The organism is Arthrobacter sp. CC3 (genome assembly GCF_039907775.1).
Classification (GTDB): Bacteria; Actinomycetota; Actinomycetes; order Actinomycetales; family Micrococcaceae; genus Arthrobacter.
The window spans coordinates 108746-166416 of sequence record NZ_JARCCY010000004.1 but is presented as its reverse complement, the minus strand read 5'-3'; the positions used below and the strand labels follow the sequence as shown (position 1 = coordinate 166416).

At 63.8% G+C, this 57671-nt stretch carries 53 protein-coding genes and 1 pseudogene (2 of these 54 running past the window's edge); 34 read left to right on the top strand and 20 right to left on the bottom strand.

What is annotated here, in order from left to right:
- Both PV761_RS03955 and PV761_RS03950 read left to right on the top strand, forming a co-directional pair.
- Positions 1–1945 carry the 3' portion of a UvrD-helicase domain-containing protein gene (locus PV761_RS03955; RefSeq protein WP_347894562.1) on the top strand. The gene continues 719 nt to the left of window position 1, outside the view, so only the last 1945 of its 2664 coding nucleotides appear in the window; the start codon falls outside the window, past its left edge; its stop codon occupies positions 1943–1945.
- A 192-nt stretch (positions 1946–2137) separates the two neighbouring features.
- Positions 2138–2278: a hypothetical protein gene (locus PV761_RS03950; RefSeq protein WP_347894560.1), complete on the top strand. Its 141-nt coding sequence runs from the start codon at positions 2138–2140 to the stop codon at positions 2276–2278.
- Here PV761_RS03950 and PV761_RS03945 read toward each other — a convergent pair whose 3' ends face one another.
- Complete coding sequence (locus tag PV761_RS03945; protein ID WP_347894558.1) at positions 2279–2920, bottom strand: hypothetical protein; 642 nt, start codon at positions 2918–2920, stop codon at positions 2279–2281.
- A 542-nt stretch (positions 2921–3462) separates the two neighbouring features.
- Here PV761_RS03945 and PV761_RS03940 point away from each other — a divergent pair.
- The 3 genes from PV761_RS03940 (at position 3463) to PV761_RS03930 (ending at position 8526) form a co-directional block, all read left to right on the top strand.
- Entirely contained in the window at positions 3463–3717 is a 255-nt protein-coding gene (locus PV761_RS03940; protein ID WP_347894556.1) for a helix-turn-helix domain-containing protein, read from the top strand.
- Between the two features lie 278 nt (positions 3718–3995).
- Positions 3996–4280 carry a hypothetical protein gene (locus tag PV761_RS03935; RefSeq protein ID WP_347894554.1) on the top strand — a complete coding sequence of 95 codons (285 nt, stop codon included), beginning with the start codon at positions 3996–3998 and terminating at the stop codon, positions 4278–4280.
- Positions 4281–4482: 202 nt separating this feature from the next.
- On the top strand, positions 4483–8526 hold the full coding sequence (locus PV761_RS03930) for an SIR2 family protein (RefSeq protein WP_347894552.1): 4044 nt from the start codon (positions 4483–4485) through the stop codon (positions 8524–8526).
- Between the two features lie 139 nt (positions 8527–8665).
- Here PV761_RS03930 and PV761_RS03925 read toward each other — a convergent pair whose 3' ends face one another.
- Positions 8666–9607, bottom strand: a complete 942-nt coding sequence (locus PV761_RS03925) for an abortive infection family protein (protein WP_347894550.1) — start codon at positions 9605–9607, stop codon at positions 8666–8668.
- 230 nt (positions 9608–9837) lie between these two features.
- Here PV761_RS03925 and PV761_RS03920 point away from each other — a divergent pair.
- Both PV761_RS03920 and holA read left to right on the top strand, forming a co-directional pair.
- Positions 9838–10755: pseudogene (locus PV761_RS03920) on the top strand (ComEC/Rec2 family competence protein); the annotation flags it as partial.
- Positions 10689–11702, top strand: coding sequence for a DNA polymerase III subunit delta (gene holA / locus PV761_RS03915; protein WP_347894548.1), 1014 nt, complete (start codon positions 10689–10691; stop codon positions 11700–11702). The pseudogene PV761_RS03920 and the gene holA, both read left to right, overlap by 67 nt.
- Positions 11703–11840: 138 nt before the next feature.
- Here holA and rpsT read toward each other — a convergent pair whose 3' ends face one another.
- Together rpsT and PV761_RS03905 are read right to left on the bottom strand one after the other, a co-directional pair.
- On the bottom strand, positions 11841–12101 hold the full coding sequence (gene rpsT / locus PV761_RS03910; protein ID WP_011692086.1) for a 30S ribosomal protein S20: 261 nt from the start codon (positions 12099–12101) through the stop codon (positions 11841–11843).
- Positions 12102–12285: 184 nt separating this feature from the next.
- Positions 12286–12867, bottom strand: coding sequence for a type II toxin-antitoxin system PemK/MazF family toxin (locus PV761_RS03905; protein WP_347894545.1), 582 nt, complete (start codon positions 12865–12867; stop codon positions 12286–12288).
- Between the two features lie 177 nt (positions 12868–13044).
- Between PV761_RS03905 and lepA the strand changes: the two genes are divergently transcribed.
- Together lepA and hemW are read left to right on the top strand one after the other, a co-directional pair.
- On the top strand, positions 13045–14901 hold the full coding sequence (gene lepA / locus PV761_RS03900; protein ID WP_347894543.1) for a translation elongation factor 4: 1857 nt from the start codon (positions 13045–13047) through the stop codon (positions 14899–14901).
- Between the two features lie 25 nt (positions 14902–14926).
- Positions 14927–16156, top strand: coding sequence for a radical SAM family heme chaperone HemW (gene hemW / locus PV761_RS03895; RefSeq protein WP_347894541.1), 1230 nt, complete (start codon positions 14927–14929; stop codon positions 16154–16156).
- A gap of 69 nt (positions 16157–16225) precedes the next feature.
- Here the strand turns inward: hemW and PV761_RS03890 are convergent, their stop codons facing one another.
- Positions 16226–16645 carry a DUF4870 domain-containing protein gene (locus PV761_RS03890; protein WP_028269150.1) on the bottom strand — a complete coding sequence of 140 codons (420 nt, stop codon included), beginning with the start codon at positions 16643–16645 and terminating at the stop codon, positions 16226–16228.
- A gap of 145 nt (positions 16646–16790) precedes the next feature.
- Positions 16791–17642 (bottom strand): DUF3097 domain-containing protein, encoded by an 852-nt coding sequence (locus PV761_RS03885; RefSeq protein ID WP_347894539.1) that lies wholly within the window; start codon positions 17640–17642, stop codon positions 16791–16793.
- 246 nt (positions 17643–17888) lie between these two features.
- Here PV761_RS03885 and hrcA point away from each other — a divergent pair, with 246 nt between their 5' ends.
- The 3 genes from hrcA to PV761_RS03870 all read left to right on the top strand — a co-directional run bounded on the left by hrcA (position 17889) and on the right by PV761_RS03870 (position 20923).
- Positions 17889–18902 (top strand): heat-inducible transcriptional repressor HrcA, encoded by a 1014-nt coding sequence (gene hrcA / locus PV761_RS03880; protein ID WP_028269152.1) that lies wholly within the window; start codon positions 17889–17891, stop codon positions 18900–18902.
- Between the two features lie 114 nt (positions 18903–19016).
- The gene (gene dnaJ, locus PV761_RS03875) at positions 19017–20144 is read left to right on the top strand and encodes a molecular chaperone DnaJ (protein ID WP_028269153.1); all 1128 of its coding nucleotides are present in this window, start codon (positions 19017–19019) and stop codon (positions 20142–20144) included.
- A gap of 2 nt (positions 20145–20146) precedes the next feature.
- Positions 20147–20923 carry a 16S rRNA (uracil(1498)-N(3))-methyltransferase gene (locus PV761_RS03870; protein WP_347894536.1) on the top strand — a complete coding sequence of 259 codons (777 nt, stop codon included), beginning with the start codon at positions 20147–20149 and terminating at the stop codon, positions 20921–20923.
- Between the two features lie 72 nt (positions 20924–20995).
- Here the strand turns inward: PV761_RS03870 and PV761_RS03865 are convergent, their stop codons facing one another.
- The gene (locus PV761_RS03865; RefSeq protein ID WP_347894534.1) at positions 20996–21958 is read right to left on the bottom strand and encodes a GerMN domain-containing protein; all 963 of its coding nucleotides are present in this window, start codon (positions 21956–21958) and stop codon (positions 20996–20998) included.
- Between the two features lie 374 nt (positions 21959–22332).
- On the opposite strand from PV761_RS03865, the gene PV761_RS03860 reads away from it, so the two are divergent.
- The 5 genes from PV761_RS03860 to PV761_RS03840 all read left to right on the top strand — a co-directional run bounded on the left by PV761_RS03860 (position 22333) and on the right by PV761_RS03840 (position 27942).
- Positions 22333–23421 carry a PhoH family protein gene (locus PV761_RS03860; protein ID WP_043437338.1) on the top strand — a complete coding sequence of 363 codons (1089 nt, stop codon included), beginning with the start codon at positions 22333–22335 and terminating at the stop codon, positions 23419–23421.
- Positions 23418–23891 (top strand): rRNA maturation RNase YbeY, encoded by a 474-nt coding sequence (gene ybeY / locus PV761_RS03855; RefSeq protein WP_028269157.1) that lies wholly within the window; start codon positions 23418–23420, stop codon positions 23889–23891. The genes PV761_RS03860 and ybeY overlap by 4 nt, the downstream gene beginning before the upstream one ends.
- Positions 23888–25231, top strand: a complete 1344-nt coding sequence (locus PV761_RS03850; protein ID WP_028269158.1) for a hemolysin family protein — start codon at positions 23888–23890, stop codon at positions 25229–25231. The genes ybeY and PV761_RS03850 overlap by 4 nt, the downstream gene beginning before the upstream one ends.
- Positions 25215–26171 (top strand): GTPase Era, encoded by a 957-nt coding sequence (era, locus tag PV761_RS03845; protein ID WP_347894530.1) that lies wholly within the window; start codon positions 25215–25217, stop codon positions 26169–26171. The genes PV761_RS03850 and era overlap by 17 nt, the downstream gene beginning before the upstream one ends.
- Before the next feature lie 196 nt (positions 26172–26367).
- On the top strand, positions 26368–27942 hold the full coding sequence (locus PV761_RS03840; protein ID WP_347894528.1) for an LCP family protein: 1575 nt from the start codon (positions 26368–26370) through the stop codon (positions 27940–27942).
- Between the two features lie 128 nt (positions 27943–28070).
- On the opposite strand, the gene PV761_RS03835 is transcribed toward PV761_RS03840, so the two are convergent.
- A complete protein-coding gene (locus tag PV761_RS03835) occupies positions 28071–30023 on the bottom strand; it encodes a M13-type metalloendopeptidase (protein ID WP_347894526.1) in 1953 nt (650 codons plus the stop codon).
- Positions 30024–30277: 254 nt separating this feature from the next.
- Between PV761_RS03835 and leuA the strand changes: the two genes are divergently transcribed.
- The 3 genes from leuA (at position 30278) to PV761_RS03820 (ending at position 33692) form a co-directional block, all read left to right on the top strand.
- Positions 30278–32017, top strand: coding sequence for a 2-isopropylmalate synthase (gene leuA / locus PV761_RS03830; protein ID WP_028269162.1), 1740 nt, complete (start codon positions 30278–30280; stop codon positions 32015–32017).
- Positions 32018–32109: 92 nt separating this feature from the next.
- Positions 32110–32865 carry a DNA repair protein RecO gene (gene recO / locus PV761_RS03825; RefSeq protein WP_347894524.1) on the top strand — a complete coding sequence of 252 codons (756 nt, stop codon included), beginning with the start codon at positions 32110–32112 and terminating at the stop codon, positions 32863–32865.
- Positions 32866–32867: 2 nt separating this feature from the next.
- Positions 32868–33692: an isoprenyl transferase gene (locus PV761_RS03820; RefSeq protein WP_028269164.1), complete on the top strand. Its 825-nt coding sequence runs from the start codon at positions 32868–32870 to the stop codon at positions 33690–33692.
- On the opposite strand, the gene PV761_RS03815 is transcribed toward PV761_RS03820, so the two are convergent.
- Together PV761_RS03815 and PV761_RS03810 are read right to left on the bottom strand one after the other, a co-directional pair.
- The gene (locus tag PV761_RS03815; protein ID WP_347894521.1) at positions 33689–34774 is read right to left on the bottom strand and encodes an alpha/beta hydrolase; all 1086 of its coding nucleotides are present in this window, start codon (positions 34772–34774) and stop codon (positions 33689–33691) included. The genes PV761_RS03820 and PV761_RS03815 overlap by 4 nt on opposite strands.
- Entirely contained in the window at positions 34771–35781 is a 1011-nt protein-coding gene (locus tag PV761_RS03810; protein ID WP_347894519.1) for an alpha/beta hydrolase, read from the bottom strand. Before PV761_RS03810 ends, PV761_RS03815 begins: the two co-directional genes overlap by 4 nt.
- A gap of 126 nt (positions 35782–35907) precedes the next feature.
- Here PV761_RS03810 and PV761_RS03805 point away from each other — a divergent pair, with 126 nt between their 5' ends.
- Complete coding sequence (locus PV761_RS03805) at positions 35908–36993, top strand: quinone-dependent dihydroorotate dehydrogenase (RefSeq protein WP_347894517.1); 1086 nt, start codon at positions 35908–35910, stop codon at positions 36991–36993.
- A gap of 81 nt (positions 36994–37074) precedes the next feature.
- Here PV761_RS03805 and PV761_RS03800 read toward each other — a convergent pair whose 3' ends face one another.
- A complete protein-coding gene (locus PV761_RS03800; protein WP_028269168.1) occupies positions 37075–37674 on the bottom strand; it encodes a DUF3043 domain-containing protein in 600 nt (199 codons plus the stop codon).
- Positions 37675–37806: 132 nt separating this feature from the next.
- On the opposite strand from PV761_RS03800, the gene PV761_RS03795 reads away from it, so the two are divergent.
- The 5 genes from PV761_RS03795 (at position 37807) to PV761_RS03775 (ending at position 43020) form a co-directional block, all read left to right on the top strand.
- Positions 37807–39237: a dipeptidase gene (locus tag PV761_RS03795; protein WP_347894514.1), complete on the top strand. Its 1431-nt coding sequence runs from the start codon at positions 37807–37809 to the stop codon at positions 39235–39237.
- Between the two features lie 198 nt (positions 39238–39435).
- Positions 39436–39825 (top strand): iron-sulfur cluster assembly accessory protein, encoded by a 390-nt coding sequence (locus PV761_RS03790; protein WP_011692062.1) that lies wholly within the window; start codon positions 39436–39438, stop codon positions 39823–39825.
- 186 nt (positions 39826–40011) lie between these two features.
- Entirely contained in the window at positions 40012–40884 is an 873-nt protein-coding gene (gene coxB, locus PV761_RS03785) for a cytochrome c oxidase subunit II (protein ID WP_347894512.1), read from the top strand.
- Positions 40885–40894: 10 nt separating this feature from the next.
- The gene (gene ctaD, locus PV761_RS03780; protein ID WP_347894510.1) at positions 40895–42622 is read left to right on the top strand and encodes a cytochrome c oxidase subunit I; all 1728 of its coding nucleotides are present in this window, start codon (positions 40895–40897) and stop codon (positions 42620–42622) included.
- Complete coding sequence (locus PV761_RS03775) at positions 42619–43020, top strand: cytochrome c oxidase subunit 4 (protein ID WP_055803147.1); 402 nt, start codon at positions 42619–42621, stop codon at positions 43018–43020. The genes ctaD and PV761_RS03775 overlap by 4 nt, the downstream gene beginning before the upstream one ends.
- 140 nt (positions 43021–43160) lie before the next feature.
- Here PV761_RS03775 and PV761_RS03770 read toward each other — a convergent pair whose 3' ends face one another.
- Positions 43161–43490, bottom strand: a complete 330-nt coding sequence (locus PV761_RS03770) for an HPr family phosphocarrier protein (protein ID WP_347894507.1) — start codon at positions 43488–43490, stop codon at positions 43161–43163.
- Between the two features lie 124 nt (positions 43491–43614).
- On the opposite strand from PV761_RS03770, the gene PV761_RS03765 reads away from it, so the two are divergent.
- Positions 43615–44409: a GntR family transcriptional regulator gene (locus PV761_RS03765; protein WP_347894505.1), complete on the top strand. Its 795-nt coding sequence runs from the start codon at positions 43615–43617 to the stop codon at positions 44407–44409.
- A 138-nt stretch (positions 44410–44547) separates the two neighbouring features.
- On the opposite strand, the gene PV761_RS03760 is transcribed toward PV761_RS03765, so the two are convergent.
- The 4 genes from PV761_RS03760 to PV761_RS03745 form a co-directional block, all read right to left on the bottom strand.
- A complete protein-coding gene (locus PV761_RS03760; protein ID WP_347894503.1) occupies positions 44548–46224 on the bottom strand; it encodes a ubiquinol-cytochrome c reductase cytochrome b subunit in 1677 nt (558 codons plus the stop codon).
- On the bottom strand, positions 46202–47272 hold the full coding sequence (locus PV761_RS03755) for a Rieske 2Fe-2S domain-containing protein (protein WP_347894501.1): 1071 nt from the start codon (positions 47270–47272) through the stop codon (positions 46202–46204). The genes PV761_RS03760 and PV761_RS03755 overlap by 23 nt, the downstream gene beginning before the upstream one ends.
- A 99-nt stretch (positions 47273–47371) precedes the next feature.
- Positions 47372–48160 (bottom strand): cytochrome c, encoded by a 789-nt coding sequence (locus tag PV761_RS03750; RefSeq protein WP_347894499.1) that lies wholly within the window; start codon positions 48158–48160, stop codon positions 47372–47374.
- An 87-nt stretch (positions 48161–48247) separates the two neighbouring features.
- Positions 48248–48922, bottom strand: a complete 675-nt coding sequence (locus PV761_RS03745; protein ID WP_231510979.1) for a heme-copper oxidase subunit III — start codon at positions 48920–48922, stop codon at positions 48248–48250.
- Between the two features lie 112 nt (positions 48923–49034).
- Here PV761_RS03745 and trpD point away from each other — a divergent pair, with 112 nt between their 5' ends.
- Positions 49035–50093, top strand: a complete 1059-nt coding sequence (gene trpD / locus PV761_RS03740; RefSeq protein WP_347894497.1) for an anthranilate phosphoribosyltransferase — start codon at positions 49035–49037, stop codon at positions 50091–50093.
- Positions 50094–50106: 13 nt separating this feature from the next.
- Here the strand turns inward: trpD and PV761_RS03735 are convergent, their stop codons facing one another.
- Complete coding sequence (locus PV761_RS03735; RefSeq protein ID WP_028269180.1) at positions 50107–50388, bottom strand: Lrp/AsnC ligand binding domain-containing protein; 282 nt, start codon at positions 50386–50388, stop codon at positions 50107–50109.
- An 80-nt stretch (positions 50389–50468) separates the two neighbouring features.
- Positions 50469–50885: a DUF3054 domain-containing protein gene (locus tag PV761_RS03730; protein WP_347894494.1), complete on the bottom strand. Its 417-nt coding sequence runs from the start codon at positions 50883–50885 to the stop codon at positions 50469–50471.
- Positions 50886–51013: 128 nt separating this feature from the next.
- Between PV761_RS03730 and PV761_RS03725 the strand changes: the two genes are divergently transcribed.
- Positions 51014–51382 (top strand): VOC family protein, encoded by a 369-nt coding sequence (locus PV761_RS03725; protein ID WP_347894492.1) that lies wholly within the window; start codon positions 51014–51016, stop codon positions 51380–51382.
- 21 nt (positions 51383–51403) lie between these two features.
- Here PV761_RS03725 and PV761_RS03720 read toward each other — a convergent pair whose 3' ends face one another.
- The gene (locus PV761_RS03720) at positions 51404–52036 is read right to left on the bottom strand and encodes a LysE family translocator (RefSeq protein WP_347894490.1); all 633 of its coding nucleotides are present in this window, start codon (positions 52034–52036) and stop codon (positions 51404–51406) included.
- Between the two features lie 136 nt (positions 52037–52172).
- Between PV761_RS03720 and PV761_RS03715 the strand changes: the two genes are divergently transcribed.
- The 3 genes from PV761_RS03715 (at position 52173) to PV761_RS03705 (ending at position 53507) form a co-directional block, all read left to right on the top strand.
- Positions 52173–52649 carry a VOC family protein gene (locus PV761_RS03715; protein WP_347894488.1) on the top strand — a complete coding sequence of 159 codons (477 nt, stop codon included), beginning with the start codon at positions 52173–52175 and terminating at the stop codon, positions 52647–52649.
- 106 nt (positions 52650–52755) lie between these two features.
- Positions 52756–53067: an antibiotic biosynthesis monooxygenase family protein gene (locus PV761_RS03710; RefSeq protein ID WP_231510980.1), complete on the top strand. Its 312-nt coding sequence runs from the start codon at positions 52756–52758 to the stop codon at positions 53065–53067.
- A gap of 44 nt (positions 53068–53111) precedes the next feature.
- Positions 53112–53507 carry a hypothetical protein gene (locus PV761_RS03705; protein ID WP_347894486.1) on the top strand — a complete coding sequence of 132 codons (396 nt, stop codon included), beginning with the start codon at positions 53112–53114 and terminating at the stop codon, positions 53505–53507.
- A 120-nt stretch (positions 53508–53627) separates the two neighbouring features.
- On the opposite strand, the gene PV761_RS03700 is transcribed toward PV761_RS03705, so the two are convergent.
- Positions 53628–56018, bottom strand: coding sequence for an excinuclease ABC subunit UvrA (locus PV761_RS03700; RefSeq protein WP_347894484.1), 2391 nt, complete (start codon positions 56016–56018; stop codon positions 53628–53630).
- A 149-nt stretch (positions 56019–56167) separates the two neighbouring features.
- Here PV761_RS03700 and PV761_RS03695 point away from each other — a divergent pair, with 149 nt between their 5' ends.
- The gene (locus PV761_RS03695) at positions 56168–57382 is read left to right on the top strand and encodes a type III polyketide synthase (protein WP_347894482.1); all 1215 of its coding nucleotides are present in this window, start codon (positions 56168–56170) and stop codon (positions 57380–57382) included.
- Positions 57383–57396: 14 nt separating this feature from the next.
- Positions 57397–57671: the 5' portion of a class I SAM-dependent methyltransferase gene (locus tag PV761_RS03690; RefSeq protein WP_347894480.1), read on the top strand. It continues 436 nt past the right edge of the window; the window shows 275 of its 711 coding nt (coding positions 1–275); its start codon is at positions 57397–57399; its stop codon lies off the right edge, out of view.

Below are 57671 nucleotides of genomic sequence, written 5' to 3'. Positions count from 1 at the left end.
TGCGATACGGCGCGGCATCGCAGAGCCGACCGAGATTCTTGCTCTTGCTTTCAACAAAAAGGCAGCCGGCGAACTCTCGGATCGTCTCGTGTCCCGCCTCGGCAATGATGGTGCCGGCGTGGCGTCGAGCACGTTCCATGCCTTCGGGCTGCGTATCATCGGCGAGGCCACTGACCGCAAGCCGTCCCTTCCCGATGACCTTACCGCGGACAATGGGATCGGGCGGGTCGCGAGGATCGTGGATGTCCTCCGCGACCAGGACCAGGCCTTCCGGCGGGACTGGGACCTCTTCCGGCTCGTTTTCGGCCGGCAGCTTCCGGATCTCGGTGATGAAGCCGATCCTGAGAAGTCGGACAGGAACACAGGTACCAGCGGCTTCGGTACTCTCGCAGGGGAGATCGTCAAGAGCCAGGAAGAGGTGATGATCGCAAACTGGCTCTTCCTGAACGGTGTCCGCTACCAATACGAACGTCCCTACGCGTACGACGTCGCGGACGCACACCACCGGCAGTACCAGCCGGACTTCTACTACCCGGACATCGATGTGTGGCATGAGCACTGGGCGCTCGGTCTCGACGGCACCCCGCCGCCCCACTTTGACGGGTATGCCGAGAGTATGCGGTGGCGGCGTCACACTCACGTCCGTTACGGCACTCGACTGATCGAGACAACTTCGGCGACCATCCGGGACGGGTCCGGGTTCGAGCACCTCGAGCAGGAGCTGCGCCGGCACGGAATCCAGCTAAAGGAAGACCCTTACCGGGAAGCAGCCGGGGAGCCACCGATCAGCGACCAGGCGATGCTGGCGCTGACGCGGTCCTTCATGTCACACGCGAAGGGCAACCGCCTCACCCCTGATCTGCTGGCGGAGCGGGCCGGCCGGACTTTGCGGGCCAGGCTCTTCACTCGCCTGTACGGCGTCATCCTCGCCGAATGGGACAGCCAGCTCCGCGCTGCGGGCCAGATCGATTTCGAGGACATGCTGAATCTCGCCACCGATCACGTAGAGTCCGGCCGGTGGATGAGCCCTTACCGGCTCGTCATGGTCGACGAGATGCAGGACACCAGCGCTGCCCGTGCGGCGCTGGTGAGGGCGCTGATGAAGACTCCTGGAAACTACCTGTACGCGGTCGGCGACGACTGGCAGTCGATCAACAGGTTCGCGGGCTCAGACCTCAGTGTGATGACCCGCTTCGAAAATTGGTTCGGGACAGCGTCCACCATCTGGCTGGACCGCACCTTCCGGTCCCCGCAGTCCCTGTGCGATGTCGCCGGTGGGTTCGTGATGAAGAACCCCAATCAGATCTCCAAGAACGTCCGATCTTCAGCGCCGGAGACTGACGAGACGGTGTGCGCCGTCAGTGTACGGGAGCGCAGCCACTACGGATCGGTCGTTCGGCAGCACCTGACAACCCTTGACTCAGAGCTCACTGAGCCAGCCACTGTGCTGCTGCTCGGCCGGTACTCCCGGTCCAAGGACGATGTCATCTCGGCACTGGAAGCCAGATACGCCAACCTGACCATCGAGTTCAACACCGTGCACGCCTCAAAAGGAAAGGAGGCAGACTACGTCGTTGTGCTCGGCCTTGAGAGGAACGGATTCCCCAGCATTGTCGAGGATGATGCTCTCCTGCAACTGGCCATGGCCGCCCCCGACTCCTACCCACACGCAGAAGAACGACGCCTGTTTTACGTCGCACTGACCCGTGCCAAGCGCTCAGCGCTCCTGGTCACGCGCGCCGGTAGGGAATCAGCGTTCCTCCTCGAGTTAGTCGGAGATCGTGTCGTCAAGATCCGATCCGCGACAGGCGACGATATCACCCCAGTGGTCTGCCCGAAATGCAAGAAACACACGATGAGGGAACGCAAAGGGCGCTACGGCCGGTTCTTCGGCTGCACCGGGTACCCGACCTGCAAAGGAACGATGAAGCTCATGGAACTTTAGGCCCTGAAGCTGGCCACGGGGACGGCCGAGCCAGTGCGGCAAACCTCGGTCCGGGGGCCGTGGATCTCCAGATGACCGCACCTTGGAAACGCTCGGGCGGCCTCGGCGACGGAGTGTCAGAGCCTCAAAGTATGCTGAGCGAACAAAGCGAAGGTCTGCAACTCCGACCTTTAACACTGAATCAGGACCGCCATGAGGCTCACCGCCATCGTCTGGCTTAGGGAAACCAGAATCATCACCGTCGAAGCCGACGCCTGCGAGACCGGGCAAAGCCCACCGCGAAGCCACGTACGCGCGGGCTGGCAGGGCCTCCAGATCCTCAATACCCCGTAGTCACATATGGCAGTTCATCTTGGTGATTTGAAAACCGTCACCCTGATTGCTGGTGTCCTCCAGTTTCACTCGGGCGACCTTTCCTGTCGGCAAGCCCGCCGTAATCTCGTTCGTGGAGCCGATAGAGCCCTCGCCTCTATCGATACTCACGGCCACATAGATGCCCCCCGGGCAGCCGTTCGGAGCCATTGACACGACATCCAAGAAGGTGCATTTCCACCTTCCGCAGGTGAACTCGGAGTCGCTGAGGTATTGGAAGTACATCTGGTTGCCTGCGGACGTCCACCCTCGAGCTTCCATCTGCTTAAGTTCGCTATCCGCCCGCTCCGCTGCCTTCCTCGCCTCCTCCGCAACGCTGCGTGCCCGTGCACGAGCCGCGCTGGCAGCGTTATCAGCTGTCCTTTTTGCCTCCGCGGATGCCGAAGCGTCGGCGGCTGCTGCGGCTGAAGCCGATGCAGCAGATGCCTCCGCCTCCGCCCGCTGCTCGGCCTGTGTAGAGAGGTTCGCCGCCAAAAAACCAGCGCCCCCGAGCGCAAGTACAACCGCCACCACGCAGATGATGATGATGCGACCACGGTCGCCTTTTCGAGCTTCAGGGGCATCTTGTACCCCGGGCATCTCAGGTCCCTGAACTTCATCCATAGTTCCCCCAAATTTCGCAGCATGACGCAGGAATGCCTGAAGCCAATGGCACAGCTTATGCGGGCCGCCGGCGCTACGGATAGAGGATGGTGTCCTGTTCCACTCCGATCGAATCCGAAGTCGACGAAGCGGGCCCCTCCCTCGGGTCCGACATGCGAAAGTGAAGCGAACCCAACGCAGTTCATAGGGCGGCGGACAGGGGACCGCCGGTGGATTCGGCAGCAACCAGGGCAACACCGGGCCGACAGGCCAGGCCGGGCCGCAGGAAGACCTCTGAGACACGCCACAGACCAGCGGTGCCGGCAGATGGGGGCAACGGCCCCGATTCTGCGGCATTCGTGCCCCGTTTGAGACCGTCCTCAGGGCGAAGGAACGGTCAGATGTGCTGCCACCCCGCTGGCGGAAGGAATAACACTATTCCGATTTGCGGTCGGCACCGACAGGAAGTCGCCGAACGAGATCCAACGATGACAGGCGCGGTTATCCACATGCTGCGGTTCCGCCCTACGGAACCGGGACGTGTGGACACATACGATGGATCCATGCCCGAAGAGAACAAGCCCTCTCCGCGCTTCCTGACCATCGATCAGGTAGCGACGGAACTGAACATCGGCCAACCCTTGGTACGCGGCCTGCTGAAGAGCGGCGAATTGCGTGGCTTTCAGTTGGGCGGCCGGGGCCTGTGGCGCATCGGCCGCCAGGACATCGAAGACTATGTCAGTGAGGCATATCGGCGCACCGCGGAACGCATCGCCGCCGGGGAGATTGAAGACGACGGGGATCAGGACAGCGAATAGTCGGTGTTAGCCGCTCTCAACCGGTCAACCGTACTCCGCCCACTGCCCACTGCCCTGTCCACGGCGTATCCGCCGGAAGGGGCAGCAGCGGGTGCGTGCGTGAATACATACCCTCGCTGAAGTAAAAAGACCTGCGAAAAGTACACCGTCACGGCAGCCTGTGTTTATGCAATAAGGTCCATAGTGGGCAAGGCTGCATTTCAAACGCAATCACCTGCTGAGAAGACACGCCAGGGCAGCTGCGTCATCCTGTCAGTGCTGGGGAGCACCATGGTTCTATGACGGCACCAACGGTGGAGGCGGCGATCCATGAGCTGATGGATTTCTGCTGGAATATTGTCTACGACCTGCTGGAAGTGCGGGGCCTGCTCGGTGACGGCTTGTTCGTCGAGGAGTACACCGGAATCCACTCCAGGGTGGAGGAGTGCACCCGCTATACCGTGGTGCACTCCCGGACGGTGGCTGTCTTGTTTGTGGACACGCGGCCGGTGGACGCCATCGTGTTCCATCACGACCTCCTGGGTGCAGACGACCCAAAAAGTTACTTCAGCGTGCCTCAGTAACAACGCTGAGGTGTCTGCTTTGTTTTGAGTGGCGACAAGATCACCTCTTTGCTGCCTTCTGCCTTCTCAGTCAAGGTGTGTTCAGTCAACGACGCCCGTTGGAGCGAGATAGGTTGGCTTGCGCCCAATGGTCCACATCTTAATCAGGGGCTGACAGAATGGATTTCCACATAGCAAATGAGTACTAGCGCCCCGAGGGGAAATGAAAGCCGACGCTGAGGCACGTGAAGCTGTTGTAATGCAGCTGGATAGCTCTGACTGCGCGAGTTTCTTCAACGATTTAGGAGCCTCACGGCTGGAAGTTGTTCCTGTGATCGGGGCTGGGCTCGGCATCGAGGCGGGCGCTCCGTCTGGTGCTGCATTGGCACAGCACCTAATCGATGTAGGCAATCTCACGAGCTCACTGGATGCTGGGCTCTTTGACATCGCCCGGGATGCTGCCGAAAGCCACGGCGAAGCATGGTTACAACAGACAGTTGCGACTTTTGTCGAGTCTCGCAATGTTAGGGCCAGTCCTGTCCTCCAGGCTTTAGCCAAAGTGGAGACAGGCCTCGTCTTGACGACAAATTATGACCTTGCAATCGAACACTCCGCCCGGCTGGTGGGACGCGAAGTTGTGTCGCTCACACTCGATGACCTCCCGACGGCCTTGCGCAGTGAGCGGGAATTTCTTCGTGTCGTTCATCTTCATGGCGTAGTCACCAATCCAAGCACTATAGTTCTCTCGCCCGAAAGCTACAGCGCGGCGCTCGAAGATGAACGCATGCAGCTGTTAACTCGGGCGCTGGGAAGCGAATTTCGCTTGTTGTTTCTCGGGCATAGCCTCAGCCCGACTGAGCAGCATTTGCGTCGAGACTTGAGATGGGCAGCGCGCATACGCTCAGTGTCAGGTATTGACCGGCAGCACTTGTTACTCGCCCATGTCAGCGAGAATGGGGACGCGGCTATTCCGGGTCAGGCTCAGCTCCTTCGGGACGCTGGGGTACAGGCAGTCTTCATACAGGACCTGGATCTGAGATTTCGCTCCGTTGACATAGTGGCTAACATTTTGGCCGGACCGTCCCGGGCGATACGCAGGTTTACGGCAGCCACAATTCGCGATGCACGGGACCCGAACTACCTGCCCTTGCCTGTCGCAGAAGTCCCTGTCGGCGTCGACAGCTTCGACGGTGTCAACGAGGGACGGTACCTCTGGAAAGTCCACAGCTCGGGCCACACGCCTGCAAATGCCTTGGATGCCCGCGTACCGCGCCTTCTTCTGATGGCGGGTGGAGGTTACGGCAAAACGCAGGAGTTACATCAGATTGGGTTTAGATGTAGCCGCCCGGCACTCTACAAGAGGCTGCGCAGCTTTGGAGTGGTCCGGTCCGATGGTGACCTGGCAGCAAATTTTGTCCGGGAAATGGACGATGCAGAGTCCTACCACCGTGTCGAGAAGCTCGACATCGCCGCACTCGAAACGAGCAGCTACGTATTCCTGCTGGATGGTCTTGATGAAGTGCCGGCCACGGGCCGTTCAGCATTGATTGCGTTTCTGGAAACAGTTTCGCGCGCTTACCCTCAGCATAGGTTCGTCGTGGCTACTCGACTGATGGCGTCAACTCCGAGCCGCCTGGATGGGTTTGCGACTTACGTTCTTAAGCCGGATAACCAGTGGCTGGAGCAATACGGAGAATCCAGGTCGGTTCGACGACATGAATTGCAGGCCTTCCTGGGCCGCGCCCCTGGTATCAGCGAGCTTGCCAGTATCCCGATTTACGCCTCGGCGATAGTTGACCGTGTCCACTCTCCACAAAGCGGGAATCTCACACCGCTGTCTATGATCCTGTCAACGGCAACCCGTGACGGCGATCCCCGTGTCGGGGTGCGGCCGGAGGCGTTGGAATTGTGGCTTAATCGTATCGCCCTATATATGGAAACTCGGAATGAAGTGTCCATTCCGCTAGGCGACCTAGTTGATTCCTTGCTCCACCGGGGAATAGACGGCATCCATCCCAGTCTCGACTTTCTTAACGAATTGGCGGAACGGGCTTTACTGCTTGTTCAGCCAGCCTCGGTCAGCTTTGTAGCGAACATCGTTCAGGAGGCGCGTGCAGCCTCGGCCATACTCTCCATGGAAGATGGAGGACTAGCTTTCCTCTCCAAGTACGTGGTCCTGCCCCACGAAGGGACCACCGAAAGGCGTTCAGTCCGCGAATCCTGGAGGCACAGCTTGTGGCTGCTGTATCCCTCGGCCGGGTCGCCCGCGCGGAGGTTAATTGAGGGTGCCGACCCGTTGCTGGCCGCTCGGGCCGCAGTGATTACAGCGGATAGCGAAGAGCGCTATCGGGCAATGTGGACAATATGGAAGGCATACTCGGAACGACAGGTCTGGCTGGACAGGAACCAGGGGGCTCGGTATCAGGACGACGAGAGTGCGTTGGAAAAAATGGCGCAATCCGGTTTGCCTGAGGAATTTAAAGCGGAGCTCATGCGATCGCTAACGTCGGCTAGCAGGATCCAACGGGGGAACGCCCTCGTCGTGCTGAGCGCCGCCTCAGTTCCGGAGTTGCCTGAAATCCTGCTACGCCTCGTTGCTGACCCCGATGCCGTGGTCCGGCGGCGGGCAGGCATGTCCGCGTTGGTTGCGAAACTTCATGGACTGTCTCCACGTCTGGCTGAGCAAGCATATTTGGATCCAGACGAGACAGCACGGGAAACGCTCATCGGATGCGCCATTGACTTGGCGGAAACAGATGAGCAAGCAATTGCTCTAGCGACTCGCGCGCCTGACGCTCTTCGGCCGCGAGCCCTGGGTGACCTCTTCCCGAGAATAGGACGAGGACGATCGCTCGAACTCGTGGAGGATGACATTTTGCGCATGCGCCCCTTGTTGGACTCAACTGTCGCCGGCGAGAGGTTTGGGGCAGCAAACTCCTGGACGGACGAAGAGCTGGCAACATTGGCGCGAATCTTCGTGGAGTTGCCTGATGCAACGTCGAATGACATCGAGATGACCGCGGTCCTAAGGCAGCGCCCAATGGTGGTAATCCGGGAATGGCTCAAGGTACCACTCTCGGCCCGCATCGACTTTGAGTTCTTCTGGCTTGTGAACGGGCTCTCCACCGACGAACTAAAGCAACTTATGCTGGAACTGGCGGACGACTACACCGAAGGAGCCGTGAATGCGGCGTCGCGAAGCCATGTGTTGGATCATGCCACGGAAGTTCTTCAAAGACGTACATCTGTGGACGGCGAATTGGCCGCCCCCGAACCTGCGAAAGACGAAAGCCCAACGCTCCGTGAACTCGTCCGTGCCGGCGATAAGGCGCAGGTGCTGAGAGACAGCCCGTCTGACGACGCGGATTGGGCATCATCTGAACTATCAGTCATCAAGGGGTGGGTAGAAGATGAGCTGCTGCGTGCCATAGGGACTCCCCGATATGCCCCAGCGCCCTCTCATGACAGGTTTGACTCTGCGTGGTCCAGGCTTTCCCGATGGGCCGCGTACTTGGATGTGAAGTTGCCCCCTGACCAATGGCCAGCAGCGACGAGGTTTGAGCTAGAACGCGGAGAAAGCGCCGGAATATCTTGGATAAGGAGGCAATCCAGTCAGGAATCGTGGAAGGCACTCGGCCAAGTCGTGGAACAGTGGCCTCGCCTGACAGCAGCGAATCTAGCCAGAATTGCAGACGAAAACAGTCGGCCGCTCACAGCGAGCATCTTCAACGCTATTTCCGCCTGCGATGCACCATTTGAATGGAAAGAAGATCTGCTTCAGAAGCTAGCGGGGAACTGCGACAAAGAGGCCCTACGGAACATGCTTCGGGAGGCCGACGGACAATGGATTTTCCCCGCACTCGTGAAGCTCGGAGACTGCGAAGCCGAGGCAAAGCTTCTAACCTTGAATACCGCGACGACTGAGTCCCTTCTGGCAGTAGTTGGACACAGATCCTACCGACCTTGGGTCCAAGACCTGTCATGCCCGTCCTCGGCTCCAGTACTCTTTGAAGTCATACGGCGGTCGCTGGTTGAAGGAGCCGAAATCCATGAGCTCGAGACGGCCATGAGGGCACTTGACCGCTGCGCAGGGGCGGAAGTCGAAAGCTACTACGATCTGCTCATTTCGGATGAGAAAATTCCCGGGGCTGCATTTTTGTTCTACCAAAAGCGCGTGGCTCTGGATACGCTGATCGAAAAAATGGCCCAGGAATTGACGGTGGATGGCCAAGAACTTTCCGCCTCCGTTGCTGCCCTGGTGCACTGACAGTCGGCCGCTGAGGACGCCAGCGAGCGCAAGGTCGATTGTAACCAGCCGTATCCCGGAAGGCATATGCCAAGGTAAGTGGCAGTCCGGCCGGAGCCGGTCATCTTCGACGGGTACGCCCGTCCGCCCTCAGGAACGCTTAGTTCCCGGGGGCAACCAACTGACCCAACTCAATTCTCGCCTGCCAAGTGTCGAGGACGAACTCGGCGACGGTGACGGTCGCGTTCAGCGCTAGCCTGGCGTGCCGCGCCAGCGCGGCGCTGCGTTCGGATTTGCCATGATCGATACCCAGCTCGTTGCGCAGTTCCGCAAGCGTGCCCACGGTCGTTACGAGGGTTCGTAGGATCTTCTGTGACGACTCGCTTCCGCGAGCCGACGCGGGGACGGATTCAGCACTCAGCGCAAGCAAATCCGCGACCTTCCGGTAAAGCTGCGGCACATCATCGCTCTTCGGATAGGCGACTGAATTTTGATCGAGAATGATTCTGAACAGGCTCTCCAGAAGACTCTTGCAGGCAGAGATCGATGCGGCGGGGTCGACCACGAGCCCATTCCGGATGCGAGTGAGATGCTCCTGCAACACCACAGGATTCGTCAGCGGACGCTCAAGAAGCCTGAGCTCCGGCGATGCTCCGTGGAATGAATCGATTCGCCCCCAGCTGTATACCGCGTGCCCGCTGATCCAGTCGATCGGGTGCAGCTCGTAACCATCGACCCGCAGCATCTCGTTGAGGCTGGCGAGAACGACTGCAACTTCCGCTTCGTCGGGTCGCACGATCGGATGAATCATCTCGGCGAGCATCTTGAGGAACTCGGCGTCGTCGACATGGAGCAGATTGAAGCGCGGATCGGTGAAGATCCATCCGTCACCCCAGTCGTAGTTCCGCACCTGATGCTGGTAGATGTCGTCATACGCGTTGGTGTACCGGGGGTCGGTACTTCGCATGCTTCGAAGGTCGTAGATCCGAGCAAGAAAATCCGGCTCGTCGAAATTGCCGCACCAGGGGAACGGGGCCAGTGCGATCGAATCCGCGATCTTGCGACGCGTTACTTGTGAGATCCGATGCTGGGGTGTGGCCATACGACGATGATATGTGTGTGAGGCTTGATCCTTGCGCGGCGCGGCGGTGACTGCTGACGAGTCGCAGGTGGGCTCCGCCGGGCCTGATCGCCCGTCCACACACAACCCGGACGATAGGTTTATGTTCGCGCCGGTTCCCTCATTGGATAGCACGGAGACGCCGTTGACCAGCGAAAACGCCGCTCCAAGGTGACCCACCTCCTGTTTTAACATTCACCGGGGCCAACTGCAGCCTCATCCTGGGGGCGCTGTTGCTGGCCGCGCGGAGTGTTCGACTGCCCCGGGGTCCCGCTGCGGGGGCCGCGCTCACCGGACTGGCGTTGTTCGTCCTGATGGTGGGTCCGGATGCCAGTGTCCTCCGGGCCGCACTGATGGGGGCGATCGGGATCGTCTCCCTGTCCGGAGGCCGGGCCGGCCGCGGGCTCAGTTTCCTTTGCCTGGCGGTGATCGGACTCCTCATGGCAGATCCGGCACTCGGGACCAGTTTCAGCTTCCTGCTATCGGTGCTGGCCACGCTCGGCATCGTGCTTGCCGGGCCGCGGATCATGGAATGGCTGCCGCCGGCTGTCCCGCGCTGGCTCGCCGCCGGCCTGGCGGTACCGCTTTCCGCCCAGCTCTTCTGCGGGCCGGTCATCGTCCTGCTGCAGCCCCAGTTTTCCTCCTACGCCCTAGTGGCAAATATGGTGGCCGCGCCGCTCGTGGCTCCGGTCACCATCCTCGGTACCGCGGCCGTTCCGCTGGTGCCCATCGCGCCATGGGCGGCCAATGTTCCCCTGGGGGTTGCGGGCGGCTGTGCGGCCGGAGTCGCCGCCGTCGCCCGGTTCTTCGCTGCCCTGCCCGGCGCTGCCCTGCCATGGCCGGAGGGGCCGTTCGGCGCGGCCACCATGGTGTCCCTGTCCGTCTGCACCGTGCTGTTCCTCTGGCTCATTCTGCACCCGCAGGCCGTGGGCACACTGGTCCTGGCGGCGCACCGAAGGACCATCGACCTGCTGGATCTGGTGCCGGCGTTCACCGGCTTGGATGAGCGCCGCAGCCGTGGGAGCCTTAGAGGTATTAATCGGAATTCCGGGAGGAACCAAGAGTGGCCGTTGCGCAAAAAGCACGATCCAAACCGGCGACGTCAGCGACGGCCACCTGGCGCGATGTAACTCCGGCAAGTGTCGTGCTGATCGGCGGACCCGAGGAATACCTCGGCATCCGTGCCATGGACCGGGTCAGGTCGCAGGTCCGCGCAGCCCAGCCGGACGTCGAAATCACCAGGCTCAACGCAGGCAGCTACGAACCCGGGGCCCTCGCCATGAACGTCAGCCCTTCGCTGTTCGGGGAATCCAAGCTCATTGAGGTGGAGTCCGCTGAAGCCATGAATGACGCCTTCCTCGCGGACGCCCTCAAATACCTGGCGGACCCGGAACCGGACGCCGTGCTGGTAGTCCGCCACGGCGGTGGAGTCAGGGGCAAGAAACTCCTGGACGCCATCAAGTCTGCCAGCTGGCCCGTGGTCGATTGCCAGCCCCTGAAAAAGGACGCGGACAAGTCGGCGTTCGTGCAGTCCGAATTCAAGGCGGCCGGGCGCCGTATTGAGCCGGAGGCCGTTCACGCCCTCGTCAACGCGGTGGGCGCCAACCTGTCGGAACTCGCCGCCGCCTGCAGCCAGCTCATCGCGGACGCGGCCACGGCTGTTGATACAGACATGGTGGACCGTTACTACGGCGGCCGGATCGAGGCGACGGCCTTCAAAGTTGCTGACGCCGCGCTGGCCGGCAACGCTCCGCTGGCCCTCTCCACGCTTCGCCACGCCCTGGCAACAGGTGCGGACCCTGTTCCACTGGTGGCTGCGCTGGCGGCCAAACTCCGCACGGTAGCCAAGGTTGCGGGCGCACACGGTTCCTCGGCCCAGATTGCGCGGCAGCTCGGCATGCAGCCGTGGCTGGTGGAGCAGGCGCAGCGGGACGTCCGGCGCTGGACGCCGGAGGGCCTGATCCGCTCCATCCAGGTGACAGCCGAAGCGGATGCGCAGGTCAAAGGCCTTTCCCGGGACCCGGTGTACGCAGTGGAACACGCGGTCACCGTCATTGCGACGTCGGTGCGCCACTAGGCCTGGGGGACCCCTCGCCGCCGAGGTGCATGGGCGTGAACTGGAGCGGGTTCGCGAGCTACGAAAGGTTAAATGGATGTGGCCGGCACCCGCGAGGGGTGCCGGCCACGATCATCAGTTCAGTTGAACTGGAAAACCTTAGAGTGCGTTGACCTTCTTGGAGATCGCCGACTTGCGGTTTGCAGCGTTGTTCTTGTGAAGAACGCCCTTGCTGACAGCCTTATCCAGCTTTCGGCTTGCAGCAACCAGCGCAGCAGCAGCGGCATCCTTGTCGGTGGACTCAACGGCGGTGTTGACGGCGCGGATGGCCGTCTTCAGCTCGGACTTGACTGCGTTGTTGCGCAGGCGAGCCTTCTCGTTGGTGAGGATGCGCTTCTTCTGGGACTTGATATTAGCCACGTGTGAACTCTCTTTTTAATGCGGAAATGGTCTAGAGGGCTTTCAGATTGGCCATTGACTGAGCGGCGTGGGGATACCTATGGCGGCCAACCATCAGTGGCCGTCGACCTGCACGGACACACAGCTGTCAATAGTAGCAGATGCCCTGCAATGCTGCTGCCCCCGCGACCCCTCCGGGCTTTCATCAGCTCCAGCCGTGAAACTCGCGGAGTGCAGACGCGACGCCGTCGAAACGCTTCCGGTCCAGGACCGCGCCCTCCCTGCGGATGTCCGCTGCGCTGATCTGGATGATGCGGTTCAGTTTGGCTTCACTGGGCCGGCGCTGCCGGTCCCAGCTGCCTGTGCCGATATCCACGTAGCTTTCGTCATTCCTGCGGTCCTGGTCGTGGTCCTTGCTGGTGAGCATGAGCCCCAGCAGGTAGCGTCCTCGGCTTCCGATCAGGAGCACCGGCCGGTCCTTGCCCTGGGAATGGTCCTCTTCGTAGGGGACCCACGTCCACACCACTTCACCCGGTTCCGGCTTGCCGTTGGGGGAGGGGGCGTACCTGACAGTGGCGGTGCCCGTGAAATCACCCGGGTAGGTCCCGGTGAGGCCGGGGGCGGTCTCTCGCTGCGCTGGCGGCTTCGTGGTGCGGGCCGGCGCCGGGCGGACCGGTCCGGCAGGGCGCTTGCGCCGGCGATCCGTGCCGTCGTCGGCCGGCCGTCCCTCCAGGAGGCGGAACACGGTGCGGACGGCGTTGCCAAGGGAGCGGAGGTTGAATGCCATCCTGCAACGATACGGTGCCCGGGACGGCACTTTTCGTCGTTCCGCACCCCGATCACGCAAACAATGCGCCGAGCGGCGGCAGGACGTGGGACACTATAAGTTCACGTGCGGCAGGTCCTGCGACGGCTTCGGCTGTCCTGAGCACAGCCGCGGAAATGCCAACAGTAAGGACCCTGCGTGTCTCCCATGGCCCGCACCGCCCCGGTGCCCGCCGCAACAGATCCGGCCATCATCCGGAACTTCTGCATCATTGCGCACATTGACCACGGTAAATCCACTCTGGCTGACCGCATGTTGCAGTACACCGGCGTCGTTCAGTCCCGCGACATGAAGGCCCAGTATCTGGACCGCATGGATATCGAACGTGAACGCGGCATCACCATCAAGTCCCAGGCAGTCCGCATGCCGTGGGAAGTTGAGGGCACCAGCTACGCCCTGAACATGATCGACACCCCCGGCCACGTCGACTTCACCTACGAGGTGTCCCGCTCCCTGGCTGCCTGTGAAGGTGCAGTTCTGCTCGTGGACGCGGCCCAGGGCATCGAGGCCCAGACCCTCGCCAACCTGTACCTGGCGATGGAGAACAACCTCACCATCATTCCGGTCCTTAACAAGATCGACCTTCCCGCGGCCCAGCCCGAGAAGTACGCGGAGGAACTCGCCAACCTGATCGGCGGCGACCCCGACGACGTGCTGCGTGTTTCGGGCAAGACCGGCATGGGCGTCGAAGTGCTGCTCGACAAGATCGTCCGTGACCTGCCCGCCCCAGTGGGTGACCCGAACGCCCCTGCCCGCGCCATGATCTTCGACTCGGTCTATGACACCTACCGCGGTGTTGTCACCTACGTCCGGGTGGTCGACGGCATGCTGCACCCGCGCGAACGCATCCAGATGATGTCCACCCGCGCCACCCATGAACTCCTTGAGATCGGTGTCAGCTCTCCGGAGCCCACGCCGTCCAAGGGCCTCGGCGTCGGCGAAGTGGGCTACCTCATCACCGGTGTGAAGGACGTCCGCCTGTCCAAGGTGGGCGACACCGTCACCAACCTGGCCAAGCCTGCTTCCCAGTCCCTCCCGGGCTATGCGGACGCCAAGCCCATGGTTTTCTCCGGCCTGTACCCGCTGGACGGCACCGACTACCCGGTGCTCCGCGACGCGTTGGAGAAGCTCATGCTCAACGACGCCGCTCTGGTGTACCAGCCGGAAACGTCGGCTGCGCTGGGCTTCGGCTTCCGCGTCGGCTTCCTGGGCCTGCTGCACCTGGAAATTACCCGTGAACGCCTCGAACGCGAGTACAAGCTGGACCTGATTTCCACTGCTCCCAACGTGGAGTACGAGGTGACGCTGGAGGACAAGAAGGTTGTCCACGTGACCAACCCCAGCGAATACCCCACCGGCAAGGTTGCGGAGGTCCGTGAGCCGATGGTGTCCGCCACCATCCTGGCGCCGAACGAGTTCGTCGGGGCCATCATGGAGCTGTGCCAGAGCCGGCGCGGCGTGATGGGCGGCATGGACTACCTCTCCGAGGACCGGGTGGAAATCCGCTACCGACTGCCGCTGGCCGAAATCGTCTTCGATTTCTTCGACATCCTCAAGTCCAAGACCCGCGGCTACGGCTCGCTGGACTGGAAGGCCGACGGCGACCAGGTGGCCGACCTTGTGAAGGTCGACATCATGCTCCAGGGCGAACAGGTGGACGCCTTCAGTGCGATCACCCACCGGGAGAAGGCCTACGCCTACGGTGTGATGATGACCGGCAAGCTGCGTGAGCTCATTCCCCGCCAGCAGTTCGAGGTGCCGATCCAGGCTGCCATTGGTTCCCGGATCATCGCCCGTGAAAGCATCCGTGCCATCCGCAAGGACGTCCTGGCCAAGTGCTACGGCGGCGATATTTCCCGTAAGCGCAAGCTGTTGGAGAAGCAAAAAGAGGGCAAGAAGCGCATGAAGATGGTGGGCACGGTGGAGGTGCCGCAGGAAGCGTTCATCGCCGCCCTCACCACCGACGAATCTAAGGACAAGGCCAAGAAGAAGTGAGCCACGCGCAGCGGGGGACCCGCTGATGCCCAGCGTCCTGCCCCTGGGTGACCCCGCGCCGTCGGACGGCCTGCTGCCAGCGCAGGCCGCCGACGGCGCTGCACAGCGGGGATTTGGACTGTACGTCCACATCCCCTTTTGTGCCGTGCGTTGCGGGTACTGCGACTTCAACACCTATACGGCCACCGAACTCGGCGGCGGGGCGTCCCAGGACGCCTATGCGTCCACGGCCATTGCCGAGGTTGAATTTGCCGCCCATGCCCTGAAGGCGAGCGGACTGCCGGACCGCCGGATGGGCACCGTCTTTTTCGGCGGCGGCACGCCCACTCTGCTGCCCGCCGAGGACCTGGCCCGCATCCTAACCGCAGCAGTCAACGAATGGGGGCTGGAGCCCGGCGCTGAAGTCACCACCGAAGCCAACCCGGATTCCGTCACCCCGGAGTCCCTCACGTTACTGGCTGATGCCGGTTTCACCCGCGTGTCCTTCGGGATGCAGTCAGCCGTGCCGCATGTCCTGAAGGTCCTGGACCGCACCCACACGCCCAGCAGGGTGCCGCAGGTGGTGCAGTGGGCCCGGGACGCCGGACTGTCCGTCAGCCTTGACCTGATCTACGGCACTCCGGGGGAGTCGCTGGCGGACTGGCGCTATTCCCTTGAGACCGCCCTGTCCTACGAACCGGACCATATCAGCGCCTACGCGCTGATCGTAGAGGACGGCACTAAATTGGCCGCCCAGATCCGCCGCGGCGAAGTCCCAGGAATCGACGACGACGACCATGCCGACAAGTACGAAATCGCCGAGGAACTCATCAGTGCCGCTGGCCTTGGCTGGTACGAGGTCAGCAACTGGGCGCGCACGCCGGAGCAGGCGTGCAGGCACAACCTGGCGTACTGGCGTGGTGACGACTGGTGGGGGATCGGCCCCGGTGCGCATTCACACGTCGGCGGAGTCCGCTGGTGGAACGTCAAGCACCCTACGGCCTATGCGGGGCGGCTTTCCGGCGGTGTATCGCCGGCGGCGGGCCGCGAAACGCTCGACGCCGAAACCCGGAACGTCGAGCGGGTCATGCTCGAAGCCAGGCTCAGTTCCGGACTCGATGTGTCCTGGCTGGCAAAGTCCGGACAGCACGCGGTGGCCGGGCTGATCGCGGATGGCCTGGTGGATCCCGCGTCGGCCTTCCGCGGCCGGCTGGTGCTCACCTTGAAAGGCCGGCTGCTTGCCGACGCCGTGGTGCGAAGGATCCTGCCCGACTAAGTTACCGGCCGGGTTTGTCCCGGCCGGATGCGACGCCGGTGCTCGGCGCCGCCAATCGCGTTGCGCCCGCTACTTGATCCAGCGCAGGTTGAAGTCGTAGCGGTGCGGCTGGCCCCGGTTCACATGGATTCCGGCAGCAACGGAGAAGCACGTCACGGCGATCCAAATCAGAGTGGCCAGCACCGCGAAGATGTTGCCCACCACCGGCAGCAGCACCAGGATGTTGCAGATGACTGCAGCGATTGTGGGAGGCAGGGTGAAGTTCAGCGCTTCCTTCGATTCCTGCGCCGTGAACGGTCCGCGGTCCTTGAAGATCAGGTAGATCAACAGCGACGGGACGCACCCAAGGATGCCGCCGAAGTGCGCGAGGGTAGCCCACTGCCGGTCCTCGTTGGCCGTCAGCGGCAGGGCGTTGGCGGGGACACCATGATACTGGGGCTGGCCATGGCCGGCCTGGTTGTCCCGTTGTTCACGTGCGTCTTCTGCCAAGGTGTCGTCCTTCGGATTGCAGTGGTGCGGTGGTTCCCGGAAAAGCGGACGCTGCCACAGGAGCAACAACCGCCGTATCAAGAATACTGGTTCACGGGTGCATTCGGAGAGTTCGACTTCCGCCCGGGGCGCTGCTAACTTCTGCCTAGGGCACGGTGAGGAAGTCGATGACCTCTTCCACACGGCCCAGCAGGGACGGTTCCAGGTCGGCGTAAGTGCGTACCGCCCCCAGCAGCTTCTGCCAGCCCAGGCCGATGTCTTCCTTGGTCTCGTGCGGCCAGCCGAAGGCAGTCAGGATCCCGGTCTTCCAGTCCACGCCCCGCGGAATGACCGGCCAGGCGTCAATGCCGAGCACTGCCGGCCGGATTGCCTGCCACACGTCCACGTAGGGATGGCCCACGATCAGGACGTTGCCCGCGGCGCCGGGCGACGCCATCACGGCATCGGCGATCCGTGATTCCTTCGAGTTGGCAACCAGGTGGTCCACCAGCACTCCCAGCCGGCGGCCCGGACCCGGCCGGAATGCTGCAACCGCCGCCGTGAGATCGTCAATGCCGTGCAAGGGCTCGACGACGATGCCCTCCACCCTGAGGTCGTCACCCCAGACTTTTTCCACAAGTTCGGCGTCGTGCTTGCCTTCCACCCAGATGCGGCTGGCCTTGGCCACCTGGGCGCGCTGGCCCGCCACCCGCACGGATCCGGAGGCGGTCCTGCCGGATGCGGCGGAGGCGGCCTGGGCGCGCGGGGCCGGGGGCATCAGCCGGATCGGCAGGCCCTCCAGGAGGAATCCGTAGCCGAGGCGGAACGTGCGGGACTTGCCGCGCCGGTCCTCCAATGCCACAACGTGCATGCCGCCCGACTTTTCCACCCTGGTGACAGCGCCCACCCAGCCGGACTGCACGTCTTCCAGCACCATGCCGCGTTCAACCGGCACTTCGGGAAGTTCGGCTTTCCGGGGAGCCGTGATGTCCTGCGGGCCCCAGTTCTGGTACGACATCGGGTAGACACAACCTTGCGCTAGAAAATGTGAAACAGGAGAAGTGAAACAGGGGCGCCGTGGCTTCACGGACGTGCCTGTCCCGTACCGCTCCGGAGTTTCGCCCGGAGCGGTACCAATGCTAACAACGCGGCGACTCATATTAGACTGGTTAGCACTTAGACATGACGAGTGCTAACGGTAGACGGGATCTGGCAGGCGAAAAAGCCGGTCCGCGGCCCGGGTTAAGCCGATCGGAGGTGGAGAATGAGCGAACCACGCAAGCTAGAAGTACTGCGCGCCATCGTGGAGGACTACGTCCATTCCCGCGAACCTGTGGGCTCCAAAGCCCTGGTGGAGAGACACCATCTGGGAGTCTCCAGCGCCACCATCCGCAATGACATGGCGGCCCTGGAAGATGAGGGCCTGATCACGGCGCCGCACACCAGCGCGGGGAGGATCCCCACTGACAAGGGCTACCGGCTCTTCGTCGACCAGATTTCCGCCGTCAAGCCGCTGTCGCAGGCCGAACGCCGGGCCATCCAGACGCTGCTCGAAGGTTCGGACGACCTGGACGACGTCCTGGAGCGTACCGTGCGGCTGCTGTCGCAGCTGACCAACCAGGTGGCCGTGGTGCAGTATCCGCACCTCAGCCGTGCCATGGTGCGGCACATCGAGTTTGTGCTGCTGGCGCCGCGCCAGGTCCTCGCTGTCTTGATTGCGGACACCGGAAAGGTCGAACAACGGGTCATCGACGTCGGCCAGGAGCTCAGCGACGAGGCCGTCGCAGGCCTCCGCACACGGTTCCTGAAGAGCCTGGCGGGGACACCGCTGAGCCTGCTCCCGCAAGCGCTGCCCGCCGTCGTCGCAAGCTGTGAACCGGCACGCCGGCACGCCGCCCAGGCGCTGGCCCGCGGCCTGGATGCCCTGGCCAGCAGTACCCGCGAAGAACGGATGGTCATGGCTGGCACCGCCAACCTCGCGCGGTCCAACGTTGACTTCCCGCTGAGCATCGGCCCGGTCCTCGAGGCGCTTGAGGAACAGGTGGTCATGCTCCGCCTGCTCAGCGAGATGGCGCAGGACCCCCGCGGCGTGACCGTCAGCATCGGCCGGGAGAATCCCTACGACGGCCTCGCGGAAGCCTCGGTGGTGGCCACGGGCTACGGGCCCGGTTCCAGTGCCAAGGTGGGCGTACTTGGGCCCACCCGGATGGACTATCCCACCACCATGGCCGCGGTCCGTGCCGTGGCACGCTACCTTTCCAGGATCCTCGGGCCTTGACCGGCCCTTCATCAGCCAACCAGGCTTCCGTGTCCCGGCTTCCGGGGGCGGCAGCAGCATCATAGGCACCACCCAAGGCATTACAGGCAGTACAACCAGGAAGAGATACGAACTTTGAGCAGCCACTACGACGTTCTTGGAGTCTCACCCGAAGCGACGGGCGAAGAGATCAAGAAGGCCTACCGAAAGCTTGCGCGCACGTTGCACCCGGACGTGAACCCCGGGGAGGATGCCTCGGACCGCTTCAAGGCTGTCACGCACGCCTATGAAGTGCTGTCCGATCCGCAGAAGCGCCGCGTCTACGACACCACCGGCAACGAGAACGGCACTGACAACGGTTTCGGCGGCGCCGGCTACTCGGGGCAGGGTTTCGCCTTCCAGGACATTTTCGACACCTTCTTCGGTGCGGGCGGCTCGTCCGGACCTGCCTCGCGCGTCCGCCGCGGGCAGGATGCCCTCATCAGCGTCCGCATCGACCTCCGCGACGCCGTCTTCGGCGTCAACAAGAAGCTCGAAGTGGACACGGCCGTAACGTGCCCCACCTGTGAAGGCTCCTGCTGCCAGCCCGGGACCCACCCCGTCCGCTGTGACATCTGCGGTGGCAGCGGCCAGGTCCAGCGGGCCGTCCGTTCCATCCTGGGCCAGGTCATGACCGCGGCGCCCTGCGGCTCCTGCGAGGGCTTCGGAACCGTCATCAAGGATCCCTGCAACGAGTGCAACGGGCAGGGCCGCATCCGCAGCCGGCGTTCGCTGACCGTCAAGGTCCCTGCCGGCGTGGCCACCGGAACCCGGATCCAGCTGGGCGGCCAGGGCGAAGCCGGACCCGCCGGCGGACCTTCTGGCGACCTCTACGTGGAGATCCGGGTCAACAATGACGCCACCTACGTACGCGACGGCGATGACCTCCACGCGACCCTGCACATCCCGATGACTGCAGCAGCCCTTGGCACCGAACTGAGCCTGGACACCTTCGACGGCCAGCAGGAGATCGACGTCAAGGCGGGTACCCAGTCCGGCGAAGTCATCACCCTTCGCGGCCTCGGCGTGACCCACCTCCGGGGCTACGGCCGCGGCGACCTGAAAGTCCACCTCCAGGTCGAGACTCCGGCCAAGCTTGATGCCGCGCAGGAAGACCTGCTGCGCCAGCTCGCGAAACTCCGTGGCGAGCAGTACACCGAAGGGAAACTCTCCGCCAGCGGCGGTGTCTTCGCCAAGCTGCGGGACCGGCTCGGTAACCTGTAGCGGTGAGCAACCCGGTCTTTTTCGCAACCCCCGGAGCCCTGGACCACCAGGCTCCCGGTTCGCACTTTGTCCTCGAAGGCGCAGAAGCGAGGCATGCGGTCACCGTCAAGCGGATTGCCGTGGGGGAGTCCGTTGACATCGCCGACGGCGCTGGCAAAAGGCTGACCGGCACGGTCGCCGCCGTTGGCCAGGGTGAACTGACAGTGGAGTGTTCCGTCCTCGACACCGAGGAGCGCCCGGACCTCCGCCTGGTCCTGGTCCAGGCATTGGCCAAAGGCGACCGGGACGAACTCGCCGCAGAAACCGCCACCGAACTGGGGATCGACGCCATCATCCCGTGGCAGTCCGAACGGTCCATCGTCCGATGGAAAGGCGAACGGGCCGCGAAGGCCCATGCCAAATGGCAGTCCGTGGTGACTGCAGCTGCCAAACAGGCGCGGCGGGCCTGGATTCCCGAAGTCCGGGCCGCCGTCGACGGTGCCGGACTTCAGGCGGCAGTCTCCGCCGCGGACCTGGCCATCATCCTCCATGAGGATGCCGTGCGCCCGCTACGGAGCGTGCTCGAGGCGTGGTGCGGGAACAACTCCGGTGCACCGGTGCCGGGGCCGCGCGAAATCCTGCTGATTGTGGGGCCCGAAGGCGGCATCAGTCCGCGGGAGGTCACCCGGCTGTGCGGGGCCGGCGCCGTGACGGCGCTTCTGGGCCACCACGTGCTGAGGTCGTCCACGGCAGGACCGGCCGCCACCGTCCTCGCCAGCGACATCCTGGGCCGCTGGTAGCCACCGGACACCGGCAGCGGCTGTCCACGGGCGCCACGTGGCGTTGCCCCTCCAGGGGGAAGCGCTCAGGCGCTAGGCAACCTTGAAACCGCGGGAGTCCACGTTCAGTTCCCGGTCGGGTTTCCCGGGGTCGGCCTGGAATACCCGGATCTCATAGTTTCCAGGTGCCAGGTTGACATTCAGCGAGAAGAGTCCGGACTGTGCCTGGTCTGCCGAGGCGGTGACATCGCCGCCCAAATAGGCCGTCTTGTCACTGCTGCCGTCGACTTTCAGGATTTTCCACTTGAGTTTTCCCCCGGGCAGCGTGCTTCGTCCGCTGATCTTGACACTGCCGTCGGGGACGCCCACACCCTCCTGGGGATCGATGATCCATACCGGAGCCACCATGCCCGCCCCGCGGGGAGTGGGGCTGCCGAGCCGAACGTGGTTGAAGGCCAGGTAATCCGTGTGCCCGTCAACCAGGATGACCACCTGGATCTGCTGGCCCGAGTCCACCAGCCCTGAGCTCGCTCCCGCGGCCGTTGCCGTGTAGACCAGCTGCTGGATGGCGCGCTTGGCCATGTCCTCGTCGAGGTTGCTGTTGAAGGCATCCGGTGAGACGTCCACCGTGATGACGTTCTTGCCGGAAATCGACGTAGCCAGCTTCTTCGGGTTCTGCCACGGCGTGAAGTAGTCGGGATCCAGCGGCTTATCCGACATCATGGAGCGCAGGGCCCTGGTCACCGGGTTTTCCTGCTCCGGGACATCGCGGAATTCGCGGTACAGGAAGACGTTCTCGTTGCTGCGCCCGATCCAGTACACCGGTGCCTTGTTGGAAGCCTGCGTGGTTTCCAGTGGAGCACTCGTGCTGGGAACGCCCGCGGTGGCGGACCCGGTGACGGTCTGGGGCGTGCTGGCAGCGGTGTTTGTGGACGGCTGGGGAGTGGCGACGCAGGAGGACAGCACCATGGCGGCGGGCAGCACAAACAGGAGCACGGCGGAACGTTTCCGCCTGCCTCCTGCTGCCTGCCGGCGTCGTGGGTTCCTGCTCTCCATGGTGATCCCGGTACCTGCCCTGTCCTATAAACGTTGTCGATGAAGTGGTCCGTGGCGGGCGAAAGCCCGCGATGGATTCCAGCATTACATAGAGTTCCAGGCGCCCTGCGGCGTTTGCGGACGGATTGCCGAACTGCAACGGGAACGATACGAGGCCGATACGAAGTTGATACCTAATGACGGGAATCTGCAACGAAGCGGTCGCGGCCAAATGCCTGGCGGGCACGCCCCGCGGCCCCTGGACGGCTTACTGGCGTAAGATATAAGGACTCGGCCGCGCACGGAGTCCGACGCTGAAGCAGCGGGGGCGAAGTGATCGGCCAGAGAAACAATTTTCCTAACTGGAGGGGACCAGAGGCCCGCAGGCCGGCACCATGACTGAAGCAACAAACGGAAGGCCCCGGTTCAGCGCCGGTGAGCGCACCACAGGTGAATTTCCCCACAGTCTTCCCGGTGTCCGGACGGAGGTGGTCATCTTCGACAACTCCGAACAGATGGTTCAGTCCCTCGGCAGTCACGACGAGGCCCTCCGTTTTATCGAGGAACAGTTTCCTGCCGTGGATTTCCATGTCCGCGGCAATGAACTGGCCATCAGCGGCCCCGCGGCCGACGTTCCCAGGATCATGCGCCTGCTCCATGAAGTAAGGGGCCTCGTTGACCGGGGCACAGTCATCACACCGGCGGTGCTGCAGCAGCTCGCTGCCCTGCTCCGGAGCCAGTCGCTCCAGAACCCCGTTGAGGTGCTGACCTACAACATCCTCTCGAGCCGTGGCAAGACGATCCGGCCGAAGACCCTGAACCAGAAGAATTATGTGGACGCCATCGACGCGAACACGGTGATCTTTGGAATCGGACCGGCCGGCACCGGCAAGACCTTCCTCGCCATGGCAAAGGCCGTCCAGGCCCTGCAGCAGAAGGAAGTCAGCCGCATCATCCTCACCAGGCCGGCGGTGGAGGCCGGCGAACGGCTGGGCTTCCTGCCCGGGACGCTCAGCGACAAGATCGATCCGTACCTGCGGCCGCTCTACGATGCGCTCCACGACATGATGGACCCGGAGTCCATCCCGCGGCTGATGGCGGCGGGCACCATTGAAGTGGCCCCGCTGGCCTACATGCGCGGCCGAACGCTCAACGACGCGTTCATCATCCTCGACGAAGCCCAGAACACCACGCCGGAGCAGATGAAGATGTTCCTGACCCGCCTCGGGTTCGGCTCCAAAATGGTGGTCACCGGGGACGTCACGCAGGTGGACCTGCCGTTCGGCACCCGTTCCGGCCTCCGGATCGTGGAGGAGATCCTCCAGGGCATTGACGACGTCAACTTCAGCGTGCTGGACGCCTCAGACGTAGTGCGCCACCGCCTCGTCGGCGACATTGTCAACGCCTACGGCATTTGGGATGAGGCACAAAGGAACCGGGTGAAGCATTCCGTGCCCCGGGAGAAGCGGGGAGAACACGCATGAGCATCGAAGTAAACAACGAATCAGGCGTCCGGGTGGACGAAGCCCAGCTGGTTGCCCTGGCCCGGTATGTGTTCGAACGCCTGTACATCCACCCCCAGGCCGAGCTTTCCATCCTCCTCGTGGACGAACCCGCCATGGAAAAACTCCATATCGAGCTGATGGATGAGCCCGGCGCCACCGACGTCCTGTCCGTTCCCATGGACGAACTGACTCCGGGTACGCCGGACAAGCCGACGCCGCAGGGCATGCTCGGCGATATTGCCGTGTGCCCGCAGGTGGCGGAAGTCCAGGCACGCAACGCCGGACATTCCACCCAGGACGAGATGCTGCTGCTGACCACCCACGGGATCCTGCACCTCCTGGGCTACGACCACGCCGACCCCGAAGAAAAAGAAGAGATGTTCGGCCTGCAGCGGGAGCTGCTTGAGGGCTTCACCGGCAAAGAAGCCCCGTCAGAGACGATGCAGTGACCCCACTGATCCTCGTTGGCATGGCGGTGGTCTTCCTCAGTTTCGCCGCCCTGCTGACAGCGGCGGAGTCCGCCTTTAATTTCCTGCCCCGCCACGACGCCGAAGAAGCTGTTCTCCGCAGCGACGGGCAGGCCCTCAAACGCATCCTGGACCAGCCGATGGCGCACATGCGCTCCCTGAGGTTCTGGCGCATCTGGTTCGAAATGGCCTCGGCCGTGGCAGTCGCGGTCCTCCTGCACAGCCTGTGGGACAGCGTGTGGCTCGCCGGACTGGCTGCCACCGGCATCATGGCCGTCGTGGGCTTCGTGATTGTGGGCGTTTCGCCTCGACAACTGGGCCGCGCGCACGCTGCCGCTGTCGCACGTACGACTGCGCCGGTCATCCGTTTCCTGTGCTGGGTCCTGGGTCCCATCCCCGGCTGGCTGGTCGCCCTGGGCAGCGCCGTGGCACCGGGCGGGCGCGGCGTTGATGAGGCTTCGTTCAGTGAAGAGGAATTCCGCGAGCTCGTGGACCGGGCCACCGAATCGGACATGATCGAGGACAACGAGGCCGAACTGATCCAGTCCGTCTTCGACTTCGGTGACACCCTGGTGCGTGCCGTGATGGTGCCCCGGACGGACATCCTGAGCATCGACGCCGGCTCGAGCCTGCACCGGGCCATGTCCCTGTTCCTGCGGTCGGGCTACTCCCGGATCCCCGTCATCCGGGACAACACCGACCAGATCCTGGGCATCGTCTACCTCAAGGATGTCGCCGCGGCGCTGCACAGCCTCCGCCCGGGGGAGGAACCCCCCATCGTGGATGAACTTGCCCGCGAAGTCCGCTACGTGCCGGAGTCCAAACAGGTCAGCGACCTGCTCCGCGAACTGCAGAAGGAATCCACGCATGTCGCGATCGTGATCGACGAGTACGGCGGAACGGCCGGCCTGGTCACCCTCGAGGACCTGATCGAGGAGATCGTCGGCGAGATCGTGGACGAGTACGACACCGAGAGCGCCGAGGCCGTCGCGCTGGGTGACGGCAGCTACCGGGTGAGTGCCCGGATGGGCATCGACGACCTCGGTGAGCTTTTTGATGTGGAGCTCGACGACGACGAAGTGGACACCGTCGGCGGCCTGCTGGCCAAGGCCCTCGGCAGGGTTCCCATCGTCGGAAGCACCGTCGAAGTGGACGGGATCTCGCTGCGGGCCGACCGGCTGGAAGGCCGCCGCAACCGGGTCAGCCACATCATCGCGGCGCCCGTTGCAAAGGGCGCTGTTCCAGAACAAACTGACCTTGAAGACCTACTCGACGAGGCCGAAACAACGCAACAGGGAGTTCCACGTGAGCAAGCAGAATAAAGCGGACGGCGAGGCCTTTGGCGGCTTCCGTGCCGGATTTTCGATCCTTGTGGGCAGGCCGAACGCCGGTAAGTCCACACTGACGAACGCCCTGGTGGGCAAGAAGGTGGCCATCACCTCGGCCAAGCCGCAGACCACGCGCCACACCATCCGTGGAATCGTGCACCGGGACGACGCCCAGCTGATCCTCGTCGACACTCCCGGCCTGCACCGGCCGCGGACGCTGCTTGGCAAGCGCCTCAACGACCTCGTGGCGGACACCCTTTCCGAAGTGGACGCCATCGGCTTCTGCCTTCCGGCCAACGAGAAGATCGGCCCCGGCGACCGCTTCATCGCCGCGCAGCTGGCCGCGGTAGGCAAGAAGCCCATCATCGCAATTGTGACCAAGGCCGACCTCGTGGACCGGCAGGCGCTGACCGAACAGCTGCTTGCCGTCGCCGCACTGGGAAGCGAAGTCCTCGGCGAGGACGGCTGGAAGGACATCGTTCCGGTGTCGGCCACCGACGGCTTCCAGGTGAGCACGGTGGCGGACATCCTGATCAGCCACATGCCGCCGTCCCAGCCGCTGTATCCGGACGGGCACCTTACTGACGAGCCAGAAGCCGTCATGGTGGCCGAACTGATCCGTGAAGCCGCCCTGGAGGGCGTCCGCGACGAACTTCCGCACTCCCTCGCCGTCGTGGTCGAGGAGATTGTTCCCCGCGAGGGCCGGCCCGAGGACAGCCCCTTCCTCGACGTCCGGGTCAACCTTTACGTGGAGCGGCCGTCCCAGAAAGCCATCATTATCGGCAAGGGTGGCGCCCGGCTGCGGGAAGTCGGCACCACTGCACGCAAGGGGATCGAAGCGCTGCTCGGAACGCGGATCTACCTTGACCTGCACGTCAAGGTGGCCAAGGACTGGCAACGGGATCCGAAGCAGCTGGTCAAGCTCGGTTTCTAACCCGCATCACGGTTTGCGGCAGCCACCGGGTCCACCGGAGAGTGGCTGCTACCCGGCTGCTGCCCGGGCACTACCCGGCTGCTGCCAGGCATGCCCGGCCGGGCCCGCACGACGGCGGCCTCCGGGCATCGGGCATTTTCCCAGTCTCGGCCACTAAAATGGACCGAACCCGTTTTATAGAGGAAGGTAACACCACGTGGTGCGACGCCGAGACACTCCCGGACAAGGCATTGGTTCGCCAGGGTCCGACGCCGCCGCCCGGCACTCTGACAACAAGGCCATGGGCCCGGCCCGGCACCTCGGCGCCATGCGGGGCAAACCCGCCTGGTTCAAAGTGGCCAGCGCCATTGTGGCCCTGCTCCTTGTTGGAGGACTGGCATTCGCCGCCTTCTGGGTCATCAGGCTGCAGCTGAACATCAACAAAGCGCCTCTGGGTGCCGGCAGCAGCCGCACCGAGGATCCCGTCAACGACTCCAAGGACCGGATGCAGATCCTGATCCTGGGCTCAGACACCCGGGACGGCAAGAACTCGGAATACGGCACCGCCGAGGATTCAACCGGCTACGGCCAGTCGGACGTCATGATGATGATGGACATCTCTGCGGACAACAAGCGGGTCAGCGTCATCAGCTTCCCCCGCGACCTGCTGGTGGACATCCCGGAGTGCACGGACCAGAAGACCAAGCAGTCGTACCCCGCCCAGAGCGGAGTGATGATCAACGAAGCCATGAAGCAGGCCGGAATCGGCTGTGCGGTGGATACGGTGAACAAGATCACCGGCCTGGAAATCGATCACTTCATGATGGCCGATTTCAACGCCGTGAAGGAACTTTCCAACGCCGTGGGCGGCGTGGAAGTCTGCATCAGCGACGCCGTGTATGACCCCGACTCCCGCCTGCGGCTCCCTGCCGGAACTTCGCAGGTGCAGGGCGAGCAGGCACTGGCCTACCTGCGGACCAGGCATGCGTTCGCGGACGGCGGCGACCTTGGCCGCATCAAGGCACAGCAGGGCTTCCTGTCCTCCCTCACCCGCAAGATCAAGGATGACGGCACGCTGTCCGACCCCCAGAAGATGCTCAAGATCGCCGACGTCGTCACCCAGAACCTCACAGTGGACGATGGTTTGGCGTCCGTCCCGTCACTGCTCACCATCGGCAACCGCCTCAAGAACATTGACATCAGCAAGGTGGCGTTCGTGGCCGTTCCCACCACGGCGGCGCCCAGCGATCCCAACCGGCTCACGGTTGCCGAGCCGGCCGCCTCGCAGCTTTTCGCCGCATTGCGCAAGGACGTTGACCTGACGGACCCGACGGCGTCGCCGAGCCCCACCGCGGCACCCACCGAGTCAGCACCCGCACCGTCCACGTCGACGCCAACTGCAACCCCGCTGCCGCCCTACGACAAGGCGCTGCAGCCGGTGACCGTCGCGAACGGTACAGGAGTTCCGGCGCGGACCCAGGAGATCACCCAGGCAATTATCGCCGGTGGCTTCACCCAGGTGGCTCCGCTGGTGGCGCAGTCCGTCGAGAAGACGGCGGTGTATTACGGACCCGGCTTCGAGGACGTGGCCGCTGACGTCGCGGCACTGCTTGAGATTCCCGCCACGCAGGTCCTCCCCGCCACCGGGGTCAGCGGCGTGCAGGTCTACCTTGGCACCGACTTCATGTCCGGAACAAAGCTGGGCGCCGTGGCGCTCCCCAACGACATAGTCAATCAGACTGCCGGGGACACGGTCTGCCAGCAGGCCAACCCGGAATTGATCACTCGGTAGAGGCACAGCGGCACCGCGGCTCAGCGGCACAGGGGACGGCGTCGGTTTGCCGACGTGCCCCATGCAAAGAGCTGCGGGGCCGGCCACAAACAGTGGCCGGCCCCGCAGGTCTCGTCGTTAGGACCCGGTCACCAAATGCTGACCCGGTCCTCCACGGGCAACCACATGCCGTCCTGCTCCGATACACCGAAGGCTTCATGGAAGGCGTCAAGGTTCTTGGCGATGGCATTGGTGCGGAACTCGTTGGGGGAGTGCGGGTCCGTGGCGAGCCTGCGGATGGCTTCCTCATTCCGGATGACCTGCCGCCAGCCCGCAGCCCACGAGGCGAAGAACCGCTGCTGTCCGGTCAGGCCGTCCAGCACCGGAGGCTCGGCGCCGTCGAGGCTGATCAGGTAGGCCTTGTAGGCGATGGTGAGGCCGCCCAGGTCGCCGATGTTTTCCCCGAGGGTGAGCTTGCCGTTGACGTGGTGGCCAGGGGCTGCGGTGGGCGACAACGCGTCGAACTGGGCCACCAGCTTGGACGTCAGGGCCTCGAACGCCGTGCGGTCATCCTCGGTCCACCAGTTGCGGAGGGCGCCGCCGCCGTCGAACTGCGAGCCCTGGTCGTCGAAGCCGTGTCCGATCTCGTGTCCGATCACAGCACCGATGCCGCCGTAGTTGACGGCGTCGTCGGCGTCGGCCGTGAAGAACGGGGCCTGCAGGATCGCTGCCGGGAACACGATCTCGTTCAGGAGCGGGTGGTAGTACGCATTGACTGTCTGCGGCGTCATCAGCCATTTGTTCTTGTCAACGGGCTTGCCCACCTCGTCCAGGTGCCTGTCGACGTCGGCGTTGTGTGCGCGCTCAACGTTGCCAAGAAGGTCGCTGGGGTCAATCTCCACGGCGGAGTAGTCAATCCACTCATCGGGGTAGCCGATCTTGGCACGGAACGCCTCGAGCTTTTTGAGGGCTTCGAGTTTGGTGTCCTCACCCATCCAGGCGAGCCCGGTGATGCTCTCGCGGTAGGCCTCGATGAGATTGCCCACGAGGGTCTGCATGCGGGCTTTGTGGGTCTCGGGAAAGTGCCGGGCAACGTAGATCTGGCCGACCGCCTCGCCCAGGGAGGCTTCGACGACGGCGACGCCGCGCTTCCAGCGGTCCTTGTTACGCGGCGTGCCGCTGATGGTGGTGCCATAGAACGCGAAGTTCGCGTCCACGAATTCGGCCGCGAGATACGGTGCGGCAGAACTGACAACGCGCATGGCCAGCCAATCCTGCCACGCCTCCAGGGGTTCGGTTTCGAGCAGGCCGGCCGCCCCGGCGAAGAAGTCAGGGGTGCTGACCACGATCTCCGCGCGCTTTTCGGCAGCGATTCCGGCGGCTTCGAACCACGCGTCCAAGAGCGGGAACAGCTCACCGGCCTCTTCGGCGGATTTCAGGTTGTACGTTTTTTGCGGATCGCGCAGGGTCACGTTGTCCCAGTGATGCGAGGCAAGGGCTGTTTCCAGCCGGACCACCCGGTCCGCGGCACCTTCCGGGTCCGCGGTTCCCGCGAGGCCAAGCATGGTCCGGACGTGCTCCCGGTAGGCCGACACCATCGGGGCGAACTTCTCTTCGCGGTAGTACGACTCATCCGGCAAACCGAGGCCGCCCTGGCCGGTGTACAGCAGGATCCGGTCCGGGTTGCCAGCATCGGGGGCCGGATAAATGTAGAAAAGCCCGGAAACATCGGAACGGAAGAGCCTTCCGGCCAGTTCGATGACGTCCCTGGCTGACTGTGTGGCGAAGACGGCTGCAAGCCGTTCCCGGATGGGGTCCATGCCTTTGGCCTCCACTGTGGCTTCGTCCATGAAGCTGTTGTAGAGGTCCCCGACCTTACGTTCGATGCCGCTGCCATCTTCGCCGCGTGCGGCGGCTTCTTCGATGATTTCCCTGACCGCCAGTTCGGAGCCGTCCCGCAAGGCCGTGAAGGTTCCTTCGAGGGGGCGGTCGTCCGGGATGGTGGTGCTCTTCAGCCACGCGCCGTTGATGTGCCGGTACAGGTCATCCTGCGGCCGGACGGTGTGGTCGATGTTGGACAGGTCGATCCCCGAGTTTGGCACAAGTGCTCCTTCAGGTGAAGGCTGCCCACGGCGCTGGCACCGGGGGCAGCGTCTGCATGGTGGACGTTGCTGGAGGTGTTGCTCCTTCATCTTACGCACCCGTGTTAGTGTGAAATGGTGCGCGCAGAACTCCTTCTTCTTAGCTGCCGCGGCGAGGCCTCAGACGCGATCTAGCGCAAGGCCAATCCTCGTCGCGGAGTTTGTGTTGCCCGGCCACCTTTCACATAGGAACCACAGAAAAGGCCCAGATAGTAATGCGAAACGCACAAAAGCCCTCAGGAATGCCCGTCCACCGCTACATCCCGTTCCAGGACCAGATCAGTGTTGAACTGCCGGACCGGACCTGGCCGGACAAGGTCATCACCAAGGCCCCGCGCTGGTGCGCCGTGGACCTCAGGGACGGCAACCAGGCCCTGATCGATCCCATGAGCCCGGCCCGCAAGATGAAGATGTTCGATTTGCTGGTCCGCATGGGCTACAAGGAGATCGAGGTCGGCTTCCCGTCTGCCTCGCAGACTGACTTCGACTTCGTCCGCCAGCTGATCGAGGGCAACCACATTCCGGATGACGTCACCATCCAGGTGCTGACCCAGGCCCGCGAGCACCTGATCGAGCGGACCTACGAATCCCTGGTCGGCGCCAAGCAGGCCATCGTCCACCTGTACAACTCCACCTCGGTCCTGCAGCGCCGCGTGGTGTTCAACCAGGACGAGGACGGCATCCTGGACATCGCGCTCCAGGGCGCCCGCCTGTGCAAGAAGTACGAGGAAACGCTGGCGGACACGCACATCACCTACGAGTACTCTCCCGAATCCTTTACCGGCACGGAACTCGAATACGCCGTCCGCGTTTGCAACGCTGTGGCCGATGTCTTCGAAGCCTCGGCTGACAGCCAGGTCATCATCAACCTGCCGGCAACCGTGGAAATGGCCACCCCCAACGTCTACGCCGATTCCATCGAGTGGATGAGCCGCAACCTGCACCCCCGCGAGGGCATCATTCTCTCCCTGCACCCGCACAACGACCGCGGTACCGGTGTTGCCGCCGCCGAACTGGGCTACCTGGCCGGCGCCGACCGGATCGAAGGATGCCTGTTCGGCAACGGCGAGCGGACCGGCAACGTGGACCTCGTCACGCTGGGCCTGAACATGTTCGTCCAGGGCATCGACCCCATGATCGATTTCTCGGACATCGACGACATCCGCCGGACCGTGGAGTACTGCAACCAGCTGCCGGTCGCGGAGCGCTCCCCGTACGGCGGGGACCTGGTCTTCACCGCGTTCTCCGGTTCGCACCAGGATGCCATCAAGAAGGGCTTTGAAGCGCTCGAAAAGGACGCCGCGGCGGCCGGCAAGGATGTGGCCGACTACACCTGGCAGGTTCCGTACCTGCCGGTTGATCCCAAGGACCTCGGACGCAGCTACGAAGCCGTCATCCGCGTCAACTCGCAGTCCGGCAAGGGCGGCGTGGCCTACCTGCTGAAGAACGAGCACAGCCTGGACCTGCCGCGCCGCGCCCAGATCGAATTTTCCGGCGTCATCCAGAAGCGGACGGACACTGTTGGCGGCGAAGTCAGCGGATCCCAGCTGTGGCAGATCTTCCAGGACGAGTACCTGCCCTCCAGCAAGGGCGACGGCCAGTGGGGCCGCTACTCGCTGGGTTCGTTCAGCACGGAAACGGACGACGACGGCACCATGACGCTGCATGCGACCGTCACGGTGGACGGTGTCCAGGTTCGCCGCACCGGCACAGGCAACGGCCCGATCGCGGCGTTGCTGGGGATCCTGGGCCAGGACGGCGTGGACGTGCGCGTGCTGGACTACAGTGAGCACGCACTCTCCGAAGGCGGCAATGCCCGTGCGGCCGCGTACGTTGAATGCACGGTGGGCGACCGGGTGCTGTGGGGTGTCGGCATTGACTCCAACACCACCACGTCCTCGCTGAAGGCAGTTGTCTCCGCCGTCAACCGTGCGATCCGGGACGCACAGGCCTAAACTGACTGTTCGATCCGCTGAGCTGCTGCGCCCCGGAGCAATCCGGTGGCGCAGCAGCCGCGTTAACCAGAGAGTCAGTGCAAAGATTAACCGTGGCCCAACAATCCTCCTTCTCTGCGCGCGCATACCGCGATGATGCCGTGGTGCTGCGTACCCACAAGCTGGGCGAAGCGGACCGGATCATCACGCTCCTGACGAAGCACCACGGCCAGGTCCGCGCGGTGGCGAAGGGCGTGCGGCGCACCAGCAGCCGCTTCGGCGCCCGGCTGGAACCGTTCATGGTGGCCGACCTGCAGCTGATTTCCGGCCGGACGTTGGACATCGTCACGCAGGCTGTGGCCAAGGGCGCCTACGGCGGCAACATCGCGGCGGACTATGGCCGCTATACGGTGGCGGCGGCCATGACCGAGACCGCCGAGAAGCTGACAGACGTGGACGGCGAAGCCGGAACCGCGCAATACAACCTGCTGGTCGGGGCGCTGGCCTCGCTGAGCCGCGGCGAGCACACCGCCGAACTCATCCTCGACTCGTATCTCCTGCGCGCCCTTGCAACGGGGGGATGGGCCCCCAGCTTCACGGTGTGCGCCCGCTGCGGTGCGCCGGGGCCGCACACCGCCTTTTCAGCCCCGCTGGGCGGCATGGTGTGCGCCAACTGCCGTCCGCCCGGATCGCCGGCGCCCGCAGCCGAGACGGTTTTCCTGCTCGGGGCTCTGCTGACCGGGGACTGGACGACGGCGGATGCTTCCCTTGCTGTCCACCGGCGGGAGGCCGCCGGTTTGGTGGCCAGCTATCTGCAATGGCATCTTGAACGTGTGCTGAAATCACTTAAACATGTGGAGCGTAGCTGACTGTGGCCCTTGGAAAGAAGAAAACTCCCGTCCGGCAGCGGACCGCACCGGTGACAGCCCCGTATCCGCACAGCTCCGGGGCCGTGCCGCCGTCGATTCCCGAGGAATTCATCCCGCAGCACGTGGCGATCGTGATGGACGGCAACGGCCGCTGGGCCAACCAGCGCGGGCTGCCGCGGATCGAAGGGCACAAGGCCGGCGAACCGGCACTGCTGGACGTTGTGGCAGGTGCCATTGAACTGGGCATCAAGTACGTCACGGTGTATGCGTTCTCCACGGAGAACTGGCGGCGTTCCCCGGAGGAAGTCCGCTTCCTGATGGGTTTTAACAAGGATGTGCTACGGCGCCAGCGGAACCAGCTGGATGAATGGGGCGTCCGCATCCGCTGGTCGGGTCGCCGGCCCCGGCTTTGGGGCTCGGTGATCCGCGAGCTGGAAGAGGCGGAGGACTACACGCGGGGCAACAGCACGTGTACGTTGACCATGTGTGTTAATTACGGCGGCCGCGCCGAGATCGCCGATGCGGTGACGGCCATCGCCGAAGACGTGGCGGCCGGCAGGCTCAAACCGGGCGCCATCACCGAGCGGACCATCCAGAAGTACCTGGACGAGCCGGACCTGCCGGACGTCGACCTCTTCCTCCGAAGCTCCGGCGAGCAGCGTCTCTCCAACTTCATGCTGTGGCAGTCCGCCTATGCGGAGTTCGTCTTCATGGACACGCTCTGGCCCGACGTCGACCGCCGCACGCTTTGGGACGCCGTCGAAGTCTACGCCCGGCGGGACCGCCGGTACGGCGGCGCTGTGGATGCGGCCCCGGCCGGCGCTTAGCCGGAATGGGAATGCAGCCAGGCCACCAGGTCCCGGTACGCCTCCTGGCGCAGTTCACGGCGTGAGAGGAAGACGTCGTGGATGGCTCCCGGATACCGGAATACAGCAGTCCGGCGTCCCAGGCCGAGGGCGCGGCGGGCTGTCTGTTCTACATCAATCACGGCGTCTGCGGACATGAGCTCCTCAGACCATTCGGCCTGGATTTTGGTGCGGTCAGAAAGCATCACCAGGACCGGCGCCGCAATGTCCAGGCGCCGTTCGACGGCGGCATGACCGGCCAGGACCGCCCGGGTCCAGCCCGCGCGAATGGGGAACGACGCTGTCGGGCGCCACTGCGGATCCAGGAACCACTCGCCGTGGGCCTGGTCGCTGACGCTCTCCCAGTAGCCGGGCATTTCCGGAAAACGGAAGGGCCGCCGCGGATCCGTCCGCGCGATCGGCTCCACCAGGTGCATGGCGATGTTTCGGATCAGGCTGCTGCCCTGGAGCTCCAGCCACGGCGCATTCAGGACAAGGCTCCCCAGCGCGCCCGGATTGCGGTCTGCCCACAGCGCACCAATCAGCCCGCCCAGTGAATGCGCCAGCATGTGGATGGAAGGGTCCCCGGCCTGGCCGGTGCGCTCCGCCACATCCGTCCGGATCGCATCCATGGCGGCGGCGATGTCTTCGTCATACACGGCCAGGTCCGTGGTGTAGCCCGGCGTCTGCCAGTTCCGCAGGCTGCGCCCGAATTTCCGCAGGTCCAGCGCATAGAAGTACAGTCCGTGGGCACCGACGTATTCAGCCAGTTCGGACTGCAGGAAGTAGTCCGCCCAGCCGTGCAGGTAGATGACGGCCGCGGGATGCCCGGGAGTGTTGCGTGCCGCCGAGTCCGGGACCGGCCAGGCCAACGTTCGGCAGCCCTTGTTCCGCAGCGCCGCAAGAAAGCCGGGCGGACCAGCCGGCGCGGCCGGCACATGGCGCACCAGCGTGGCACAAACCTCGCCTTCGTCGTCGTCGGGCAGCGGCAGTGCCAGGGACTCGAAAGCTGAACCGAGCTGGTCGGGCAGCCAGCGCGGCGCCACCGGCGCAGCAGCCTTCACTCCGGGCCGCCGTCGTCCAGCACGTAGCCCCGGATCCAGCGGCCCAGCCGGGCATACGCGTCGGCCCGGACGTGCGGCGGAGACAGGAAGACATCGTGGAGGGCGCCGTCAATCCGTTCCAGGGTGACTGTCCGGCCCAGGGCCATGGCCCTGATCGCGATCGTGTTCACGTCCAGCACCGCGTCCGCCCTTCGCATGGCTTCGGTCCAGAACATGCCGTTCTCGCTGGTTTCGGACAGAAGCACCAGGATGGGAATGTCGATCCGCAGTCCACGGGCCACCCGGGAATGCCCGGCCAGGACAGCACTGAGCCAGCCCGCCCGGACGGGAAAAGCCAGGGGCGGCCGGTACTTGTTGTCCAGTGTCCACTCACCCTCGGCCTCGCTGCTGATGCTGCGCCAATAGAAACCGCGCTCCGGGAGCCGCAGGACAGCCTCCGGCCGGTAACGGGCCAGCGGCCCCACCATGGACCGGGTGGCGCGCCGAACCAGGGAATTGCCGTGCATTTCCAGCCAAGGGCTGTTCAGCACCAGCTGGGCAACAACCCCCGGATGCCGGCTGACCCACAGGGCGGCGATGAGGCCGCCGGTCGAATGGCCCATCAGGGTCACCGGCAGTCCGCCGGCCTGTTCCGGCCAGAGGGAACCCATGATCCCGATTGCCTTGCTGATTTCGGCGTCGTAGTCGTCGAGGTTGGCCACATAGCCGCCGTGGGTATCCGGCTGCAGGCTCCGCCCGTGGTTGTGCATGTCGAGGGCAAAAAACTCAAAGCCCTTGCCTGTCCAGAACCGGGCTAGCTCCACGTTGAAGAAATAATCGCTCCAGCCGTGCAGGAAGAGGACTGCCCGGCGGGGGAGCGGCCGGCCTCCGGGGCGGACGTTCCCCGGTCCTTCGCCCTTGGGCGCGTGCCGGACCAGGGTAGCGTTGCGCTCCACCCCGTCGTCGCCCGTGGCCTGGTAGGAACAGGCTTCGAAATCGTCCCCCAGGATATCTGTGTGCCACCTCATTTCATTAGCCTAAACAACCCAGGCCACAGCAGCGAGCGGGCCGGGGCGCCTGCAGAATCCGTCACACCGCACGCCGCACGAGCGCGCCGGTTTGGTCTGCGGAGCCTGAACCGGAAAACTGGTGTCATGCGCGTATATCCCACCTTCTTTCGCCTGGCCTTTTCATGGATGGACGCCGAACGCGCCCACAAAATCGGCTTCCGTGCCATCCGGCTGGCCCACAGCTCCGGGGCGGGCAAGGTGCTCGCAAAGTTCACGGCCCCCGCGCCGTCGCTCCAGACCGAGGCCTTCGGCATCACCTTCCCGTCGCCGTTCGGCCTCGCTGCCGGCTTTGATAAGGAGGGCCACGGCATAGAAGCGCTGACCGAACTCGGGTTCGGCCACGTGGAAGTCGGAACCATCACCGGGCAGGTCCAGCCCGGCAATGAAAAGCCGCGGCTCTTCCGGCTCATCGAGGACAGAGCCGTCATCAACCGGATGGGATTCAACAACGACGGCGCCGCAGCCGTCGCCCCCCGGCTCAAGTCCGCCAGGGCTGCCTTGCAGCGCAGCCACCCCGGGGTGCGTCCGGTGATCGGCGTCAACATCGGCAAGAGTAAGGTGGTGGAGCTCGACGACGCGGTCAGTGACTACCTCACCAGCGCCCGGAGCCTTGCGCCCGCCGCTGATTACCTCGTGGTCAACGTCAGTTCCCCCAACACGCCTGGGCTCCGGCTACTCCAGAACGTTGAAACCCTCCGCCCGCTGCTCAAAGCCGTCGGCGAAGAAGCGGACAGTGCCGCCGGCAGGCACGTCCCGCTGCTGGTGAAGATCGCCCCCGACCTGACGGATGAGGACATTGACGACGTCGCGAGGCTGGCCCTCGACCTCAAGCTGGACGGGATCATCGCCACCAACACCACCATCAGCCGGGACGGGCTCACCTCCGACCCTGCAAAAATTCAGGACTGCGGGCCCGGCGGCCTCTCCGGCGCGCCCCTGAAGGCCAGGTCCCTTGAGGTTCTCAGACGCCTCAAGGAAGCAACCGGCGGTGCGCTCACCCTTGTGTCGGTCGGCGGCGTGGAGACCGCGAAGGACGTCCAGGAACGGCTCGACGCCGGCGCCACCCTGGTCCAGGGCTACACCGCCTTCCTGTATGAGGGGCCGTTCTGGGCCGCCGGCATCAACCGGCAGCTCGCCAAGCACCCCGCCCGCCGCCAGACCCGCGCGTAGCAGCCGCCCGGGCTGCAAGCCCCCGGAAACGACGAAACCCCCGGCAGCCCAGGCTGCCGGGGGGTTCTTTTGTGGCCTGAATCAGGCGGGGAATTCTCCGCGCTTGACGAGCGGCTTGGGAAGGCGGAGCTTGCGGAACTGGAGGGAGCGCATGGAGCCGTACCAGACAGTGCCGCGTTCCACCTCGCCAAACTTCTCGGTGAGGCGCTTGCGCAGCTTGCGGGACAGGATGAAGACATCAACGAAAACAGCTAGGAACATGACCCAGAAACCGCCCAGGACATAAATCATCGCCTCGCTGGTGGACGGCACCAGCAGGGAAACAATGACGAACACCAGTGCGCCGAACATCAGGTACTCGCCCAGGCTGAAGCGGGCATCCACATAATCACGCGCATAGCGCTTCTGCGGGCCCTTGTCCCGAAGGGGCAGGAACTTTTCGTCGCCCGTATCCAGCGCCTGGCGCATCTTGATCCGCTGCTCCTGCACGGCCGCCCGTTCTGCGGCCTTTGAGGCCTTTCGGTCCTCCGGCACCAGGGGACGCTTCCGCGCCGCTTCCTGTGCCTTGCGCTTGGGCGTGGGTGCGCCCTTGCCGAGGGCAGTATCCCGGGCCAAGGCCTCGGCTGCCTGCTGGTCAACTACGTCCTGCGCCGTCGGCGCTTCCTTTTTACGTCCAAACACCCCTACAGAATACCTTGCACGCGCAGGCGAAAAGTCATGTGTCACACCGTCCCGGCACCGGCGGAAGGGGGCGGACCGGCGGCCGGTCCGGGAGTGTTTCCTGTGGTCACGGACACAGGTAGGGTTTTGGCCATGACTTCATCACCGGCAGGGACCCCGCAAAAAATCAGCGCAGGATTCGACGGGATCGACGTCGATGCCCTGCGCCGGACCGTACACGAGTCTTTCGATACCACCGTTGAACAGCTGAAGGACCTTGTGAGGCTCCCGGGTATCGCCTGGCCGAGCTTCGATCCCGCCCCGCTGGACCGCAGCGCGGAGGCTGTTGCGGAGCTGGTGCGCGCCGCGGGGATCGAGGACGTCCGGCTCCTGCGCTGCAATAAAGAGGACGGCACTCCCGGCGGACCGGCTGTAGTAGCCCGGCGGGCTGCTGCCGAAGGTAAGCCGACGATCCTGCTCTACGCCCACCACGACGTTCAGCCGACCGGGGACCTGGCATTGTGGGAGACCGAACCGTTTACCGCCGTCGAGCGCGACGGACGCCTGTACGGCCGGGGTGCCGCCGATGACAAGGCCGGCATCATGGCCCATATTGCCGCCTACGCCGCTGTCACCGAAGTGCTGGCCGACGAACTGGGCCTTGGCGTGACGTTCTTCTTCGAGGGCGAGGAAGAAGCCGGCTCGCCCACCTTCCGCACGTTCCTGGAAACCCACCGCGAACTGCTGCGCGCCGACGTCATCGTAGTGGCGGACTCCAGCAACTGGAAGGTAGGCATTCCCGCGCTCACCACCAGCCTGCGCGGCCTGGTCGACGGGACCATCGAGGTGCAGGTGCTGGAGCACGCCGTCCACTCCGGAATGTTCGGCGGCGCGGTCCTGGATGCACCGACGCTGCTGTCCCGGCTGATCGCCACGCTGCACGACGACGACGGTAACGTTGCCGTGAAGGGCCTGGTCAGCAGGGACGACGTTTCCGTCGACCTCACGGAAGCGGAATACCGGGCCGACGCGTCCGTGCTGGACGGCGTGCGCCTCGCCGGCAGCGGAACCATCGCCTCCCGGCTGTGGACCAAGCCTGCCCTGTCCATCATTGGCTTCGACGCTCCCGCCGTGGATGTGGCGTCCAACACGCTCCTCCCGCGGGCGCGCGCCAAGTTCAGCATGCGGCTGGCGCCGGGCCAGGATCCGGCCGATGCCATGGAGGCCGTGCGCAACCATGTTGAAGCCAATGCGCCGTTCGGCGCAAAGGTGGTGTTCACGCCGGGGGAGAGCGGCAACTCCTTCCTGATCGACACGGATTCCGCCGCCGCAGGAATGGCGATGTGGGCCCTCGGTGAAGCCTGGGGCGTTCCGGCAGTGGAGATGGGCATCGGCGGTTCGATTCCCTTTATTGCCGACCTGACGGAGGTGTACCCGGACGTTCAGATCCTGGTTACCGGCGTCGAGGATCCCGATTCCAGGGCACACAGTGCCAACGAGTCGCTGCACCTGGAGGACTTCCGCAATGCCGTTGTGGCCGAAGCGCTCCTGCTGGCACGGCTCAACCGTGAGGGTCTTGCCTGACGCCGGCCGTTACACAGCGCTGATGTTCCCTGGCGGTTACGGAGCCGTCAGGGAACATTCAGGGCATGGCCACGGTTACGTCAGGAGTTAGAGCTACACGCAGGATCGACGTAGCATGTAGCTATAGCCCATACCGTTTCCGTAGGGGCGGGCAACGCGCAAGCCGAGTCGCCACCACCGTCGTAAGAAGGTAGGCCAATGAGCACTACAACCAATGAAAACAGCGCCGCAGCCACAGGCACCGCAAGCGAAGAGTTGCCCACGCACGAGGTCAAGCTGACCGACGTCGCTGCCGGCAAGGTCCGCAGCCTCCTGGAACAGGAAGGCCGCACCGACCTGCGCCTGCGGGTTGCTGTCCAGCCGGGCGGTTGCTCCGGCCTGATTTACCAGCTCTACTTCGACGAGCGGCTGCTGGACGGAGACGCTGTGCGCGACTACGATGGCGTCGAAGTCGTTGTGGACAAGATGAGCGTCCCGTACCTGAGCGGCGCCAGCATCGACTTCGAGGACACCATCTCGAAGCAGGGCTTCACCATCGATAACCCCAATGCCGGCGGCTCCTGCGCCTGCGGTGATTCTTTCCACTAACCCGGCTCTTTCGCCCCATGACAGCTTGCTCTCGGCACCGGTGGAAACCGGTGCCGACGCACGGTGCCGACATGTGAGCGAAAACCCCCGGGGAGCGGTAAGCTCTACATCGAGTAGTAAAACTTTTAGTGTGCCCGGGGAGCCATCTACGGCCCGGGCAACAGCAACAAGTAGGAAGGGCCGTCTGTGAGTTCGCAGAACCGAACCAGCAGCCGACGCAAACAGATCACTAGGATCACTGGCTTGGCACTAGCCGGCGCGTTGGCATTGACTGGATGTTCACCAGAGGTACAGAAAGGCTGGTTGCCCACCGAGCGTGGCACCACCAATCACACTGACCGCATCATGGACCTCTGGGTCAACTCATGGATTGCCGCCTTGGTCGTCGGCATCATCACCTGGGGACTCATGATCTGGTGCATCGTCGCCTACCGGCGCCGCAAGGGCACCGTCGGTTTCCCCCGGCAGACCAGCTTCAACCTTCCCCTCGAGGTCTTCTACCTGACCATTCCGCTCTTCATGGTCTTGGTGTTCTTCTACTTCACCGACCGGGATCAGCAGGCCATCGATAACCGCGCAGAGCCAGCCGACGTCGTCGTGGACGTCCGCGGCAAACAATGGGCCTGGGACTTTAACTACAAAAAGGGTGAGGTTATCACCGATGACGTCTACGAGTCAGGGGTGCAGACAAATCTCACCGGCGCGGAGGTGGACAAGGAGAAATTGCCGACCCTCTACCTACCGGTGAACAAGTCCGTTGACCTCGAATTGAACTCGCGGGATGTTATCCATTCATTCTGGGTTCCTGCATTCCTGCAGAAACGAGACATGATCCCCGGAAAGACGAACTACATCAGGTTGACCCCCACCAAAGAGGGTACCTATGACGGCAAATGTGCCGAACTCTGCGGCGAATACCACTCCGAGATGCTGTTCCGTGTGAAGGTTGTCTCCGAATCGGAGTTCAAGGCGCACATGGATAAGCTGCGCCAGGACGGCAACACCGGCCTGCTCGGCGAAGAGTATGACCGCAACCCGAACCTGAACGAAATTAAGTAAGGGGAGCGACGTGGCTACTTACACTCAATCCGCACCTGTCGGGAGCCTTGGGGCGCCCGTTGTTCCGAAGTCCAAGGGACGCATCGTCGTCAACTGGATCACTTCGACCGACCACAAGACCATCGGGTACATGTACCTGATCGCCTCCTTCGTGTTCTTCTGTTTCGGCGGCGTTATGGCCCTGCTGATCCGTGCCGAGCTGTTCGAGCCCGGCATGCAGATCCTGCAGACCAAAGAGCAGTACAACCAGCTGTTTACCATGCACGGCACAGTGATGCTGCTGATGTTCGCGACTCCACTGTTCGCAGGCTTCGCCAACGTGATCATGCCGCTCCAGATCGGTGCACCCGACGTCGCCTTCCCGCGGCTGAATGCACTGGCCTTCTGGTTCTTCCTCTTCGGCTCCACGATCGCCGTCTCCGGCTTCATTACCCCGCAGGGTGCCGCGTCGTTCGGCTGGTTCGCCTACGCGCCGTTATCCAACACGACTTTCAGCCCCGGCGTCGGCGGTGACCTCTGGGTCTTCGGTCTCGCGCTCTCCGGCTTCGGCACCATCCTCGGTGCGGTCAACTTCATCACCACCATCATCTGCATGCGTGCCCCCGGCATGACCATGTGGCGCATGCCGATCTTCACCTGGAACACCCTGGTGACGGCGATCCTGGTTCTGATGGCGTTCCCGCCGCTGGCAGCTGCCCTGTTCGCACTCGGTGCCGACCGCCGCTTCGGTGCACACATCTTCGATCCCGAAAACGGCGGTGCCGTCCTCTGGCAGCATCTGTTCTGGTTCTTCGGCCACCCCGAGGTGTACATCATCGCGCTGCCGTTCTTCGGCATCGTCTCCGAGATCTTCCCGGTCTTCAGCCGCAAGCCGATCTTCGGCTACAAGGGCCTTGTCTACGCAACGATTGCCATCGCGGCGCTGTCCGTCACCGTATGGGCGCATCATATGTACGTGACCGGCTCGGTGCTCCTGCCGTTCTTCTCCTTCATGACCATGCTGATCGCAGTGCCTACCGGCGTGAAGTTCTTCAACTGGATCGGCACCATGTGGCGGGGGTCCATCACCTTCGAAACCCCCATGCTCTGGAGTATCGGCTTCCTGGCCACCTTCCTGTTCGGTGGTCTGACAGGCATCATCCTCGCCTCGCCGCCACTTGACCTCAATGTGTCCGACTCCTATTTTGTTGTCGCACACTTCCACTACGTTGTGTTTGGCACCGTGGTGTTCGCCATGTTCGCCGGCTTCTACTTCTGGTGGCCGAAATGGACCGGCAAGATGCTCAACGAGCGCCTCGGCAAGATCCACTTCTGGATGTTGTTCCTAGGCTTCCACGGAACCTTCCTGATCCAGCACTGGCTTGGTGTTTCAGGCATGCCCCGTCGCTACGCCGATTACATGCCGCAAGACAACTTCACCTGGATGAACCAGTTCTCCACCATCTCGTCGTTCGTGCTGGGCGCCTCGCTGATCCCGTTCTTCTGGAACGTGTATATCACCTGGCGCAGCAACGAAAAGGTCGAGGTGGATGACCCCTGGGGCTTCGGTGCCTCGCTCGAGTGGGCCACGTCCTGCCCGCCGCCGCGGCACAACTTCACCTCGCTGCCCCGTATCCGCTCGGAGCGTCCGGCCCTGGACCTCCACCACCCGGAGCTCGCACAGTCCCATACCGTTGAGTCACCGGCGCCGGCGGCAGCCGTGCTCGGCAACGCAGATCAGAAGGACACTGCCAAGTGAAGATCGAATCATGGATTTTTGGGGCCGGAGTCTTCTTCTTCGTGCCGGTCTCCGTGGTGTACGGATTCCTGACCAACTGGACTGAATGGGTCGGGATCCTCGGCGTCCTGCTTGTGGGCGGCCTGGCCGGCATGATTGGCGCGTACCTCGGGTTCACCGGCAAGCGCGTGGGAATGCGTCCGGAAGACCGTAACGACGCAGAGATCCACGAAGGTGCCGGCGAACAGGGCCACTTCAGCCCCTGGAGCTGGTGGCCGCTGGTCCTGGGCCTCTCCTGCGCGGGCGGTTTCCTCGGCCTGGCGATCGGTTTCTGGGTCACGTTCATTGCCGGTGGCCTGGCAGTCGTCGCCCTCGTTGGCTGGGTTTACGAATACAGCCGCGGCGACCACGCGCACTAGGCACTACGGCCTGTACTGACAACGACGGCGGCCCCACCGTGTGGTGGGGCCGCCGTCGCTTTGTCGTTTGTCGTCTTGGCAGGCAGCGGTCTCGGGATAGCCGTCCGCGGACTGCCCGGTCGAGAGGTCCTGTAAAGCCCTCAGGCGGCCGCGTCAGCCTCCAGCAGGAGTGTCAGGCCTTCCAGTGCGGCCTCGGCGGATTCGACGCTGTAGCGGGCGGGCAGCGCATCAGGGTCAACCGACAGTTCCACTTCACAGCCGCAGTAGAAGTCGGCTGTCATCACCTCGAGCAGGGACCGGGCGTCCACGGGCACGATGCCCTCTTTTCCGATGCGGACCGGCAGCCCGGAATCGGTGACGGCCCGGACGAAGACGGCGGCCGGCCGCGCGTGCAGGCCTATTGGTGATTGAACGATCGCCTTGCGCACTGGCAACAGGACTCCTTTGTTCCGACGGGCTTCGTCCGTCATGATTTCATTCCTGAACAAGCGTAGCCGCGGCGGGCGGAGTCACTGAAACCGTTGAAACGGTGGTCTAGACCTGCCCTGCCGGTGCCCTACCCTTAAAGCATGAATGTTGATGTGAAACGCTGCCATGCCGGCCTCTGATGCGAGCAGGATGGTGGGGGAGATCGACCGCACCAGCGGGACACCCATCTACGTCCAGCTGCGGGAGCTCCTGAGGGCCCACATCGCGGCGTCGTGCCCGCCCGGGTCCTCGCTGCCTTCGGAACGCGACCTTGCCGAACGCTTCGGCTTGGCCCGGATGACGGTTCGCCAGGCCATTGACGCACTTGTCGGCGAGGAAGTCATTGAACGGGTCGTGGGTCTCGGGACGTTCGTCCGGAAACCAAAGCTGGACCTTCAGGTCAAGCTCACGTCCTACAGTGAGGAAATGCAGCGCCGCGGCATGGTGCCAGCTGCGAAGGTGCTGAGCTTCGAACAGATCAGCGCGAGTGCCTTCCTTGCCCGTGAACTCCAGCTGGATGAGGGAACGCCCCTGGTGCGGTTCCGGCGCCTCCTCCTGGCCGACAATGAGCCCATGAGCGTGGATGAGAACTTCATTCCCGCGCATCGCGTGCCGGGGCTGCTTGACGGTGAACCGCCGACGTCGCTGTACAACGTGCTGAGCGAACGCTTCGGGCTGGTCATGGAGTGGGGCGAGGACATGATTGAGGCCACGGCCGCGTCACCGTCCACGGCAAGGCTGCTTAATGTCGAGGTGGGATCCCCGCTGCTCAAAATACAGCGGCACGCCTTTGTTGCCCGTTCGATGGTGGACTACTCCGTGTCGTACTACCGGGCAGACCGCTACAAGCTGTGGGTCCCCCTGCAGCGTCCGGGTGTGCGGCCTACCCGCAACTACGCCTCCGGCTACCGTAACCCCTAGGGAATGCAGGCCCCAGGGTACGCTGCCCTAGGGAACACAGCCCCCAGGGTACGCTGCCCTAGGGAACACAGGAGAGGCCCGGGAACACAGAAGAGGCCCGGTCCTTGCGGACCGGGCCTCTTCTGGTGCAATTTCGACCTAGTGGCTCAGAGTCTTCTGTGCCTCGGCCGATTCGACTTCGTGCTGGCCGTGGTGGCCATGGGCCGCCTCGAGCTCAGCCGGGGAGGCCGGAGCAACCCTGTCTTCGAAGAAGAAGCGGGAGAGCGCTGCGCGGCGCTTTTCCTTGCGGGTTACTACGCCGTGTTCGTTCGGAACCGCCGGCAGCGGTACCGGTGACTCGAAGCCAACCAGCTTGTAGCGCTTGTAGTCGTCCAGCGGTGCGTGGACCTCAATGAACTCACCGTGCGGCAGGCGCACGATACGTCCGGTTTCACGGCCGTGCAGGGCGATTTCGCGGTCCTTGCGCTGGAGGGCGAGTGCCACACGCTTGGTCACAACGAAAGCGATGACCGGGCCGATGAAGAACAGCGCCCGCAACCAGTACGTGACGTCGTTCAGTGCCACGTGGAAGTGCGTGGCGATGAGGTCGGAGCTGGCTGCGGCCCACATCACGCAGTAGAACGTGAAGCCGGCCATGCCGATGGCGGTGCGGGTGGGAGCGTTGCGCGGGCGGTCCAGGACGTGGTGCTCGCGGTCGTCCTTGGTGATCCAGCGTTCGATCCACGGGTACATGAACAGTGCCGTGAAGACCAGACCGGCGGGAACCAGTGCCGGGAGCAGTACGTTCAAGGTCAGGACCTGGCCGAAGATGACGTACTCGAAGTGGAAGTCTCCAATGACGCCCGGCATGAGGCGCAGCGCACCGTCAACCCAGCCGATGTACCAGTCAGGCTGTGTGCCTGCCGAAACCGGTGAGGGGTCGTAGGGGCCGTAGTTCCAGATCGGGTTGATGGTGAAGAACGCTGCCATGAGCGCGACGACACCGAACACGATGAAGAAGAAGCCGCCGGCCTTGGCCGCGTAAACGGGGCCGAGGGGGTAGCCGACGACGTTGCCGTCGTTACGGCCCGGACCCGGGTACTGGGTGTGCTTGTGAACAACCACCATGAACAGGTGGATCACGATCATCAGCAGGATCAGGGCCGGAACCAGGAGGATGTGCAGCATGTAGAGCCGGCTGATGATGACAGTACCGGGGAACTCGCCGCCAAAGAGGAAGAACGAGATGTAGGTACCGATGACGGGGATCGACTTGATGACGCCGTCGATGATCCGCAGGCCGTTGCCGGAGAGGAGGTCATCGGGGAGTGAGTAGCCGGTGAAGCCTGCTGCCATGGAGAGGATGAGCAGGACACCGCCCACCACCCAGTTCAGTTCGCGAGGCTTCCGGAACGCGCCGGTGAAGAACACGCGCAGCATGTGCACGGATACGGAGGCCACGAACAGCAGTGCTGCCCAGTGGTGCACCTGGCGCATGAACAGACCGCCGCGGACATCAAAGGAGATATCCAGCGAAGAGCTGTAGGCAACGGACATTTCGACGTTCTTCAGCGGAGTGTACGAACCGGCGTAGTGCGTCTCCGCCATGGACGGATCGAAGAAGAATGTCAGGAAGGTGCCGGAGAGCAGCAGGATGACGAAGGAGTACAGGGCAACTTCGCCAAACATGAACGACCAGTGGTCCGGAAAGACTTTGCGGCCGAACTCACGGAGAATTCCCGAACCGCCAACGCGCTGGTCAACGAAGTCGGTAATGCGGCCGCCTTTGGTTTTGGCGACGAAGGCGGGGGCATTAGCTGTTGATGTTGCGCTCATGCTCATCACGCTCCCAGTAACTCGGTCCTACGGGTTCTTTGAAGTCGCTCGTAGCGACCAGGTAGCCCTCGGCGTCAACTGCGATGGGCAGCTGGGGGAGAGGCCGGCTTGCCGGGCCAAAGATAACCTTGCATTCCTGGGTCAGGTCAAAGGTTGACTGGTGGCACGGACACAGCAGGTGGTGGGTCTGCTGCTCGTAAAGGGCAACAGGGCAACCAACATGGGTGCAGATCTTCGAGTAGGCAACGATGCCGTTGTAGCTCCAGTCCTCGCGGCCCGCGGAGGGCTTGAGGGACTCGGGGTTCAGGCGCATGAGCAGGACGACGGCCTTGGCCTTTTCGTTAAGCTTGCCCTCGTCGAGTTCGTTCAGGCCTTCCGGAATCACGTGGAAAGCCGAGCCGATCGTGACGTCAGAGGCCTTGATGGGCGTGCCGTCCGGGTCGCGGGTTAGGCGCTTGAGCTTGCCTTCCTGGGGGGCCCACATGGTGTGTGCAAGCTTGTCGTCAGGGCGGGGACCGAGGTCGCCGAAGATGGCCAGTGCGGGCAGCGGAGCCAGCGCCACGGCGCCGAGGAGCGTGTTGCGGATCAGCGGCCGGCGCTTGATTCCGGTTTCTTCGACGATGTCATCAACGATGCGGACAGCCGCCTGGCGGTCGTCCTCGGTGCGGATGGCATGGCGCTCTTCGGAAACTTCATGGTCCGGCATAAGGGCCTTGGCCCAGTGGACGATGCCGGTGCCGATGCCAAGCATGGCAAAGGCGGTGCCGATGCCCAGCAGGGCATTCTGCAGCCGGATGGTGGCTATCGTGGAGTCGGGTCCAAGATCGATGGCGAAGTACGCCACCAGGAAGATCACGGTGCCCACAACTGAGCTGCCGAAGAGGACGGCAACCTGCCGTTCTGCACGCTTCGCGGCCTTCGGGTCCGTGTCAGCCAGGCGCAAACGATGCGGGGGAATTCCAGGATCCTGGAACTTCTCCACCTCATTTTGACCAGCCGTAGCTACGGTGCCCGAGTGGTTCGGACTGCCGTCACTATGGTTGCCCATAATTCGCCTCATCCTTCTCTCGTCCCGGCAGGTGCCGGGTTAGTTTTCAATTCCAAACTGCTGACTCATCAGCAGGAGTTCTTACAGGTGCGGACGTTGCTAGGACGTCCGGGAGGTGAGCCAGATGGTGAAGGCGATAATGACGCCCAGGCCGGCGATCCAGACAAACAGACCTTCAGAAACCGGACCCAGGGCGCCGAGATCGGCTCCGCCGGGTGAACCGTTGGCTTCGATCTGCTTAAGGAAGGTAATGATGTCGCGTTTGCCTTCAGGGGTGATGTTTGCGTCATTGAAGACCGGCATGTTCTGCGGACCGGAAACCATGGCCTCGTAGATGTGCTTTTCCGATACATCTGCGAGAGCAGGAGCGAACTTGCCCCGCGTGAGCGCGCCGCCGGCGGCCGCTGCGTTGTGGCACATCGCGCAGTTCACCCGGAACAGCTCGCCACCTTCGGCAGCGTTGCCCTGGGCATCGAGGAGGCCCCCTTCGGGGATGGACGGGCCAGGCCCGAGCGAAGCAACATAAGCGGAGAGTTGGCGTGTCTGTTCTTCATTGAACTGTGCAGGCTTCTTATAAGCCTGCGGGCCGTTCATCTGCAGGGGCATGCGTCCGGTGCCTACTTGAAAGTCGACGGCGGCAGCGCCGACGCCGACCAGCGATGGTCCGGCCGCCGTACCACCCGCACCGATGCCGTGGCAGGTGGCGCAGTTGGCGACAAAGAGTTTGCCGCCTTGCTCAGCGTCGCTCGCAGTGAAGTCTGCGGTGCTGGCCTTGGCCTCGTTAACGGTCGTGGCGGCGGCGTACAGCCCACCAGTGACCAGGAGGCCCAACAGCAGTAGCGCAATGGCTGCCAGTGGGTGACGTCGCTTCTGCGAGAGTGCCTTCACGTGGTGGTTCCTTTTTTCGATCGTGCGTCGGCTCCGGGAGCCGCTTCTTGAAATTCTGCCTCTTGTAGAAAAAGAGTCAAGTCGGGGCTACCTGAGGACGTAGATGACCAGGAAGAGGCCAATCCACACGACGTCGACAAAGTGCCAGTAGTACGAGGTGACGATCGCGGACGTGGCTTCGAAGTGACCAAACTTCTTGGCGGCGAAAGAACGGCCGATGATAAACAGGAAGGCGATGAGGCCGCCGATGACGTGCAGGCCGTGGAAGCCGGTAGTCATGTAGAAGGCCGAGCCGTATGCATTCGACGAGAGCGACACATGCTCCGAGACGAGCATCGCGTATTCGGTCGCCTGGCCGGCAACGAAGAAGGCACCCATTATGAACGTGAGGGTGAACCATTCGTTCATCCCCCAACGCGTGAATGCAAGGGGGCCGCCGGCGCGGCGCGGCTGGAGCCGCTCAGCGGCGAAGACGCCCATCTGGCAAGTGAAAGAACTTGCCACGAGGACGATCGTGTTTACGAGCGCAAAGGGGAAGTTGAGCTTCGCTGTCTCTTCAGCCCACATCTGTCCGGATGTCGAACGGAGTGTGAAGTACATGGCGAAGAGACCGGCGAAGAACATCAACTCACTGGACAGCCAGACAACGGTTCCTACGGAAACCATATTCGGGCGGTTCAGCGTCGGGTGCGCCGGGGTACTGGGGGCATGGGTCGCAGATGTCACATAGACATTATGTCTGTAAAAGTTCCTCCTGCCCAACGCAAACCGCCTTTTGCGCGGACTTTTTCTACAAAGACGCGAATTCGCGCGGAAAAGTTCCCGGACCGGTTCACATTGGTCATCGGGGCAGGTGCCTCGATAGCATCAGGAGGTGACTTCACAGGCATCTGCACAGGCGGCCGGCAACACCTGGCCCCGGCTCATTTCGGCACTGATCAACGGCACGGACCTGACGGCCGGAAACACGGAATGGGCCATGGACACCATCATGTCCGGTGAGGCCAGTCCCGCGCAGATCGCCGGATTCCTGGTGGCGCTGCGGGCTAAGGGCGAGACGGTGGATGAGATCGCCGGACTGGTCGAAGCCATGCTGGACCACGCAAACCCCATCGATATCGGGGGCGAGAAGCTCGACATTGTGGGCACCGGCGGTGACCAGCTGAACACAGTGAACATATCCACCATGGCCGCCCTCGTCTGCGCGGGAGCCGGCGCGAAGGTGGTCAAACACGGCAACCGTGCGTCGTCGTCGTCATCGGGTTCAGCGGATGTGCTGGAGGCGCTCGGCGTCCGATTGGACCTTCCCATTGATCGTGTGGCCCGAAACGCCGAAGAGGCGGGCATCACCTTCTGCTTCGCCCAGGTGTTCCATCCGTCGTTTCGGCACACAGCGGTACCCAGGCGCGAACTTGCCATCCCCACGGCGTTCAACTTCCTGGGCCCGCTGACCAACCCGGCCAGGGTTCAGGCCTCGGCGGTTGGCGTGGCCAACGCCCGGATGGCGCCGCTGGTTGCCGGTGTGCTGGCCAAGCGCGGCAGCCGCGGACTGGTCTTCCGGGGAAGCGACGGCCTGGATGAGATGACAACCACCGGGCCTTCGACTGTCTGGGAGATCAGGCACGGTGAAGTGATCGAGCAGACGTTCGATCCGCAGGTTCTGGGAATCCGTCCCGCAACGGTGGAGGAGCTTCGTGGCGGCGACGCCACGGCAAATGCCGCCGTCGTCCGTGCTGTTTTGCGCGGGGAGGCAGGTCCGGCACGTGACGCCGTCCTGCTGAATGCCGCGGCCGGGCTGGTGGCGTTCGACGCCGATGCCGAAGGTCCGCTGGCCGACCGGATGGCGGCTGCACTGAAACGTGCGGAAGAGTCGATTGACTCAGGTGCCGCAGCAGCCGTGCTGGAAAAGTGGGTTGCCCTTACCCAGGGCTAGGAAGGCGACGGGCCTACTGCTCGAAGCCCAGCGCGAAGGCGGCGTCCAGGTCGTGCTGGGAGTAGGCGCGGAACGCGATGTGCGTTGTGGTGTGCACCACCGCGGGAACCTTCGAGAGCTTGTCCGCGATAACGTCTGCCAGTTCATCGTGCTTCGCCACCCGGGCGACGGCGATCAGGTCCCATTCCCCGGTTACCGAGTAGACCTCGCTAATGCCCGGAATCGCCGAAATTTCCTCTGCCGTCTCCGGAATGCGGGAGGCGTCTGTCTTGATCAGGACGAATGCGGTGATCACTCTTGACCTTTCGGATGGGTGCGCCGTTGCGGTAACGGCAGGCGTTGCTGTTGGTGCCAGCCTAATACATCCGGGGTGCTTCAGCTGTGCTGCCGGCGCCCCGCCAGCCGCCGGAATCCGGCCATGATCAGGCGGTAGCCAACAAGGAATGTGCCCAGGCTCAGCAGTGCAACGACGATAAATGGCAGGACCACCGTTTGCCCGGTCACTGCCCGCAGCGCCATGCCCAGAACGACGGCGCCGAGCCACACTGTTACGCCGGCGGGCCAGATGCGCAGCGGCGCACGCCACAGGCGCATCGCAAGCCAGGCGATGGCCGCGCCCGCCAGGAACGGCCAGGCGGTCAGGAAGACCCCGATGATCACGTCCCCGCGCTGGTGGGCGTCCCTGCCAATGGCGGCAAAGGCCAGGATGAGGACGGCATCGGCCAGGGCGGCGAGGATCACGGCATTTCTTGCGGCGGCGCGGACGGGGCGTGGATTGGTACGGGAAGGCATGTCTCCAACATTAGTTCCGGTTTCCGGCCGGTTCGACCTGACGGGCGCCCGGGCCGGCCGTACACTGTGACCGGGGATCCGTTCCCGTCACCGTATTTCGTCACCGCCAGCTAACCCCGGACGGCAGCATGAGACTTGTCCAGATCGCGCAACATGCCAGCGACCTCCACCGGGCTGCGGAATTCTATGCCGCGCTGCTCGGCGCGGAGGCCCGTGCCGTAATCGACCCGCCCGGTCTGCTGTTCTTTGACCTTGACGGCGTCCGGCTACTGCTCGAGTCCGGAGCGCCGTCGGCTTTGGTGTACCTGGCGGTGCCCGATGTCAGGGACTCGGTGGCGCGGCTCCGGAGCAGGGGAGTGGAGATCGTTTCTGAACCCGGCGTGGTCTTCAGCCACACGGATGACCGGCTGGGCCCCGCCGGGACCGACGAGTGGATGGCCTTCATCCGCGACAGTGAGGGCAATACAGTCGGACTGGTCAGCCAGCTGCCGCACTAGCGTTTGGTTTCCATGGAAGAATCAGGCCTTGCTGGCCGCGATTTTCGCCGCAAATGCCACAAGTACGACGCCGGCGATGCGGTCAGCGGCTTTGCCCGCCGCAGCGGACTGCAGCCAGCGCCGGGCATACTGCGTGGCAACAATGATGCCCGCGAACCAAAGCATGCCCTCGACGTTATGGACGAGGGGGAGGAGCACCCCCATGAGCAGGGGCGGCACGTCCTGGGGCAGGAACTGCGGGATCATGGCCATGTAGAAGACGCCGACTTTGGGATTCAGCAGGCTGGTGGTGACGCCCGTCAGCCAGGCGCTCCTGGCGCCGGGGCCGCCCTGCCACGACGCCGATGGCAGTGCCGGGCCGCCCCTGAAAGTCCTGATGAACATTGAAACCCCCAGCCACGCCATGTAGCAGGCGCCGGCAACCTTCAGCATCGTGAAGGCCGCCTCCGAAGCCGCCAGCAACGCGGACGCCCCGAATGCCGCGGCCACTCCCCAGACGATGGTGCCGGTGCAGATCCCCGCCGCCGTCGCAAATGCAGGAGCGCGGCCGTTGCTGATTGCCGTGCGCAGCACCAGGACGGTGTCCAGCCCGGGAATTATGGTCAGCAGGGCAGCCACGAGGGCGAACTGGAGGAGGGCGTCGGCGACGGACATACTCGATGATAACCGGGCACGGCCAGGCGCTGACGGGCCATTGTGCCGGGCATCACGCACGGCTAGGCTCACAGCGCGACTGACGCGTCGCCGTCGGGAATCCGTTCCGGCGCTGCCACCGAAATGAGGGAACACCGTGACCCAGAAGATCACCACCTGCCTGTGGTTTGATGCCCAGGCCGAGGAGGCCGCCGACTTTTACGTCTCGGTCTTCGACGGCTCCAAAATCCTCAATGTGGCGCGTTACGGCGAGGGCGGACCCGGACCCGCGGGCCAGGCCATGACCGTTGAGTTCGAAATCGAGGGCCGGAAATTCCTGGCGCTCAACGGGGGACCGGCCTTCACGTTCAACGAAGCTGTTTCCTTCGTGATCGACTGCTCCTCGCAGGAAGAAGTGGACCGCTACTGGTCCGCGCTGACGGCGGGCGGCACCGAAAGCCAGTGCGGCTGGCTGAAGGACAAATTCGGAGTGTCCTGGCAGGTGGTGCCGTCCGTCCTGGGCCAGCTGCTGGGCGGCCCTGATCCTGACGGTTCGCAGCGGGCCATGCAGGCGATGCTGGGCATGCGGAAGCTTGAGATCGCCGAACTCCAGGCCGCTTACGACGGGACCTGAGCGGGCCCGGCACAGGGGAGCGGGCAGGGGAGCGGACCACATGCCATCCGGCCCTACCCGGCCCGGGACTGCCGGACGATAATCGGGAATACCTACCCTGACCTGAATGGAGGCATTCGCGATGTCTGTTTACACTCTCGGAATCTGGCTGGTGAAGCCCGGCAGGGAAAATGACTTTGTGCAGGCCTGGCGGGATCTTGCCAGGAAGACACAGGAGGATTTCCCGGGGGCAAAAGCCGTCCTGATGCACGACCGCGACGTTCCGAACAGGTTCATCAGCACGGGCCCGTGGGAATCGCTGGAGCAGGTTGAAATATGGCGCGCCTCGGATGCCTTCACGCAAGGATATGAGGCCATGCGCGGGTTGCTGGAACACTTTCAACCACACACCCTGGACGAGGCCGCAAGCATCGGTTGAGCGCCGGAGGGATTCCTGCCAAAGGTCAACGGATGGGGACCGCGATGACGGAAACGAAGGGCGATGCTGCAAAGCCTGCGACGCTGGCCGAGGGCGGGGCGACTGAAACGCGCCGCACTCCGGCCTGGAAGGTCAAGTACGACTGGAGCGAGGATCCCGACGAAGTGGTCCACATTGTCTGCTGCCGGGATTTGGACTGGCGGCGGGCAATGTGCGGGTATGAGGAACCGGAGATGACGATCGCCCGTGATCCGCAGATCCTGTGCTCGATGTGCATGGAAGTCTTTGGGCGGCCACTGGGACCGGGGCCATGTCCCATCGATGATCAGCTGTGCCCTGACGACGACGAAATAGACCGGATCGTCGACGAACGCACAGTATCAAAGTCCGTCGAATTCGCACCAGATGCGATTCGCCGGACTCTACTTTACATAATGTAGATTATCGGCGTTATTACCAGGAAATCCGGCCAGGCGAGAGGGGCCCATTTACAGACCCTGGTTTCGCCATGAACAGGCCGTGATTATTCGGCGTTCCGTGCACCGTTGACCCTCGGTCGATCAGCCGCCCACGTAAGCCGCGAGGTGCTCGCCGGTCAGCGTTGAACGGCCTGAAACCAGCTCCGCCGGCGTTCCCTCGAAAACGATCCTGCCGCCGTCGTGCCCGGCGCCCGGGCCGATGTCGATAATCCAGTCAGCGTGCGCCATGACTGCCTGATGGTGTTCGATCACGATGACCGACTTGCCGGAGTCGACAAGCCTGTCCAGCAAACCCAGCAGCTGCTGGACATCGGCCAGGTGGAGGCCGGTGGTCGGTTCGTCGAGGACGTACACGTCGCCCTGCTCGGCCATCTGGACGGCCAGCTTCAGCCGCTGCCGCTCGCCGCCGGACAGCGTGGTGAGCGGTTGTCCCAGGCTGAGGTAACCGAGCCCGACGTCGGAAAGCCGCGCGAGGATCTTATGGGCAGCCGGGACCTTCGCGTCGTCGGAATCGAAGAACGCCGTCGCCTCGGTCACCGGCATCTCCAGCACCTCCGCGATGTTCCGGCCGCCCAGGGTGTATTCCAGGACGGATGCCTGGAACCGCCGGCCTTCGCAGTCCTCGCAGGGCGACTCGACCGTGGCCATGACGCCGAGTTCGGTGAAGATGACACCCGCGCCGTTGCAGGCGGGACAGGCCCCCTCAGAATTCGAGCTAAACAGGGCCGGCTTGACGCCGTTGGCCTTGGCGAACGCCTTCCGGACCGGCTCGAGCAGGCCTGTGTAGGTAGCGGGGTTGCTGCGGCGCGAGCCCTTGATGGCTGCCTGGTCGATGACCACCACGCCGTCGCGGCCGGCAACAGAGCCGTGGATCAGTGAGCTCTTCCCGGAGCCGGCAACGCCCGTGACGACACAGAGCACGCCAAGCGGGACATCGACATCCACGTCCTGGAGGTTGTGCGTCGATGCGCCGCGGACCTCGAGTTTGCCGGCAGACGCACGCAGGGTGTCCTTCAGGACCGCCCGGTCGTCCAAGTGGCGTCCGGTGATCGTGTCGCTCCCCCGCAGCCCCTCGACGGTCCCTTCGAAACAAAGCGTTCCGCCGGCCGTGCCTGCGCCCGGCCCCAGGTCGACGACGTGGTCCGCGATGGCGATCGTCTCCGGCTTGTGCTCGACTACCAGCACGGTGTTGCCCTTGTCGCGCAGCTGCAACAGGAGCCGGTTCATGCGCTGGATGTCGTGCGGATGCAGGCCGATCGTCGGTTCGTCGAAGACATAGGTGACGTCGGTCAGCGACGAGCCCAGATGGCGGATCATCTTGGTCCGCTGGGCCTCTCCCCCGGACAGCGTTCCGGCCGGCCGGTTGAGTGAGAGGTAGCCGAGGCCGATTTCAGCGAAGGAATCGAGCAGGTGCTGCAGCCCCTTGAGCAGGGGTGCCACCGAGGACTCGTTGAGGTCACGGATCCAGTCGGCAAGGTCGGTGATCTGCATCTCGCAGAGTTCGGCGATGTTCCTGCCCTGGATCTTCGAGGTCAGGACGTCCCTGGTCAACCGCGTGCCGTTGCAGTCGGGGCACGTCTGGAACGTCACCGCCCGCTCGACGAACCGTCGCACATGCGGCTGCATCGCCTCGGGGTCCTTGGAGAGCATCGACTTCTGTATCTTGGGGATGATCCCCTCGTAGGTGAGGTTGATGCCCTCGACCTTGATCTTGGTGGGCTCGGCGTACAGCATCGTGTCGAGCTGCTTCTTGGTGAACTTGGAGATCGGCTTGTCCATGGGCAGGCCGACTCCCTCGAACAGCCGGCCGTACCAGCCGTCCATCGAGTAGCCGGGAACCGTGAGGGCGCCGTCGCTGAGGGTCTTGTTTTCGTCGTACAAAGCAGTGAGGTCGATGTCGCTGACGTTGCCCATGCCTTCGCAGCGCGGGCACATGCCGCCCAGGTACACGGCCTGGCTGACGACGCTCTTCTCGACGCGGCCGCCCCGGTCGGTGGACATAACGCCGCTTGCCTTGCGGGTGGGCACGTTGAAGGAGTAAGCCGTGGGCGGGCCAACGTACGGGCTGCCCAGGCGGCTGAAGAGGATCCGCAGCATTGCGTTGGCGTCAGTGGCCGTTCCGACTGTGGACCTCGGGTTCGCGCCCATCCGCTCCTGGTCCACGATGATGGCGGTGGTCAGGCCCTCGAGGAAGTCGACGTCGGGCCGCGCCAGGTTGGGCATGAAGCCCTGCACGAACGCGCTGTAGGTTTCATTGATCATCCGCTGCGACTCGGCGGCGATTGTGGCGAAGACCAGTGAGCTCTTGCCCGATCCTGAGACGCCCGTGAAAACCGTCAGGCGGCGCTTCGGGAGCTCCAGGCTGATGTCCTTGAGGTTGTTCTCCCGTGCGCCCTGCACACGGATCAGGTCATGGGTGTCGGCTACATGCAGCGCGGACAACTGCGGGTCCGACGTGGTGGCCATGGTCATCGTGTCTCCATCTGCTCATCGGGGCCGCCTGCGGGGCATTCGCCGGGCGGTCACCTGGCTCAATCTAACCAGCTCCGAGGAGCCCGCCGGGCTTCCTACCGTATGGTAACCACCATTGTCTTAAGGCGAAAGCTCACTGAGAATGAACCATGACGGTCTACCTGAGATCCCTGGAAACTGCTGTCCCGCCCACCGTACTCATTCAGTCCGAGGCCCGTGATGTGTTTGCCGCCCAGCCGGGGCTGACCAGGCTGGGGTCGCGGCTCGTGAACACCTGTTTTGATTCCGCCGCCATCGACACCCGCCATACCGCCGTCACGGAGCTGACCAAGGACAGCCGTGCCGACGATCCGCAGTTTTTTGACCCCGATACCGGCCTGGTCCTGAGCCCCAGTACGAAGGTCAGGAACGACATCTTCGGCCGTGAAGCCACCAAGCTCTTCGTGGAGGCTGCCAATGCAGCACTTGCTGCCTGCGCCGGCGTCGAGGCAGCCGACATCACCCATCTGGTGACGGTCTCGTGCACCGGTTTCTTCAACCCCGGCCCCGACTACAAAATCGTCCGTGCGCTGGGCCTGAACCCGGCCGTGCAGCGCTACCACCTCGGCTTCATGGGCTGTTATGCGGCTTTTCCGGCCTTGCGTGCAGCTAAATCCTTCTGCGAGGCAGACCCCGACGCCGTTGTCCTGGTGGTCTGCGCCGAGCTCTGTTCGCTCCACGTCCGCACGTCCAACGACCCCGACACCATCATGGGCTCGGCGCTGTTTGCGGACGGTGCCGCCGCCGCGGTCGTCTCGGCCAGGGACATCACCGACGGAGAGCCCCTGTTGCAGCTGGACCACTTCGAAACCGTGCTCACGCCCGTCGGCGAGGAATCCATGGCATGGAACATCGGCGACGAAGGGTTCGAGATGGTGCTGGGCAACTACGTCCCCCACATCATCGACGACCACATCATCGGAGCCCTGGAGCCACTGCTTGCGCGCGATGAATCCCTGCGGGGACTCCCCTACCGGGACATCACCCACTGGGCCATCCACCCCGGCGGCAGGAGCATCCTGGACAAGGTGCAGTCCCGGCTTGAGCTCACGGACGAGCAGCTGGTTCCTGCACGGGAAACCCTCCGCAAATTCGGCAATATGAGCAGTGCCACGGTGCTTTTTGTCCTCAAACACATTGCCGGACTCCCGCCGCAGGACGGCGACGAACGCATCTGTTCAATGGCGTTCGGGCCGGGCCTCACTGTGGAAACGGCGATGTTCACCAAGTTGCGTGCACCGCTGGCAGGATCTTCACCCGGGGCAGCCGAGGAGTCCACGGCAACGCGGCAGGCTGCAGCACGGACTGAGCCGTCGCTCCTCTGATGGCGGCCCGCCTGATGACCGGCCCGGGATGGCTGCGCGAGCGTGACGTCCACGCTGTGGAGCAAATGGACCGTCCCGGCTGTGATCCGGCGCGGCTGGACCGCACGTACGCGCAGTTTCCCGTAGTGAACCGGGCCATTGCCGGGTGGCGCGGAATCTACCGGACCCATCTCCGGCCCGTCCTGTCAACTACCGGTGTGACCACCCTGCTGGACATCGGCTGCGGCGGCGGGGACGTGCCCCTGATCTTGGCGGCGTGGGCGGCCCGGGACCGGCGAAGAGTGGAGAT

Coding starts and splice junctions, on each gene's coding strand:
- PV761_RS03950 (WP_347894560.1), top strand. CDS start 2,138: ATGAGGCTCACCGCCATCGTCTGGCTTAGGGAAACCAGAATCATCACC.
- PV761_RS03945 (WP_347894558.1), bottom strand. CDS start 2,920: ATGGATGAAGTTCAGGGACCTGAGATGCCCGGGGTACAAGATGCCCCT.
- PV761_RS03940 (WP_347894556.1), top strand. CDS start 3,463: ATGCCCGAAGAGAACAAGCCCTCTCCGCGCTTCCTGACCATCGATCAG.
- PV761_RS03935 (WP_347894554.1), top strand. CDS start 3,996: ATGACGGCACCAACGGTGGAGGCGGCGATCCATGAGCTGATGGATTTC.
- PV761_RS03930 (WP_347894552.1), top strand. CDS start 4,483: ATGAAAGCCGACGCTGAGGCACGTGAAGCTGTTGTAATGCAGCTGGAT.
- PV761_RS03925 (WP_347894550.1), bottom strand. CDS start 9,607: ATGGCCACACCCCAGCATCGGATCTCACAAGTAACGCGTCGCAAGATC.
- PV761_RS03905 (WP_347894545.1), bottom strand. CDS start 12,867: ATGGCATTCAACCTCCGCTCCCTTGGCAACGCCGTCCGCACCGTGTTC.
- hemW (WP_347894541.1), top strand. CDS start 14,927: ATGCCCAGCGTCCTGCCCCTGGGTGACCCCGCGCCGTCGGACGGCCTG.
- PV761_RS03885 (WP_347894539.1), bottom strand. CDS start 17,642: ATGTCGTACCAGAACTGGGGCCCGCAGGACATCACGGCTCCCCGGAAA.
- hrcA (WP_028269152.1), top strand. CDS start 17,889: ATGAGCGAACCACGCAAGCTAGAAGTACTGCGCGCCATCGTGGAGGAC.
- PV761_RS03865 (WP_347894534.1), bottom strand. CDS start 21,958: ATGGAGAGCAGGAACCCACGACGCCGGCAGGCAGCAGGAGGCAGGCGG.
- PV761_RS03860 (WP_043437338.1), top strand. CDS start 22,333: ATGACTGAAGCAACAAACGGAAGGCCCCGGTTCAGCGCCGGTGAGCGC.
- ybeY (WP_028269157.1), top strand. CDS start 23,418: ATGAGCATCGAAGTAAACAACGAATCAGGCGTCCGGGTGGACGAAGCC.
- leuA (WP_028269162.1), top strand. CDS start 30,278: ATGCGAAACGCACAAAAGCCCTCAGGAATGCCCGTCCACCGCTACATC.
- PV761_RS03810 (WP_347894519.1), bottom strand. CDS start 35,781: ATGAGGTGGCACACAGATATCCTGGGGGACGATTTCGAAGCCTGTTCC.
- PV761_RS03805 (WP_347894517.1), top strand. CDS start 35,908: ATGCGCGTATATCCCACCTTCTTTCGCCTGGCCTTTTCATGGATGGAC.
- PV761_RS03795 (WP_347894514.1), top strand. CDS start 37,807: ATGACTTCATCACCGGCAGGGACCCCGCAAAAAATCAGCGCAGGATTC.
- PV761_RS03790 (WP_011692062.1), top strand. CDS start 39,436: ATGAGCACTACAACCAATGAAAACAGCGCCGCAGCCACAGGCACCGCA.
- PV761_RS03770 (WP_347894507.1), bottom strand. CDS start 43,490: ATGACGGACGAAGCCCGTCGGAACAAAGGAGTCCTGTTGCCAGTGCGC.
- PV761_RS03765 (WP_347894505.1), top strand. CDS start 43,615: ATGCCGGCCTCTGATGCGAGCAGGATGGTGGGGGAGATCGACCGCACC.
- PV761_RS03760 (WP_347894503.1), bottom strand. CDS start 46,224: ATGAGCGCAACATCAACAGCTAATGCCCCCGCCTTCGTCGCCAAAACC.
- PV761_RS03755 (WP_347894501.1), bottom strand. CDS start 47,272: ATGGGCAACCATAGTGACGGCAGTCCGAACCACTCGGGCACCGTAGCT.
- PV761_RS03730 (WP_347894494.1), bottom strand. CDS start 50,885: ATGCCTTCCCGTACCAATCCACGCCCCGTCCGCGCCGCCGCAAGAAAT.
- PV761_RS03725 (WP_347894492.1), top strand. CDS start 51,014: ATGAGACTTGTCCAGATCGCGCAACATGCCAGCGACCTCCACCGGGCT.
- PV761_RS03720 (WP_347894490.1), bottom strand. CDS start 52,036: ATGTCCGTCGCCGACGCCCTCCTCCAGTTCGCCCTCGTGGCTGCCCTG.
- PV761_RS03710 (WP_231510980.1), top strand. CDS start 52,756: ATGGAGGCATTCGCGATGTCTGTTTACACTCTCGGAATCTGGCTGGTG.
- PV761_RS03705 (WP_347894486.1), top strand. CDS start 53,112: ATGACGGAAACGAAGGGCGATGCTGCAAAGCCTGCGACGCTGGCCGAG.
- PV761_RS03700 (WP_347894484.1), bottom strand. CDS start 56,018: ATGACCATGGCCACCACGTCGGACCCGCAGTTGTCCGCGCTGCATGTA.
- PV761_RS03695 (WP_347894482.1), top strand. CDS start 56,168: ATGACGGTCTACCTGAGATCCCTGGAAACTGCTGTCCCGCCCACCGTA.